Here is a 57671-nt window from a genome sequence, read left to right on the forward strand (position 1 = left end):
GATTGGTGCCAAAGAAGACTCGTAGGGTGAATACCCCAACATTTGACAGAGAGCCCGTTTATCATGTAGATAAGCAAGTATCTATTGTGTTCTGCTAATGCTTATTTGAAGCCATTACAAAGGCTGTCGAATAATGCTTGGTCAGGTTTTACAACGTCTTCAGTCAATGGACGTGGGTGTGCGCCGCCATTAGCTGCTGCCAAGGATTTTTCGAAGGAAGGTTTAGATGTGTTTTGGTAAATAAGACCAGTAACCAAACCATCTGTATCGCCCAAAGTTTTAAGTGCTGCTGCACGATCTGTTGGATCATAGCCTTCAGGCAATGCTACTAAGTGTTCTTTGAACCAGTCATAGCTGTTGCGTTTGTTGTATGTAACACATGGGCTAAATACGTTGATGAAGGAGAAGCCATCATGGTCCATAGCTTGTTGAATCAAATCAACAAGTTCTTCACGGTTGATCATGTAGCTTTGAGCTACGAATGTAGCACCTGCTGCAATCGCAGTTTCACAGATGGACAATGGGGACTCGAACGCACCATGAGGAGTTGTTTTTGTAACAAAACCGATGTCGGAACGAGGGGATGCTTGACCTTTAGTCAAACCATATACATGGTTATCCATTACAACGTATGTCATGTTTACATTACGTTTGAAAGCATGGATAGTGTGACCCATACCGATAGCGAACGCATCACCGTCACCGGAGAATGCGATAACTTCTAAGTCTTGGTTAGCAAGTTTTACGCCTTGAGCGTAAGGAAGTGCACGACCATGAGTTGTATGAGCACCGTAAGCGTAGAAATAACCACCGATACGGCTGGAGCAACCGATACCGGAAATTACTGCTAATTTTTCTGGTGGAATATTTTTCGCTACTACAGCGTCAGTAATCGCTGCTTGAACCCCATAATGGCCACAGCCTGGGCACCAGTTAGGACGAATATCGTTTCTGTAATCTTTAGCTGTTGCCATATTATAGGACCTCCTTAATCGCATTTTTCACATAACTTTTTGTGAATGGATTACCATCGTATTTTAAGCAGCTAGAAATTTTATTTTTCTTATGCATGTTGATTTTAAACAAGTTAGTCAATTGACCAGTTTTATTGTGCTCTACGATAACCACTTTTTTCGCAGCATCAAAGAATGGTTGTAATTGTTTTGCTGGGAATGGTTTAATCAAGCGCAATTGCAAGTGATTAACTTTAACACCTTCTTGATCGAATTCAGCAACTGCTTCTTCGATAGCGCCACGGCTAGAAGCCATACCTACAACAAGTACATCTGCTTCGTCGTATTTAGCGTTGTTCAAGAATGGTTCGTAGTTATCAGCTACAGTTTCCAATTTGCGGAAACGTTTATCAGTTTGCGCTACGTGCATTGTAGGCGCTTCTGCTGGTTTACCTTCTTCGTTATGCTCTAAGCCTGTGGAAAGGAATAGACCATTTTTCATGCCAGGAATTGTACGAGGAGAAATACCATCTTCAGTCAATTCAAAGCGTTTGAAGTATTTAGGTTGTTCCAATGCAGGAAGTTCTGCTTCTTTCATCATTTTACCGCGGTTAATAGGTACACGGTTCAAGTCGAAAGTAGGAACAGATTGTTTATTCAAGCCTTGTTGTAAGTCAGGCATAAAGATTACTGGACATTGGTACATTTCTGCCAAGTTGAAAGCTTTTTGAATTTCATAGAAGCATTCTTCGATAGATGTTGGAGAAATTACGATACCGGAGTAGTCGCCATGTGCATTGTAGCAAGCCGCATCAATATCGGATTGCTCAACTTTTGTAGCCATACCAGTAGATGGGCCAGAACGTTGAACGTCGATAACAACCATTGGCAATTCAGCCATGGAAGCCATGGACAAGGATTCTGCCATCAAGGAAAGACCAGGGCCAGAAGTACATGTGAAGCCACGAACACCAGCGTATACGCCGCCCATAGCTGTCATGCATGCTGCGATTTCATCTTCTGTTTGAACAACAGTAGCACCCAATTTATCCATGTTTTTAATCATGAATTCCATTACTTCGGATGCCGGTGTAATAGGGTAAGATGCCATGAAACGGGAACCCGCTGCAATAGCACCAAGAGCACATGCTTCGTTACCTAATAAGAACATTTGATCTTTCTTACCAGGAGCTGTCAATGTATCGATTTCAACATCGCCCAATTTTTCCATTACAAGGCCATGACCATCGTCGAAAGCAGCCAAGTTTTTATCGATAATTTCTTGGGATTTTTTTGCGAATTGTTCAGCAATAGCATCTTTGAACAACTTAGTTTCAAAACCAAGAAGTGCTACGGACATGCCAAGTGCTACGATGTTACGCATCAACATAGAGCCTTGTTTCATCGCTGTTTCAGAGATTGGCAAGGATAAGCAATTGATTTTTGTACCTTCGTATTTAGAGAAGTCCGGTTTTACTTTGCTATCACAGATGATGTAACCGCCATCACGAACTTCAGAACCATGCATATCAACAGTTTCTTGGTCAAGAGCTAGCAAGAAGTCTACACCTTCACCGATAGACATAATTTGTTCTAATGCTACGCGCAATGCGAATGTAGTATGACCACCTTTGATACGAGATGCAAATAAACGTTGGCTATACAAGGAATAGCCTTCTTTAGCGAGGATTGTCGCCATAATTTCGCCGCAACTCTCGATACCTTCACCTTGTTGGCCGCCCATTTTCCAGATAAAATCTTTACGTTTTTGCAAGAGATTCACCCTCCTTAGGATAAAAATTACACTGCTGACAAGAGTCTAACTTACTATTTTTATATATGTATAGTACGAATCTGTCTTATATCGTCATTGTATCATGTATACTTTAGGTTTACAATGTATCATTTCTCATAATAATAGGTATAAATTAGAGCATTATAACTAAAACTTATAAGAGAAAAAGGATACTACTTTTTTCGTAGTATCCTTTTAGTATTTATGCTCATCGTTTCATAATTACTCGTTTAAAAAATATTCTATATGAAATTATATAGAATATTTATTCTTAAATTATATAGAATATTTATTCCGTAATACCTCTTGTTGTCGTTCCTCAGTAAAGAAGATTTCTTCTAAACATAAACCTTGAGCGGGCGCAGTTTTTCCGATAACGCGACGGTCTTTAGCAGCTAAATAGCCTTTGATATCCTCCACCTTACGGCGACCAAGTCCTACATCTACGAGTAAGCCTGCAATATTACGTACCATATGGTATAAGAACCCATCGCCTACCACAGAAATAGTCACATGAGGTCCCTTTCCCTCTACATGAATGCCCATAATCGTCTTAATGGGATCAGCCGGTGTAGAATTCGTCCCCTTTAAGGTCGTAAAATCATGTGTACCTAGTAATTCATTACCAGCAGCTTGCATAAGCTCAATATTGAGAGGCTTCTTTACATGCCAGTGATATCGTTTCGTCAACGGATTAGCAATGAGCTGATTATGAATAGTATATACATACTCTTTACCGTATATATTCCAACGTGGCTTCCAATCGAGTGGAATTTCCACAGCTTCAAGGACCACAATATCTTTAGGAATATGAGCTATCATGGCACGGGGAATATTTTCTACAGGTATAGTACCAGAGGTTTGAAAGGTACATACTTGAAACTTTGCATGTACCCCTGCATCCGTACGAGAAGCACCGTAGATTTGAATGGGCTCATTACAGATTTTTGACAAGCCATATTCTAAACAACCTTGTACGGTTAAGCCCTTATCATCAGGTTGCTTTTGATAGCCCGCTAAATCAGTGCCATCATAAGCAACTATGATCCGTATATTTCTCATAGACCAAGCCACCACAACGCAATGAGTACAACAGTAACCAAAATAACAGCACCGACACCGATATAATCGACATAGGTCACTTGTAATTCTTTCATACGCGTACGATTTACACCGCCGCGATAACAGCGAGCCTCCATAGCGATAGCCAGTTCATCAGCACGTCTGAAAGCACTGATAAATAATGGTACCAATAAGGGCACCATATTCTTTGCTCGTTGAATGATAGAACCGGTCACAAAGTCTGCACCACGGGCGGATTGGGCTTTCATAATACGATCCGTCTCATCCAATAAAGTCGGAATAAAACGAAGTGCAATGGTCATCATCATAGCCAGCTCATGAGCCGGTACGCCAATGCGACGGAATGGATTGAGCAAATGCTCGATACCATCAGTTAAACGAATAGGAGATGTGGTATACGTCAACAACGAGGAGAACAAGATTAAGAAGATTAATCGTGCCGCCATTTGAAGGCCCATTGCCACACCATGATCGGTGATATTAATAATACCCCATTGGAAAATGGTATTACCAGGTGTCGTAAAAATGTGAATCCCCATAGTAAATACAATGATAATCCAAAGTGGTTTAATAGCGGTCCACATAAGACGTAGTGGTAAACGAGATAATAGCATGGCAAAGATTGTAAAACCACCTACAATGCCATAAGCTAGCGGTGAATCTGCCAAGAAGATGGCAACTACGAAAATAGTAGTAGCAATAATCTTTGCTCGTGGATCCATGCGGTGCAAGAAAGAATTTCCAGGGAAGTATTGACCAATAGTAATGTTATTTAACATGGCTACCTCCTTCTAGAATTGCTTGTACTGCATCATCTACAGATAGGACTCTGTTAGACACATCAAGACCTTGTTCACGTAAGTACTCCATAGTTACAGACACGGGCGGTACATCTACGCCAACAGCTTGCAATGCATCTCGATGATTATTAAAGATATCCATCGGTTCCCCATCGAGTACTATACGACCTTTATCGAGTACTACTAGGCGAGAGGCCATGCGGGAAATATCCTCCATATTATGGGATACAAGAATAACCGTAATTCCTTTCTCCTTATGGAGACGAATGATTTCCTCAAAGATTTCTTCACGACCAAATGGGTCTAGGCCTGCAGATGGTTCATCAAGAACTAAAAAGTCTGGGTTCATAGCCACTACGCCAGCAATAGCAACACGGCGCATTTGACCACCAGACAAGTGGAACGGAGATCGTTCTGCATAGGTATCGTAGTCAAGACCTACAAACTTCATAGCATCACGAACGCGTTCATCTACTTCATCAGCACTAAGACCTAAATTTTTAGGCCCAAAGGCAATGTCTTCAGCGATGGTTTCTTCAAATAGTTGATGCTCTGGGTATTGGAATACCATGCCTACCTTGTGGCGCATCTTTTTAGCTTCCTCTGTGGAAGCACTAATATCTACACCATTTACGGTTACTGTACCTGTCGTAGGGTGTAATAAACCATTTAAATGTTGTACAAAGGTGGATTTACCAGAACCAGTATGACCGATAACACCTAGAAATTCACCATTTTCAATAGTAAGAGATATACCATGAAGGGCTGTTTTTTCAAAAGGAGTTCCCATGCCATAGGTGTATGTAATATTATCTAATACAATCGCCATTAGTGAGCTCCCTCCCCTCTTGCATCAATTGTCAGCTCACTAGCAGAAACTTCTTCAACCTTAGCAGCCACATGATTAGAGTTTACTAATTGATCTGCCAGTTTTGAGCCTTTAAGACCTTCTGCTAGTTCTTCATTGTTTATAATGCTGTTACCCACTTCATAACCTTTTGCATTTAATTTGAAAGCAATTTCAGAGGCTACAGGCACATCGAGGCCAAGTTCTTTCAAGGTATCTACATGGCTAAAGATTTCACGAGGTGTGCCATCGTGTAATTTCACACCATTTTTCATAACCACCACACGGTCAGCCGTAACGGCTTCCTCCATGAAGTGTGTAATAAAGACGATAGTAATGCCCTCTTCTTTATTGAGCTTATGGACTGTCTCTAAGACCTCACGACGACCTTTTGGATCGAGCATGGCCGTTGGTTCATCGAGGACAATACAATCTGGTTTCATAGCAAGCACGCCAGCAATGGCAATGCGCTGCTTTTGACCACCAGATAACAAGTGAGGACCATGTTCTCTATATTCAGTCATATTAACAGCTTCTAACGCTGCATCGACACGTTTTCTAATTTCATCACTAGGAATGCCTAGATTTTCAGGACCAAAGGCAACGTCCTCTTCTACGACAGCCGCTACGATTTGGTTATCAGGATTTTGGAATACCATGCCTACATGTTGGCGAATATCCCAAATATGCGCTTCATCGCGCGTATCAAAGCCACATACATTAACATGACCTTCGCTAGGTTGTAATAGCACATTAAAATGCTTGGCTAGGGTACTTTTACCACTGCCATTGGTACCGATAATACATACAAACTCGCCGCGCTTGATGGATAAATTCACATCATCTAATGCGCGTACATCATTGCCGTTTTCATCAGTATATATATGACTCATATGATTGACATCAATCATAATGTCTTTTTCGTTCATGAATAGCCTCATATCTTTCTAGTCAATTTCGTTTCTATGAAAGTATCACCTTTAAATTGTATATCACATTATTGACCTATTAACTACAACAAATTAATGTAATCCACTTTATAAATTAAGCATTAATTAATGCCATAAATATATATCATAAGGTTAACAATACTTATTCATCCTTTACGATAACTGCTAATATATTACGATATTGTACTAATCGATTGTACCATAAAATTGACAATAAAAAAACGGTGCTGCAACATAAGTTACAACACCGTATGAGTTTGATTAAACTAACTCGATAATAGCCAAAGGTGCAGCGTCACCTTTGCGAAGACCAGTTTTGATTACACGAGTGTAACCACCTTGACGGTCTGCATATTTTGGAGCAATTGTATCAAACAATTTTTTTACTACACTTTCATCCATGAGGTATGCAAGAACTTGGCGACGTGCATGAAGATCACCACGTTTAGCCAAAGTTACCATTTGATCTGCTAAAGAGCGAAGTTCTTTCGCTTTAGCTTCAGTAGTTTCAATACGCTCATATTGGAAGAAAGATGTTAACATGCTACGGAACAACGCTTTACGAGCGGAGCTGTCGCGGCCTAATTTTCTGTACATTCGTCTTCCTCCTTATTCGCCTTTTTGTTTAAGGTGAAAACCACCTGGATGATTGTTGAGTTTTTCCTCAATTTCATCGATGGATTTTTTACCTAAATTGCGAACTTTTCCTAAGTCATCAATGGTTTTGTCTAGCAAATCTGCAATTGTATTAATGCCAGCACGTTTCAAGCAGTTATACGCACGAACAGAGAGCTCCAACTCATCGATGGAAATCTTTGCTGGGCCGTCATCTACAGCTGGTTCTTCATTATCGGAACCTACTGGATCAACAACGATACCGCCTTCACCTGTGTTAACATCTACAACGTCTGCAGAGTGCGCTAATTTAGTGAAGTTCCCTAAATAACCAATCATAATGGCAGCAGATTTTGCCACTGCATCAGCAGCGGTAATGGAACCATCAGTCCAAACTTCTAATGTAAGTTTGTCAAAGTCCATTTCATTGCCTACACGAACATCACTCACTTCGTATTTAGCACGAAGAATTGGAGAGAAGATGGAATCGATTGGAATGCAACCGATAACATCTGTATCTTTTTTATTCTTCGTAGAAGGAACGTAACCTTTGCCACGTTCGATTACTACATCCATTACGAGATGAGCTGTCTCATCCATTGTCGCAATCACGAGTTCAGGATTCAATACTTCTACTTCTGGTGGGAATTGTTCAGCCAAATCAGCAGCTGTCAATACGCCGTCCTTTTGGAAGTCAAAATGTACTTCCAAAGGTAATTGAGCATCTTCTTCAACTTTGATGCACAATTGCTTTAAGTTAAGGATGATATCCGTAACGTCTTCGCGAATACCAGGAATAGTAGAGAATTCATGAAGAACTCCATCAATTTTGATAGAGGTGATAGCTGCCCCATCCAAGGATGAAAGCAAAATTCTGCGTAAGCTATTACCAAGAGTGATACCATAACCACGGTCTAATGGTTCACATACGAACTTACCATAGCGACCGCCGTCGGCGATGTCCACTTTCTCGATTTTAAGTTTCTTTTCTTCGCTCATCAGGAACATCCTCCTATACAACACACGTTCATAGTTTAATTATAGCACCGTATCAAATCGGCCGCTATCAATTATACACGACGGCGTTTTGGAGGGCGACAACCATTGTGAGGAATTGGAGTTACGTCTTTAATGGAAGTAACTTCAAGACCTGCAGCTTGTAAAGCACGGATTGCAGCTTCACGGCCGGATCCAGGACCTTTTACGAATACTTCAACAGTGCGAAGACCATGTTCCATTGCAGCTTTAGCAGCTTGTTCAGCAGCCATTTGAGCAGCGAATGGAGTGGATTTACGGGAACCACGGAAGCCCAAGCCACCAGCGGAAGCCCAAGACAACGCGTTACCGTTTGTATCTGTCAAAGTTACGATAGTGTTATTGAATGTAGAACGAATATGAGCCGCACCGGATTCAATATGTTTCTTTTCTTTTCTTTTTGTTCTAACAACTTTTTTAGCCACGCTTTATCCCTCCTTTATCTTATTTCTTTTTACCAGCAATTGCTTTTCTAGGACCTTTGCGAGTACGTGCATTCGTTTTAGTACGTTGACCACGAAGTGGTAAACCCATACGATGACGTTTGCCTCGATAGGAGTTGATTTCAATTAAGCGTTTAATGTTAAGTGCTTCTTCACGACGAAGGTCACCTTCTACTTTGTATTCAGCATCTAACAATTCACGGATTTTCACGACTTCATCTTCGGAAAGATCGCGAACGCGTGTGTCTGGATTGATGCCAGTTTTAGCAATGATTTCAGCTGCCAAAGTTGGACCAATACCATAAATATAAGTTAAACCAATTTCCACTCGTTTATCACGAGGTAAGTCTACACCGGCGATACGTGCCATCTAATCATCCACCTCCTATCAGATTATCCTTGTTTTTGTTTATGTTTTGGATTTTCGCAAATAACCATTACACGGCCTTTGCGTTTAATGATTTTACATTTTTCGCATATCTTTTTAACTGATGGTTGAACCTTCATTAGTACCTCCTTTGTGGACCCTATGCTTATTTAAAGCGATAGGTGATGCGACCACGATTTAAGTCATACGGTGTCAGTTCCATAGTAACTTTATCACCAGGAAGAATACGGATAAAATTCATACGCATTTTACCTGACACATGAGCCAATACGATATGACCATTTTCCAATTCTACTTGGAACATGGCATTCGGTAATGCCTCAACTACCGTACCTTCCACCTCAATAACGTCTTCTTTTGACATATCTTTTCCTCCGGTTACCTGTTTTATTTAATTAACCGCGGTTCTTCCCGCATAGTTAATATTTCAGGGCCGTTTTCTGTAACAACCACTGTATGTTCGAAATGAGCAGCAGGTTTACCATCTGTGGTAACTGCTGTCCAGTCATCCCCTAATACACGAACACGATGCGTCCCTAGAGTAATCATCGGTTCGATACACAATACCATACCTGGTTTCATAATAGGTCCTTGTTCAGGACTACCATAGTTTGGTATTTGCGGATCTTCATGCATTTCGCGGCCTAAACCATGACCTACGAAGTCGCGAACGACACCGTAACCATGTTTCTCACAATACGTTTGAACAGCGTGGCCGATGGCACCAATTCGGTTACCAACTTTCACTTGTTCAATTCCCTTGAACAGACTTTCTTCTGTAACTTTTAACAATTTCATCACATCAGGTTTGACGTGACCGATAGGAACCGTCACAGCCGAATCGCCGTGATATCCATCAATAGATGATACAAGATCAATACTGAGGATATCGCCGTTTTTAAGCTTGCGCTTAGCGCTCGGAATACCATGAACGACTTCTTCATTGACAGAAGCACAGATTGTTGCAGGGAATCCATAGTACCCTTTACAACTTGGTATACCACCGTGGCTGCGAATATATTCTTCGGCAATTGTATCTAACTCAAGCGTCGTGATGCCAGGTTTAGCCTTTTCTACTAACAAGGACAACGTGTCTGCTGTAAGCTTACTTGCCTTGCGGATACATTCAATCTCATGGGGCGATTTCAAAATAATCATAGATTATTTCTCCAACGCCTTAATGATGTCAGCAAATACTGCGTCTACATCTTGTAAACCATTGATTTCTTCATACAATCCGCTGTTGCGATAGTAGTCGATTAATGGTTTAGTTGATTCGTCGTACACAGCTAGACGTTTCTGTACTGTTTCAGGGTTATCATCAGCACGATTTTCTAGAACAGCTCGTTCGCTAATACGTTTAACCAATTCCTCAGTAGGAACGTTTAAGTTAAGTACAGCGTCCAAAGAAATTCCTAATTCTTTAAGGATTGCATCCAAGGATACAGCTTGTGCTGTAGTTCTTGGGAAACCGTCAAGAATAAATCCAGATTTGCAGTCATCTTTCACCAAGCGATCACGTACGATACCAACAGTTACACTGTCTGGTACCAATTGACCAGCATCGATGTATTTCTTAGCCTCAACTCCAAGAGGTGTTTCGTTCTTAATCGCAGCGCGGAACATATCACCTGTTGAAATTTGGGGAATACCGTATTTTTCAATAAGTCGAGCTGCCTGAGTGCCTTTACCAGCACCAGGAGGTCCCATTAATAGAATATACATATTGTTTCCCTCCTATTTCACAAAGCCTTTATAGTGGCGTGTTACCATGAGCGACTCGATTTGTTGCATTGTATCAAGTGCTACACCTACAACGATGAGAAGAGCCGTACCACCAAAGTATACGCCTTGGACGCCGGTAATGCTACCGAGGAAATTCGGTATAATAGCAACGACAGCTAAGAATACAGCGCCAGCCAAAGTGATTCTGGTCATCACGTTATCCACATAATCAGCAGTTGGTTTACCCGCACGAATGCCTGGGATAAAACCACCGTATTTTTTCATATTATCTGCCATATCTGTAATGTTGATAGAGATTGCAGTATAGAAATACGTAAAGATAAAGATCAATAATGCATACAATGCCGTTTGTAACGGCGTACCCCATGTAAATAGATCCGCAATTTTATGAACGAATTCATTGTCAATAAATTGCGCAATCGTCACAGGGAACATCAACACAGATGACGCAAAGATAATTGGGATTACACCTGCCTGATTGACTTTCAACGGCAAGAATGTAGAGTGACCACCGTACATTTTACGCCCTACTACGCGTTTTGCGTATTGGATAGGAATGCGACGTTGGCCTTGTGTAACTGCGACTACGACAGCAATCATCGCAAGTGCAATTACAGCAAATAAGAATGCTTGGAACATGTTAATTGTTCCGTTTTGGATATATTGATAAATTGTTTCTAGACCATCTGGTAATCGAGCTACGATACCAGCAAAGATGATCAAGGAAATACCATTACCTATACCATATGCTGTGATTTGCTCACCAATCCACATCAACAAGCATGTGCCTGCTGTAAGAATGATGGCCACCACAAATACACTAAGGAAATCATTATTTACCAAAGCGTTGTTTGCTCTAAGAGCAAATGCCATGCCTGCGGCTTGTACAAAGCCAAGGACTACGGTGCCATAACGAGTTACCTTCGCTATTTTCTTACGCCCATCCTCACCATCTTTACTCCATGCTTCAAACTGTGGAACTACAGACTGAAGCAGTTGCATGATGATGGAAGCATTGATGTAAGGGGTAATACTCATTGCAAAGATAGAGAACTTACTAAGCGCACCACCAGCAAACAAGTCTAATAGACCGAATAGGTTACCGGATGTAAACAAAGATTCAATGACAGATGCATCTACACCTGGTACTGGAATGTGAATACCGGCTCTAAACACGGCAAACATCATCAACGTGTACAAAATCTTATTACGTAACTCGGTAATCTTAAAGATGTTCGAGAGGCTATCTAGCACCCTAGATCACCTCTACTTTTCCGCCTGCTGCTGTGATTTTTTCTTCAGCAGATTTAGTGAAGCCATTAGCGATAACAGTCAAGTTTTTAGTTTCCAATGTACCGTTACCTAAAATACGAATACCATCGCGTACATTTTTCAAAATGCCAGCTTCAATAAGAGCTACTGGATCAACTGTTGCACCGTCTTCAAAACGGTTCAATTGTTCTACGTTAACTTCAGCATATTGTTTAGCAAAAACGCTGTTGTTGAAACCGCGTTTTGGTAAACGACGATAAAGAGGCATTTGGCCGCCTTCAAAACCGGAGCGAACGCCACCGCCAGAACGGGAGTTTTGACCTTTTTGACCACGACCAGATGTTTTACCCAAGCCAGAACCTAAACCACGGCCTACACGAGTACGAGCTTTTTTGGAACCAGCTGCTGGTTGTAATTCATGAAGTTTCATTCAGTGCACCTCCTTATCAGTATTAAACTTCTTCAACTTTAACTAAATGTCTAACTTTGTGAAGCATACCTTCGATTTGAGGTGTTACTTCTTTTACAACTTGAGAATTAGTTTTTTTCAAGCCCAAAGCTTTAACTGTCGCGCGTTGATCTTCAGGACGACCGATTAAGCTTCTTGTTAATGTTACTTTAACTTGTGCCATTTCTTGTCTCCTTATTACGCGTTATAGATTTCTTCAACGGTTTTACCACGAAGTTCAGCAACTTCGCTAGCGCGTTTCAAATCTTTCAAACCTTCGATTGTAGCACGAACCATATTGTTAGGGTTAGAAGAACCCAAGGATTTAGTCAAGATGTTACGAACACCTACTAATTCCAATACGGCACGAACAGGGCCACCAGCGATAACGCCAGTACCTTCAGCAGCTGGTTTCAAGAATACGCGGCCTGCACCGAATACGCCTGTTACGCTGTGAGGGATTGTACCATTTTTAATAGCTACGTTTACAATATTTTTCTTAGCATCATCGATACCTTTGCGAATTGCTTCTGGTACTTCCGCTGCTTTACCTAAGCCAACGCCTACATAACCGTTGCCATCACCAACAACTACAAGAGCGCTGAAGGAAAAACGACGACCGCCTTTAACTACTTTGGCTACGCGGTTGATGAATACTACTCTTTCTTTAAGATCAAGACTGGTGTAGTCAATTCTCGCCATGTCTATAGTTCCTCCTTCTTAGAATTTTAAGCCTGCTTCACGAGCACCTTCTGCAAGGGCTGCTACGCGGCCGTGGTAAATGTAACCACCACGGTCAAACACTACTGTGTCAATACCTTTAGCGATAGCTTTTTTAGCAACTGCTTCACCAACAGCTTTTGCAGCAGCTACGTTACCACCATAGGATAAGTTCAAATCTTTATCTAAAGAGCTAGCAGCAACCAAAGTTGTACCTGCTACGTCATCGATAACTTGAGCATAGATGTTGCCTAAAGAACGGAATACGTTCAAACGTGGGCAAGTTGCCGTACCAGAGATGTGACGGCGAATACGAAGATGACGTTTTGCTCGAGCGATGTTTCTACTAGATTTACGAGGCAAGATATTCACTCCTTTCATTCATATAGATGATATTACTATTTACCTTTTGCACCAGCTTTACCAGCTTTACGACGAACAACTTCGCCTTCATAGCGGATACCTTTACCTTTGTAAGGTTCTGGTTTTCTCCATTTACGGATATCAGCTGCTACTGCGCCTACAACTTCTTTGTCTGCACCAGACACAATGATTTTGTTAGGAGCTGGAACGTCAATTGTAATACCAGCTGGAGCTTCCATTTCTACTGGATGAGAGAAGCCAAGTGTAAGAGCTAATTTATTGCCTTGTTTAGCCGCTCTGTAACCAACACCGTTGATTTCAAGAGTTTTTGTGAATCCTTCAGATACGCCTGTTACCATATTAGCAACAAGAGCGCGAGTCAAACCGTGAAGGGAACGATGAGCTTTATCCTCGGAAGGACGAGCTACTGTAATTGTGTTACCTTCTACAGTGATAATCATATCTGGATGCAAATCGCGAGATAATTCGCCTTTAGGACCTTTTACGTTCATATGATGGTTATCATATGTAACAGTAACGCCTGCAGGGATCTCGATAGGCATTCTACCGATACGTGACATTATTTCTACCTCCTATTGCTACTATTACCAAACGTATGCGATTACTTCGCCACCAAGACCCTCTTTACGAGCTTGTTTGTCGCTCATAACGCCTTTGGATGTAGAAATAACTGCGATACCCAAACCACCAAGTACACGAGGAAGTTCTTCCTTTTTCGCGTAAACACGTAAACCAGGTTTGGAAATACGTTTAATTCCTGTAATAACTTTTTCGTTATTGGAACCATATTTCAATGTTACTTTTAAAGTATTTTCTTCTTTTTCAACGCTCTTAACGAAACCTTCTTGTAAAAGGATGTCAAGAACTGCTGCTTTCATTCTAGATGCAGGAATGTTTACCGTTTCATGAAGTGCAGCGTTTGCATTACGGATGCGCGTAAGCATATCCGCGATAGGATCGGTCATTACCATAATCTAAAAACCTCCTCTCGTCTAATATTACCAGCTGGCTTTTTTAACACCAGGAATTTGTCCTTTGTACGCCAATTCACGGAACGCAATACGGCTGATACCGAATTTACGCATATAGCCGTGAGGACGACCAGTTAAGTTGCAACGGTTGTGCAAGCGTGTTGGGGATGCGTTTGCTGGTAATTTGGATAAGCCTTCATAATCACCTGCTGCTTTTAACGCTTCACGTTTAGCTGCATATTTTTCAACGATTTTAGCGCGTTTCTTTTCGCGTTCAATCATAGATTTTTTAGCCATCTATATGTTCCTCCTATTATTTTTCAAAAGGCATACCGAATTGAGTCAACAATTCACGAGCTTCTTCATCTGTATTAGCACTTGTTACGATAATGATATCCATACCTGTAACACGTTCTACCTGATCATATTCGATTTCAGGGAAGATGAGCTGTTCTTTAAGACCCAAAGCGTAGTTACCACGGCCATCGAATGCAGTAGCGCTGATACCGCGGAAGTCACGTACACGAGGTAATGCCGCATTGATCAATCTATCAAGGAATTCATACATGCGTTCGCCACGAAGAGTAACTTTTGTACCCAACGCCATGCCTTCACGAACTTTAAAGTTCGCAATGGATTTTTTAGCTTTTGTGATTACAGGTTTTTGACCAGCGATGATAGTCAAATCATTAACTGCTGCTTCCAATGCTTTTGCATTGCCTACTGCATCACCAACGCCGATGTTGATAACGATTTTTTCCAATTTAGGGATTTCCATAACGTTGCCGTATTGGAATTTTTCTTGCAAACTCTTTTTAATTTCAGAGTTGTATTGTTCAAATAAACGAGACATTTATTTAGCTCCTCCTTTCCTGATTATTTAAGTACTGTACCAGATTTAACTGTAGCGCGAACGAATTTACCGTCTTTGCCTTCAACTTTTTTGATACGAGTAGCTGTTTTAGTTTCTGGGTCAACAACCATTACGTTAGAAACATGGATACCAGCTTCTTTAGTAACGATGCCGCCTTGTGGGTTAGCTTGGGAAGGTTTTGTGTGACGTTTTACAGTGTTAACGCCTTCAACAAATACGCGTTCTTTTTTAGGTTCAGTTGCGATAACTGTACCTTGCTTACCTTTATCTTTACCGGAGATAACAACAACTGTATCGCCTTTTTTGATTTGTAGTTTAGCCATATGCTGCGTTCCTCCTTCTTATAATACTTCTGGAGCCAAAGAAACAATTTTCATGAAGTCTTTTTCACGAAGTTCTCTAGCTACAGGTCCAAAGATACGAGTACCACGAGGGGTCTTGTCATCTTTAATAACTACTGCTGCGTTTTCATCGAAACGGATATAGGAACCGTCTTGACGGCGGATACCTTTTTTAGAACGAACAATAACAGCTTTGACTACGTCGCCTTTCTTGACAACGCCACCGGGTGATGCATCTTTTACAGAAGCAACGATTACGTCACCGATATTGCCGAATTTGCGATAAGAACCGCCCATGACTTGGATGCACATAATACGTTTTGCACCAGTGTTGTCGGCAACATTCAAAATTGTTTGTTGCTGGATCATCGTCTATTCCTCCTTACATCACTCTTATTTTAGTCTTTCAAGAATTTCAACAACTCTCCAACATTTATCTTTAGAAAGTGGACGAGTTTCTACAATTTTAACTGTATCGCCAACTTGGCACTCATTGTTTTCATCATGAGCTTTGAAGCGTTTTGTGCTAACCATTGGCTTGTTATATAATGCGTGAGGTACTTTACGTTCTACAGCAACAACAACAGTTTTATTCATTTTGTCGCTTACAACTTTACCTACGCGGACTTTACGTACGTTTCTTTCTTCTGCCACGATTTTAAGCCTCCTTTTCAACCTTTAACAAATCTGTTATTATGCGTTTTCAGATTTAAGTTCAACTTCACGTTGTACAGTTTTAATACGAGCGATTGTCTTCTTAACTTCACGAATGCGCATAGGATTTTCTAATTGACCTGTTGCAAGCTGAAAACGGAGGTTAAATAACTCTTCCTTAAGACCGGAAACTTTTTGTTCCATTTCGGCAGCGCTCATATTGCGAATGTCATTAACCTTCATTTACGTCACCACCCAATTCTTTACCCTTAACAACAAATTTGCATTTGATTGGAAGTTTATGGCTTGCAAGACGCATAGCTTCACGAGCTGTAGCTTCTGGCACACCGTCCATTTCAAACATTACACGACCTGGTTTAACTACTGCTACCCAGTATTCAGGAGAACCTTTACCGGAACCCATACGAGTACCAGCTGGTTTAGCTGTAATTGGTTTGTCAGGGAAAATTTTAATCCATACTTTACCACCACGTTTGATATAACGAGTCATAGCAATACGGGCAGCTTCGATTTGACGGTTAGTGATCCAAGATGGTTCGCATGCTACCAAGCCGAACTCACCATGAGACACTGTATTACCGCGCATAGCACGACCTTTCATACGGCCGCGGAATTGCTTACGATGTTTTACGCGCTTTGGAATAAGCATTACTTGCCACCTTCTTCCTTATTAGCAGGTTGTTTTGCTTCTGGCAAAACTTCACCTTTGTAAATCCATACTTTAATGCCGATACAACCATATGTTGTATGAGCTTCAGCAGTACCGTAGTCGATGTCTGCACGAAGTGTATGCAAAGGAATAGAACCTTCACGGTAGGATTCGCTACGAGCGATTTCAGCGCCGCCAAGACGACCGCTTACCATGATTTTGATACCTTTTGCACCTAAGCGCATTGTACGACCTACAGCTTGTTTCATTGCACGACGGAAGCCGATACGGCGTTCCAATTGGCCAGCAATGTTTTCAGCAACTAAAGTTGCATCCATGTCTGCTTGTTTAATTTCTGCGATATTAACGTCCACTTGTTTGTCAGTGAAACGAGTCATTGCTTTTTTGATATCTTCGATACCAGCACCACCACGACCGATAACCATACCTGGTTTTGCAGTGTGGATAGTCAATTTAATACGTTTATTTGTACGCTCGATTTCAATGCGGGAAATACCAGCAATGAAAAGGGTTTCTTTCAAGAAGTTACGAATTTTTACGTCTTCATGAAGATTAGCAGCGAAATCTTTATCTGCATACCATTTTGCGTCCCAATCTTTTACGATACCGACACGCAAACCGTGTGGATTAACTTTTTGACCCACTCTGTTTCCCTCCTTCTTAAGCTCTTTCTTTAACTACTACTGTTACGTGGCTAGTGCGTTTCAAAATTTTGAACGCTTGACCACGGGAACGAGGATGAATGCGTTTTAATGTAGGGCCTTGATCAACGAAGATCTCGGATACGTAAAGATTGTCAACATTCATATCGAAATTATGTTCAGCGTTTGCGATTGCAGAACGCATAACTTTTTCTACTACATCAGCGCCAACTTTCGGAGTGAACTTCAAGATGGCAAATGCTTCGCCGATGTTTTTACCGCGCACTAAATCAGCAACGATACGGATTTTACGAGGCGCGATTCGGATATGTCTAGCGATTGCTTTTGCTTCCATGTATTAATTCCTCCTATTTTCTGCCTGTAGATTTTTCGTCCTTACCATGACCTTTATAAGTACGTGTAGGAGCGAACTCACCTAATTTATGACCTACCATATCTTCTGTAATGAATACAGGTACGTGTTTGCGACCATCATGCACAGCAATTGTGTGGCCTACAAAACTTGGGATAATAGTAGAGGCACGGGACCAGGTTTTTACAACTTTCTTTTCGTTAGTTTCGTTTAAAGCTTCAACTTTCTTAAGCAAATGATCTGCTACGAAAGGGCCTTTTTTAATAGATCTGGACACTATTTTATCTCCTTTCCTTTATCCTATTTTGTACGACGTTTAATGATTAAGCTGTTAGAAGCTTTTTTCTTGTCGCGAGTTTTAACACCATGTGCTGGTTTGCCCCAAGGTGTAACAGGATGTTTACGACCAACAGGAGATTTACCTTCACCACCACCATGTGGATGGTCACAAGGGTTCATTACAACACCACGAGTGCCAGGACGAACGCCCATCCAACGATGACGACCAGCTTTACCAATTACTTGGTTGCTGTGGTCAGTGTTACCAACAACACCAACTGTTGCACGGCATTCTTGACGTACGCGACGCATTTCGCCAGATGGTAAACGAAGAATAGCATAGCCATTATCTTTACCCATCAATTGAGCGGATGTACCAGCGGAACGAACGATTTGGCCACCTTTACCGATTTTTAATTCGATATTGTGGATTTGTGTACCGTCAGGGATATTAATCAATGGTAAGCAGTTACCAGGTTTAATATCGGATTCAGGACCGGAGAAAACAACGTCACCAACTTTTAAGCCGTTAGGAGCTAAAATGTAGCGTTTTTCACCATCAGCATAGTTAAGCAAAGCGATACGAGAAGAACGGTTAGGATCATACTCGATTGTTGCTACTTTAGCTGGAATATTATCTTTAGTACGTTTGAAGTCAATAATACGGTATTGACGTTTATGACCGCCACCTTGGTGACGAACTGTCATTTTACCAGTATTGTTACGACCACCTTTTTGAGAAACCTTAGCGAGCAAGGATTTTTCCGGTTTGCTTGCTGTGATTTCGTCGAAGGCGGATACTGTCATAAACCGGCGACCAGCGGAGTACGGTTTAAATGATTTAATTGCCATTAGTGGGCCTCCTTACAACTAGACTCTTAGACACCTTCAAAGAATTCAATGGATTCGCCAGCTTTCAAAGTAACGATAGCTTTTTTGTAATCGCTACGTTTACCTTGTGTACGACCCATGCGTTTAGTTTTGCCTAAAACGCGAATAGTAGCTACTTTTTCTACTTTTACATTGAAGATTTTTTCAACTGCTTGACGGATTTGCACTTTATTTGCAGTTAAAGGCACACGGAAAGTGTATTTGCCTTCTTCCATAAGCATAGTGGATTTTTCGGTAATAACCGGGCGGATTAGTACATCATGTAATTGCATTATCCAAGTACCTCCTCGATTTTTGCGACAGCGCCTTTAGTAATGAAGAGCTTATCGTAATGAAGAAGATCGAAAATGTTCATACCTTCGCAAGCCAAAGCTTTAACACCTTGAATGTTGCGAGCGGAACGTTCAACATTTACATCACCTTCAGTGATGAACAATACTTTTGCATCACCAACGTTGAAGCTATTGATAATGTTCAACACTTCTTTAGTTTTAGGAGCTGCTAATGTGATTTCTTCCAAAACGTATAATTCGCTATTATTCACTTTATCGCTAAGAGCAGATTTAACTGCTAAACGTCTAGCCTTACGAGGCATAGCTTTGTAATAGCTGCGAGGTTGTGGACCAAATGTAGTACCGCCACCGATCCAGATTGGGGAACGGCTGGAGCCTGCACGTGCACGGCCAGTACCTTTTTGTTTCCAAGGTTTGCGGCCACCGCCACGAACCATACCTCTAGTTTTTGTTGCATGTGTGCCGAGACGTTCGTTAGACAATTGACGAACTACGGCTTGATGCATTACGGCTTCGTTAACTTCAACGCCGAATACTGCATCGTTTAACTGTATTTCACCGACTTTAACGCCGGATTGATTATATGTTGCTACTGTAGGCATTACATAATCCTCCTTTCGACAAATGATTATTTAACAGGTTTAACCGTGTTGCGAACCATAACCAAGCTGCCTTTAGCGCCTGGGATACCGCCTTTAACCAATAAAAGGTTACGTTCAGCATCAACTTTCACAACAGATAAGCGTTGTACGGTAACTCTGTAACCACCCATTTGTCCAGGGAGTTTTTTACCTTTGTATACCTTACCGCCACCACCGGAGATCATAGGACCGATGGAACCAGGTTCACGGTGAGATTTAGAACCATGAGTTTCAGGACCACGGGAGAAGTTATGGCGTTTAATTGTGCCAGCAAAACCCTTACCTTTACCTGTACCCACTACGTCCACTAATTCACCTTCTGCGAAGATATCAGCTGCCAGAGTTTGGCCTACTGTGTAGTCAGCTGCATTTGCAACGCGAACTTCGCGAAGATATTTCACTGGAGCTACGCCAGCTTTGTCGAACTGACCTTTTACAGGTTTTGTTAAATGTTTTTCTTTAATGGAACCGTAACCAATTTGTACTGCTTCGTAGCCGTCTGTTTCAACAGTCTTAACGCGCACTACAACGCTTGGGGTAGTTTCCACTACTGTTACAGGAACTAATTGGCCTTCAGCTGTGAAGACTTGTGTCATTCCCAATTTTTTACCCAAAATAGCTTTAGACATTATCGCACCTCCTTATAGTTTTATTTCAATAGATACACCAGCTGGTAAATCTAAACGAGTGATAGCATCTACTGTTTTCGAATTTGGTTCAAGAATATCGATTAAGCGTTTATGTGTACGCATTTCGAATTGTTCACGAGAATCTTTGTTTACGTGTACAGAACGAAGAATTGTGAAGATATTCTTTTCTGTTGGCAATGGAATCGGACCAGAAACCATAGCGCCATTTCTTTTTGCAGTGTCTACGATCTTAGCAGCGCTTTGATCGAGAGCTTTGTGGTCGTATGCCTTAAGGCGAATACGGATTTTTTGCTGTTTAGCCATTATTAATAATTCCTCCTGTCGTCCATTTCGTGAATGGGCTGCTCCATAGAAATTCTCCTCCGCAGAGGCAACCTTCTACTTCATAGTTTAAAAACACAACACGAGAGCGGCATTAGCTGCCGCTCTGAGTGCTGCATGTATTGTGCTCAACGCATCACTACGATGAGCATAAAAGGTTAAATTAACCTTCGATTGCTGTTACTACGCCAGCGCCTACTGTGTGGCCACCTTCGCGAATCGCGAAACGAAGACCTTCTTCAATAGCGATTGGTGTAATCAATTCGATGTTCATTGTTACGTTATCGCCAGGCATACACATTTCTACACCTTCAGGAAGGTTTACAACACCTGTTACGTCTGTTGTACGGAAGTAGAATTGTGGACGGTAGTTGGAGAAGAATGGAGTATGACGGCCACCTTCTTCTTTAGTCAATACGTAAACTTCTGCTTTGAATTTTGTGTGTGGTTTGATGGAACCTGGTTTAGCCAATACTTGACCACGTTCGATGTCTTTACGGTCAACACCACGAAGCAATGCACCTACGTTGTCACCTGCTACTGCAGAATCCAACACTTTACGGAACATTTCAAGACCAGTTACTACGTATTGTTCAGCTTTTTCTTTCAAGCCTACTACTTCGATAGTATCGCCAACGTTTACTTGACCACGTTCAACACGGCCAGTTGCTACTGTACCACGACCAGTGATTGTGAAAACGTCCTCTACAGGCATCAAGAAAGGTTTGTCAGTATCACGAACTGGTGTTGGGATGTAGGAGTCTACAGCGTCCATCAAGTCGTCGATTTTAGCTACATATTGAGCGTCGCCTTCCAAAGCTTTCAAAGCGGAACCTACAACGATAGGTACTTCGTCGCCAGGGAATTCGTAGGAGGAAAGAAGTTCACGAACTTCCATTTCTACTAATTCGATCAATTCTTCGTCGTCAACCATGTCAGCTTTGTTCAAGAATACTACGATTGCAGGAACACCAACTTGGCGAGCCAACAAGATGTGTTCGCGAGTTTGTGGCATAGGGCCGTCAGCTGCGGAACATACCAAGATAGCGCCGTCCATTTGAGCCGCACCAGTGATCATGTTTTTAACATAGTCAGCATGGCCTGGGCAGTCAACGTGTGCATAGTGACGGTTAGCAGTTTCATACTCAACGTGTGCAGTGTTGATTGTGATACCGCGTTCACGTTCTTCTGGAGCTTTATCGATCATGCTGTAATCTTGGAAGTCAGCTTGGCCTTTTTCAGCCAATACTTTTGTGATTGCAGCAGTCAAAGTAGTTTTACCATGGTCAACGTGACCGATTGTACCGATGTTAACATGCGGTTTCGTACGTTCAAATTTTTCTTTAGCCATTTTAAATTATCCTCCGAGGAAAATAGTAATTCTATTAATCTAATGTAAGATTAACCGTTTTTCTTTGCTTGAATTTCTTCAGCAATTTTCTTAGGAACTTCTTCGTAATGATCGAATGTCATGGAGTAGTTACCGCGACCTTGAGTTTTAGAACGAAGGTCTGTTGCGTAACCGAACATTTCGCTCAATGGAACATATGCTTTGATATGTTGGTTGCCATTACGAGCTTCCATGCCGTCCATGCGACCACGACGGGAGTTCAAGTCACCGATAACGTCGCCCATGTATTCTTCAGGAACGTCTACTTCTACGGACATGTATGGTTCAAGCAATGCAGGATCTGCTTTGCGAGCACCTTCTTTAAAGCCCATGGAACCAGCGATTTTGAAGGCCATTTCGTTGGAGTCAACGTCATGGTAGGAGCCGTCAAATACGATAACTTTGATGTCAACCATTGGATAACCAGCGATAACACCGGATTCCATAGCTTCTTTAACACCGTTTTCTACAGGTCCAATGTATTCACGAGGAATTGCACCACCTACGACCTTATTTTCAAATTCGAAGCCAGCGCCTGGTTCTTGTGGAATCAATTCCAACCAGCAGTGACCATATTGACCACGACCACCAGACTGACGTACGAATTTACCTTCAGCTTTGACAGCTTTACGGATAGTTTCGCGATATGCTACTTGAGGTTTACCTACGTTACAATCTACTTTGAACTCACGGTTCATACGGTCAACGATGATATCCAAGTGAAGTTCGCCCATACCGGAGATAATAGTTTGACCTGTTTCTTCATCAGTACGAACTTTGAAAGTAGGATCTTCTTCTGCCAAACGAGCAAGAGCTGTACCCATTTTTTCTTGGTCAGCTTTTGTTTTAGGTTCAACAGCAACGGAGATAACTGGTTCAGGGAATTCCATGGATTCAAGGATTACAGGATTCTTTTCATCACACAATGTGTCGCCTGTAGTAGTATCCTTCAAGCCAACCGCCGCAGCGATGTCACCAGAGTATACGCGTTCGATTTCTTTACGGGAGTTAGCGTGCATTTGAAGAATACGGCCGATACGTTCTTTTTTACCTTTAGTGGAGTTGAAAACGTAAGAACCGGATTCCAATGTACCGGAGTACACACGGAAGAACGCTAATTTACCAACATAAGGGTCAGCCATGATTTTGAATGCCAATGCGGAGAATGGCTCTTCATCGGAAGAAGGACGAGTTGTTTCTTCTTCAGAACCAGGAACTACACCTTTAATGGCTGGGATGTCGATTGGAGCTGGCATGTAATCGATTACAGCGTCCAACAACATTTGTACACCTTTGTTTTTGTAGGAAGAACCACAAAGAACTGGGAACAATTGGTTAGCAATAACTGCTTTACGCAATGCTGCTTTCAATTCTTCTTCAGTAATTTCTTCGCCTTCCAAGTATTTCATCATGATATCGTCATCTGTTTCAGCGATAGCATCGATCATCATTTCGCGACGAGCTTCTGCTACTTCTTGATATTCAGCTGGGATATCAGTGATTTCAAATTCTTTACCGTCATCGGATAAGTAAATTTCCGCTTTCATAGTCATCAAGTCGATGATACCTTTGAAAGTATCTTCAGCGCCGATTGGCACTTGAATAGCTACGGAATTTGCACCTAAACGGGATTTCATCATGTCAACTACGTTGAAGAAGTCAGCACCTACAGTATCCATCTTATTTACATAAGCGATACGAGGTACGCCGTAGTTAGAAGCTTGACGCCATACTGTTTCGGATTGAGGTTCAACGCCACCTTTAGCACTGAATACCGCAACAGAACCGTCAAGTACACGTAGAGAACGTTCTACCTCTACAGTAAAGTCAACGTGACCAGGAGTATCGATGATGTTGATACGATGTTCTTTCCATTGACAAGTTGTCGCAGCAGAAGTGATTGTGATACCACGTTCTTGTTCTTGCTCCATCCAGTCCATCGTAGCAGCGCCTTCATGTACTTCGCCGATCTTATGAACGATACCTGTATAGTAGAGGATACGTTCTGTAGTTGTTGTCTTACCAGCATCGATGTGGGCCATGATACCGATATTACGAGTTTTTGCTAAGGAAAACTCTCTTGCCACAGTTGTCACCTCTTATTACCAACGATAATGAGCAAATGCTTTATTAGCTTCTGCCATTTTATGAGTATCTTCTTTTTTCTTGATTGCAGCGCCTGCATTGTTGAAAGCGTCCATCAATTCGCCTGCTAAGCGTTCTTTCATAGTGCGTTCACCACGAAGACGAGCGTAGTTTACAACCCAGCGAATACCGAGTGTTTGACGGCGATCAGCACGAACTTCAACTGGAACTTGATAGTTCGCACCACCGATACGGCGAGCACGTACTTCAAGTACAGGCATAACATTTTTCAATGCTTGATCAAAAACTTCCATTGGGTCTTGACCCATTTTGGAACGAATAATTTCGAATGCATCATATACGATAGTTTCAGCAATGCCTTTTTTGCCATCGTACATAACTTTGTTAATGAAACGTGTTACTAATTTGCTGTTGTACACCGGATCTGGAAGTACATCACGTTTCGGAACAGGGCCTTTTCTTGGCATGTTCAATTCCTCCTTTATACTGATGTGTGTTAGTTTCGTTTAATGGCTAAAATTATTTTTTAGCTTTTTTCGCGCCGTATTTGGAACGACTTTGCATACGATTTTGTACGCCAGCTGTATCCAATGCACCACGAACGATGTGATAACGCACACCTGGAAGGTCTTTTACACGACCGCCTCTGATAAGTACAACACTGTGTTCTTGTAAATTGTGACCAATGCCTGGGATGTAAGCAGTTACTTCAATAGCGTTTGTCAAACGTACACGGGCAACTTTACGAAGCGCGGAGTTTGGTTTCTTTGGAGTAGCTGTGTACACACGAGTACATACACCACGTTTTTGTGGAGATTCTTGAAGCGCTGGAGCTGTAGATTTTTTAGTCAAGCTCATGCGACCTTTGCGTACTAGCTGATTAATTGTTGGCATTTGGGCACCTCCTTTCCAAATTTGAGATTTATAATTGATCCGTCATAACAAAGTGTTACATCGGATATTACCGAAATTAACGAAGGATACCTACCGCTGTGGCCCGCACCTTAATGCGACACGCACGACCGAGGTCATCCATAGTGTGCTTATCATTCACAGGTATGCCCTGTGCTTCACAAGCATTTCGTATAGGTTCAACTACACTTTCATCACTATCATGTCCAATGAACACATAGTTTACAGTTCCTTTAGCAATGTTTTTCAACGTTTGCTTGGCACCGATTGTTTTGTTCATCGACTTCAGATGGGCAATGTCCATAGTAAAATTCTCCTTACGAAACTATGCTACTTAGGCATACTAGCCCCCGTGCACTATGTAAGTATATCAATTACACTAGCCATTGTCAAACGTTTTTCAAGCGTTAACACCGCTATACAACTGCATTTTATGTGTACACGTTTCCGTGCGTTTCATCTCACCGAATCATATAAATTTATATCTAATTTTTATACAATATTTCATGTTTTCAACTCATTTTTATACACAATATTAATATTATGTCTATTAATCACATTTCATGTATGCATAATTGATATAGTACAAGTATAAGAAACCGAAATTTTTATGTATTTTATTTAAAGTGCAACTATTATAAGTGAATTGTAATTATATATAAAAAGAGCGCACCCTAAGGCACGCTCTTTTTTATACCCCTATAGATTATTCTTCTACAGCTGGTTCTTCAGTAATATCAATAATTTCAGGTGTGTTTTTCACAACCTCAATTTTGCGGTAACGGCTCATACCAGTACCTGCAGGAATCAATTTACCGATAATTACATTTTCTTTTAAGCCCAATAATGGATCGATTTTACCTTTGATTGCAGCATCGGTAAGAACACGTGTTGTTTCTTGGAAGGACGCAGCAGACAAGAAGGAATCCGTTGCCAAAGCGGCTTTTGTAATACCCAATAACGTGCGTTTGCCTGTAGCAGTTTCACGACCATTAAGAGTAAGACGACGGTTTTCTTCCTCAAAGGTATTAACGTCGACCATATCCCCTGGAAGCATATCTGCATCGCCAGCTGCTTCAATTTTAACTTTATGAAGCATTTGACGTACGATAACTTCGATATGTTTATCGTTAATTTCTACACCTTGAGATTTATATACTTTTTGTACTTCGTATACGAGGTAACGTTGAGTAGCTTCAGTACCCATTACGCGCATAATATCGTGAGGGTTGATAGAACCTTCAGTCAAACGAGCACCCAAGGATACAACATCACCGTCTTTAACGATAATGCGAGAACCATAAGGGATGAGGTAATCAAGTTCAATACCGTCTTCACCAGTAATGAAGATTGTATTTGTACCTTTTTTACCTTCATTAGGTACAACGCGAACTGTACCTTCGTTTTCTGCGATGATCGCATTACGTTTTGGTTTACGCGCTTCGAACAATTCTTCGACACGTGGCAAACCTTGTGTAATATCGTCACCTGCGACACCACCAGTATGGAATGTACGCATTGTTAACTGTGTACCAGGTTCACCGATGGATTGGGCTGCAATAATACCTACTGCTTCACCAACTTGAACTTGGTTACCAGTACCTAAATCACGACCATAACACTTGCGACATACACCATATGGGCTGCGGCAAGTCAATACGGAACGGATTTTAACTGTTTCATAGTGTTTTACAACTTCATCAGCCAATGGTTCTGTGATTTCACCATTAAGAGGAACGATAACTTCACCAGTTTCCTTATTAACTAATTCTTCAGCTGCAATACGACCTACAATACGATCTTTTAACGGCTCAATAACACCAGTACCTTCAACGATTGCTTCCACTTCGATACCGTGGATTTCATTGTTGCGTACTTGTACTTCTTTTACATCGGAGTTAAGAATCGCTTCGATGCCTTCTTCAGTGAGACGTGTATCAGCAGGGAAGATTTCTACGCCTTCGCTATCAACAATTGCATGTACAGTATCCTTGTTCAACATATTTTGAACCATAGTTTCTTTTAATGTTGCACGGATGCGTTCATCGCTTTCACCAAGAATAATTTTTTGAACCAAATTAGTATGGTTGATATCGCTATCAGAACCTAGGTGCGCACCACGCAATGCAACAGATGTTACACCGGATTCTGCGATATCCGCCAAGCATTGTTCGTCTAAGATAGTTTCAGCAGGAACAACAAGTTCGCCTGTTTCTACGTTCACTACATCTTTATCTAGAACACGACCAATGAGTTTGTCTTTCAACAATTCCAAAGCTTGACGCGGAGATGTAGCCAAACGAGCACGTTCACGAACGAGATCAATACCTACAACATCACAATCGTCCTCACGAACGATAACGTCTTGAGATACGTCAACAAGACGACGAGTCAAGTAACCGGAGTCAGCTGTACGAAGAGCTGTATCGGCCAAACCTTTACGAGCACCGTGAGAGGAAGTAAAGTAATCCAATACAGTCAAGCCTTCTTTAAAGTTTGCTTTGATTGGTAAGTCGATGATACGACCAGATGGATCGGCCATCAAACCACGCATACCAGCAAGCTGACGAATCTGTTGTTTGTTACCACGGGCACCAGAGATAGCCATCATGTAAACAGGGTTGAAGCCATCTTTGTCGCGCGCCATATTATCCATCATGGCATCAGTAACATCATCTGTTGCTTTTGTCCATAATTGGATTGTTTTGCGGTAACGTTCTTCTTCTGTAATAAGACCACGACGGTACATACGAGATACTTTTTCTACCTCTTGTTCCGCTGTGTCTAATAAGCCAGTTTTAACTTCTGGTACTTTAATATCAGCAATAGCTACAGTCATACCTGCGCGACGAGCGAAGGAGTAACCTAAGGATTTAATACGGTCCAAAAGTTCTGCAGTTTTTTCATTGCCAAACAATTGGAAGCATTGGTCAACCAATTTACCAACTGTTTTCTTATCCATAACCTTACCTAATGTGTAAGTGCCATCTTCGTTTTGTGCATATTGCCATAATTCAGGGAACAATGCACGGTTGAAGATCAAGCGACCTGCAGTCGTTTCAACACGACCGTAGCCAGGCATACGGATATAGAGAACATCTTGCAAGCCGATGACACCTGCTTCATAAGCAAGCATTACTTCATCATAAGTAGCAAATGTTTTAGCGTTATCTTTAGTATTTTCACGTACTACTGTTAAGTAGTATGTACCCAAGATCATATCCTGAGATGGTACCGCTACTGGTTTACCATCTTTAGTGGACAAGATATTGTGGCTAGAAAGCATCAATGTACGAGCTTCTGCTTGTGCTTCTACAGACAATGGTAAGTGACACGCCATTTGGTCACCGTCAAAGTCGGCGTTGAAGGCTGTACATACTAATGGATGCAATTTGATAGCACGGCCTTCCCAAAGAATTGGTTCGAAGGCTTGGATACCAAGTCTATGCAATGTAGGGGCACGGTTCAAGAGAACTGGATGTTCTTTGATTACCTCTTCCAAGGATTCCCATACGCCAGGGCCAATTCTTTCAACTTGGCGTTTAGCTGCCTTGATGTTGGATGCTTGACCGCGTTCTACCAAACGTTTCATAACGAATGGTTTGAACAATTCCAATGCCATTTCTTTTGGCAAACCACATTGGTGCATTTTAAGTTCAGGACCTACTACGATTACGGAACGACCGGAGTAGTCAACACGTTTACCGAGCAAGTTTTGACGGAAACGACCTTGTTTACCTTTAAGCATATCGGACAAGGATTTTAACGGACGGTTACCAGGACCTGTTACAGGACGACCGCGACGACCATTATCGATCAATGCGTCAACAGCTTCTTGAAGCATACGTTTTTCGTTGCGCACGATAATATCAGGAGCACCTAAGTCTAACAAACGTTTCAAACGATTGTTACGGTTGATAACACGACGGTATAAATCATTGAGGTCAGATGTAGCAAAACGACCACCATCTAATTGAACCATTGGGCGCAATTCAGGCGGGATTACAGGAACGATGTCCATAATCATCCACTCAGGGCGGTTACCAGATTGACGGAATGCTTCTACTACTTCTAAGCGACGAACTGCACGAATTTTACGTTGACCGCTAGCAGTGTTCAATTCTTCACGCAATTCAGCATTCAATGCTTCAAGATCAAGTTCTGCTAAGAGAGCTTTTACAGCCTCAGCACCCATGTCGATACATACGAAGAGAACCTCTTCTGCAGCGCCTAATTCATAGCGCTCTTCACGAGTTAATTCTTCATATTCTTTATCTGCTTCTGGGATTGTTGCATCATCGCGAAGAGCTGCATTGTAGCGCTCTTTGCGTTGTGCTTCACGGACAATAGCTAAACGTTCATTGCGTTGAGCTACTGTTTCGATTACGACAGATTTACCACCGATAGTGTAACCGTCTTCATTAAATTGAGCTTCATATTCGCGGTATTCTTGCTCGGACAATAATTGACGTTTTGTCAACGGAGTACCAGCTGGATCTACTACGATGTAGGAAGCAAAGTATAATACGCGTTCCAAGGAACGTGGGGATACGTCAAGGATAAGGCCCATACGGGATGGGATACCTTTGAAGTACCAAATGTGAGATACAGGAGTGGCCAATGCAATATGACCCATACGTTCACGACGTACTTTCGCACGTGTAACCTCTACACCACATTTGTCGCAGACTACGCCTTTATGGCGAATGCGTTTATATTTGCCGCAGTGACATTCCCAGTCTTTTGTTGGTCCAAAAATGCGCTCGCAGAATAGACCATCACGTTCTGGCTTCAACGTACGGTAGTTAATAGTTTCAGGTTTCTTAACTTCCCCATGAGACCAAGCTAAGATCTGCTCTGGAGAGGCTAAACCGATTCGCATGGAATCAAATTCATTTACGTCTAGCACTACTATCGCTCCCTTCCTTATAGATAGTTTTAGTCTTCATCGTTAGAGGAGTCGCCCATTGGGAACGCCAATTGGCTAAGGATATCGTCTTCACCACCGTTGTCAGCTGGTGCTTCTTCCTCTACTTCTGGTTCTACTACAGTTACTTCATCAGTTTCTACTGCACTGCCTTCCATAACTTCTTCAATACCAGTTTCTACCACTTCATCTTCGTCATCAAGTTCTTTCATAACAACTTCTTCTTGATCTTCATTCAAGATTTTTACATCAAGACCAATACTTTGAAGTTCTTTGAGCAATACCTTGAAGGACTCAGGTACACCTGGTTCAGGGATGTTTTCGCCTTTAACGATTTTTTCGTATGCTTTCACACGACCAACAACGTCGTCAGACTTAACAGTTAATAGCTCTTGAAGTGTATAAGCTGCGCCATATGCTTCGAGAGCCCAAACTTCCATTTCCCCGAAACGTTGTCCACCAAACTGAGCTTTACCGCCCAATGGTTGTTGTGTAACAAGGGAGTACGGACCTGTGGAACGAGCATGGATTTTGTCGTCAACCAAGTGATGGAGTTTAAGCATGTAAACGTAACCAACAGTTACGTGGTTATCCATAGGTTCACCAGTACGACCATCGTACAATACTGTTTTACCATTTTCAGGACGACCAGCGATTTCTAATGTTTCGAATACGTCTTTTTCGTGTGCACCATCAAATACAGGTGTAGCGATATGAATACCTGCTACATCTGGTGTTGGCATGCCATATTTTTTGAAGTCATAGCCAAGACCTTCCAACTCTTTGCGGATTTCAATGCGTTTTTCTTCAGCAGAATGAATATTGTTAAGAGTATCCTTAACTTTATTGATTGCTTCTAATTCCTCTACAAGTACAGGATCCATTTCTGGAGCATCCTCTTCAGAGTCAAAGAATTCTACATGAAGTGCATTGTATTTTGCTTCAATAGCTTTAAGTTCTTGGTAACGAGCTTCGCCACCCATAGCATCCAATTTCTTTTGTGCTGCTTTTTCTACATGTTTAAGAATTTTAGTTTTCAAAGTAATGATTTGTTCATTCTCTTTGAAATGGCTTACTGTTACATCTTCTGCAATTTTTGCTTCCAATGCTTCAATTTGAGCATAAAGATCGCGGATTGCATCGATTTGTTCCCAGTAAGATGCATCAGTACGAGCTTCTTTCAACACATTTTTAATATGAAGGTCTGTAGCTTTGATTTTCATACCTAAGCCTTGAACAGCCCAACCCAAGTGAGTTTCAAGAACCTGACCGATGTTCATACGAGAAGGTACGCCCAATGGGTTCAATACGATTTGTACTGGAGTACCATCTGGAAGGAATGGCATATCTTCTTTTCTCATAACGCGAGAAACGACACCTTTGTTACCATGACGGCCCGCCATTTTATCGCCTTCGTGAATCTTACGTTTTTGAGCGATGTATACGCGAACAAGTTTATTTACACCTGGTTGTAATTCGTCGCCGTTTTCACGAGTGAAGACTTTAACGTCTACTACTTTACCAGATTCGCCATGAGGTACGCGCAAGGATGTGTCGCGAACTTCACGTTCTTTGTCCCCAAAGATAGCGCGCAATAAACGTTCCTCTGGAGTAAGCTCAGTTTCGCCTTTTGGTGTAGCTTTACCTACTAGGATATCGCCAGGATGTACTTCTGCACCAATGCAGATAATACCTTCTTCATCTAAGTTTTTAAGTGTGTCGTCACCAGTATTAGGCAATTCACGAGTAATCTCTTCAGCACCTAATTTAGTGTCGCGCGCATCACATTCGTATTCTTCAATATGAATGGATGTGTAGATATCTTCTTTGCAAAGTTCTTCACTAAGCAAGATAGCATCCTCGTAGTTATAACCTTCCCAAGGCATGAACGCTACAAGAACGTTATAACCTAACGCCAATTCACCGCCATCAGTAGCAGGACCGTCAGCCAATACTTGGCCTTTTACAACATGGTCGCCACGATTAACGATTGGTTTTTGGTTAAAGCATGTGGATTGGTTAGAACGAAGGAATTTGTTCAAACGGTATGTATCAACACGACCATCGCTATCGCGAAGTACGTGAATTTCATTACCCCAGCAACGTACAACTTTACCAGCTTCACGGGCAAGTACGCAAACGCCGGAGTCAGTCGCTGCTGTATATTCCATACCTGTACCAACAAGTGGAGCTTGAGCACGCAAAAGTGGTACCGCCTGACGTTGCATGTTCGCACCCATCAAGGCACGGTTAGCATCGTCATTTTCAAGGAATGGAATCATAGCTGTACCGATGGATACAACTTCTTTTGGACTTACGTCCATATAGTCAACCTTATCAGGTGTAACTTCTAATACGTCATGACCACGACGACAAGCTACATGTTCAGTTGTGAAGTAACCTTCCTCATCAAGTGGAGAGTTCGCTTGGGCAATTGTCATGCCTTCTTCTTCATCTGCTGTCATGTATACTACGCTGTCAGATACGCGTACTTTAACTACTTTATCAGCATCAGCACCTTTGCCATATACTTTTTCTACTTTACGGTAAGGAGCTTCGATGAAGCCGAACTCGTTTACTTTCGCGTAGTTGGACAAGGAGTTGATCAAACCGATGTTTGGACCCTCTGGAGTCTCGATTGGACACATACGGCCATAGTGAGAATGATGCACGTCACGAACTTCGAAGCCTGCACGCTCACGAGATAAACCGCCAGGACCAAGGGCAGATAAACGACGTTTGTGAGTTAATTCTCCTAATGGGTTTGTTTGGTCCATGAACTGGGACAACTGAGAGGAACCAAAGAATTCTTTGATTGCAGCCACTACAGGACGAATGTTAATCAACGCTTGAGGCGTGATAGATTCGATTTCTTGAATTGTCATACGTTCACGAACAACACGTTCCATACGAGTCAAACCAATACGGAATTGGTTTTGCAACAATTCACCTACGCAACGAAGACGACGGTTACCCAAGTGATCAATATCATCTGTATGACCTGCACCATCCATAAGGTTGAGCAAGTAAGAGATGTTAGCAATCATATCTTCGCGAGTTACTGTGCGGTGATCGAATGGCAAGTTGCAGTTGTTGCAGATAACTTTGGACTCTACACCATCGTTATTTACGATGTAGAATTCAGCAAAGCCTTCACCATCGAATACATGGCTATTTGCTACGATATCAAGTTGTTCTTCTCCAACTTGTACACCTGCATCAAGGATTACTTCGCCAGTTTCAGGATCTACGATAGGTTGAGCCAATGTGTGACCCAACATACGTTGACGCCAGCCAAGTTTTTTGTTCAATTTATAACGACCAACGCGCGCCAAGTCATAACGACGTGCATCGAAGAACAAGTTATCGAACAAGTTACGAGCAGACTCTACTGTTGGAGGCTCGCCTGGACGCAATTTTTTATAGATTTCAACTAATGCTTCATCAGCGGATTGAGTTGTATCTTTTTCTAATGTGCGAACGATGCGCTCATCATAAATTGGCAAACCATCTTCATCAATTTTACCGTTCCAGAAGAGGTCAAGGATGCTTTCATTAGTATCCCAACCTAATGCACGTACCAATACTGTAGCTGGTAACTTACGGTTACGGTCAATACGAACCGCTACGATTTCGCTCGCATCTGTTTCAAGCTCGATCCATGCGCCACGGTTAGGAATCACTGTGGAATCGTATAAACGGTTACCCATTGTATCGATTTCTTTATTATAGTAAACGCCTGGAGAGCGTACCAATTGGGATACGATAACACGTTCTGCACCATTGATGATGAAAGTGCCTGTATCAGTCATCAATGGGAAGTCGCCCATGAATACTTCTTGTTCTTTAATGTCCATGTTTTCTGGATCATTATTTACCAAGCGAATATTTACACGAAGTGGTGCTGCGTATGTAGCATCACGATTTTTACATTCATTAATATCATACTTAGGCTCACCTAAGCTGAAACCTTCAAAAGAAAGTACTAAATTACCTGAATTGTCTTTAATCGGAGAAATATCGTTGAAAATATTTTGTAAACCACTCTCCAAGAACCATTCATACGATTTACGTTGAATGTCCAATAAATGCGGCATTTTAATAACTTCGTTAATTTTTGCATATGTATAACGAGTTCGTTTGCCTACCTGTTCAGGTTTGAACATATTTGCTTTCACCCCTATCAAACACACTGGTCTACCATTTTCTATAACGGCATGGAAAAGACATCTTTCAGGTCTCAGTTTTCCTGCTCGGGCAACGTCAAATAAAGCAAGGTCCATTTCATTTTTTAAAATAACCTTGCTTCCCATTAACCAAGCACAACCTTGGAAGAAAACCTCATCACTATTAAAGTTATAGTTTTTACATCCAAAAGCAGAAAACGCTACTTTTGCAATATATAATTTTATCAGTAATAAAAAAGGCTGTCAACCAAAAGGGTTGACAGCCTTTCATTTTCATGCTTTGTTCATCTATTAACAAAGGGTAATGTATTAGTTACCTTTTTGTTTTAACAATTTCGCACCAGCAATACCAGGGCGAGTCATTTCTTTAGGAGAAAGAATATGATTGATTTCATCTTCAGTCAATAAACCTTGATCTAAGATGATATCGCGGATAGCACGACCTGTTTCATATGCTTCTTTAGCCAATGCAGATGCAGTTTCGTAACCAAGGTGTGGTAGCAATGCTGTTACGATACCTACGGAACGGTTCAACCAGTATTCGCATTGTTCGCGGTCTACTTCAAGATCTACGAGCAATTTATCAACGAATGTATTTACACCGTTTTTGAGATAGCAAAGGTTATTGAACAAGTTGTACGCCAATACAGGTTCCATTACGTTCAATTCAAATTGACCATTTTCTACAGCCAATGTAATAGTAGTATCATTACCGATAACTTGGTAACATACTTGGTTCAATACTTCGGCGATAACAGGGTTAACTTTACCAGGCATGATGGAAGAACCAGGTTGGCGTGCAGGTAATTTTAATTCCCCAATACCACAACGAGGGCCAGATGCCATCAAGCGGAAGTCATTCGCCATTTTAATCAATACAAGTGCAGTTACTTTCAAACCACTGGAGATATCTGCAAATACGTCTGTATTGTTTGTAGCGTCGATCAAGTTTTCCGCAGTGTAGAATGGTTCACCTACTACTTCGCTAAGTTCATAAGCTACATCATGAATGTAGTTAGGTTCAGCATTAAGACCTGTACCAACTGCAGTGGCACCCATGTTGATTACATGTGCACCTTCAACGGCAGATTTAATACGTTTAATACCACGGCGAATACCAGATGCATAAGCACCCATTTCTTGGCCCAATGTAATTGGCACCGCATCTTGTAAATGAGTACGACCCATTTTCAAGATTTCGCTGTATTCTTCAGCCTTTTTCTCGAGCTCATCAACGAGGCGTTGCAATGCGTCAAGTAAAGGTTTGGATTTAATAATAGCACATACTTTAATTGCTGTAGGGAACGCATCGTTTGTGGATTGCGCCATGTTACAGTGGTTGTTAGGGCTTACGATATCGTAGCTACCTTTTGGATGACCTAAAATTTCACAAGCGCGGTTAGCCAATACTTCGTTCATGTTCATGTTTACAGAAGTACCTGCACCACCTTGAATTGGGTCAACTGGGAATTGATCGGCAAATTGACCTTCAATTACTTCGTCCGCAGCTTGAACAATTGCTTTACCAATAGATACATTGAGACGACCAGTTTTCATATTAGCCAAAGCAGATGCTTTTTTAACCATCGCCAAAGCTTTAATAAAGTCTTGGTCCAAATGTTTTCCTGTAATATGGAAGTTTTCTAAGGCACGAATAGTTTGTACGCCATAATATAGCTCATCAGCTACTTCTAACTCACCTAGGAAATCATGTTCTTTTCTCATATTAGATCCTCTTTCCACTATTTCATATATTTAATGACATTTTGATGAAATAATTTTATCTTATGCGCTCATTATAGCATGTATCTTGTATACATAAAAGTCATTTCATGTATCCTGAACAAACAATATTCTATACAATATTTATTTCGGTAATTAAATATACTATATCAAGACAGGTTTTGAATATAACTATCCCTATAGTACAATAGTATAAACTATGTAAGTAAGGAGTATTGACTATGAATTATCACGCTCTGCGTATAGGCGCTTTATTTTTATTGACCATCCTGAGTTATGGTTTCTACAACGCCTATTTGCCTATCACCGATCCAGTCGAATCAAACTATGTACTCTCTGCCATTACCATGCTAAAACACAACTCCTGGATATCGCCTATGATATATGACCAAGTGTGGTATGACAAACCACCTCTCACCTATTGGGCCCTTATGATAACATACAAACTATTCGGCATATCTGACTTTACATCGCGGATACCGAATACACTCGTAGCAGGAGCTAGTGTGGCCTTTATGTATCATCTCGTTTATCGCATTAAGGAATCTGTTCATTTGGCAGTTGCAAGTTCCATATTATTACTTAGTGCATTACAGTTTTGGTATATTTCACATGCAGTTATCACTGATGGTTTTCTATTTTTCTTTTCCTTAGCAGTTTTCGGTTATTCCTATTTAGCCTTTACCAATAATGATAAGAGCTCAATGGTAAAAGCCTATGGTGCTGCTGCGTTATCCGTTATTACCAAAGGTCCTATCGGCATTTTACTACCAGGATTAATACTACTACTCTTTGTGTGTATGCGCTGGATTACACTAAGAGAAAATCCCAATTATTCTATTACCAAGGACTTAAAACTATTATTTAATCCACTCGGTATTTTTGTTTTTATTTTACTAGCTGCACCATGGTACATTGCAATGTACTCAATTCACGGAGAACAATTTATTTCTGGTTTCTTAGGGCTCCATAATGTGGATCGTGCCCTTGTTTCAGAACATCCGAAGTTCAATGTATGGTACTACTATCTAATCATAGTACCCCTAGCTCTATTACCATGGACTCCAGCTGTAATCTATCGTTTAAAAGGTATTGACTGGAAAGATAACTTTGATTTACTAGGCATTATATGGTTTATCACTATTGTTCTATTCTATTCACTAGTAGCTACTAAGTATATAACTTACACGTTGCCTGCTATTATTCCATGTATTATATGGGGTGCTGAGACTATCATTAATTTACTCAATAAAAACAATAAAACCTTCAAATATATTTTGACAATTCCATTTGGTATTTATTGTACTATTTTTATGATTGCCATCTTTAGAACTCCTGAGCTATCGCCAGTTCCCTTAATCGTTACAGGCCTAGTAATGGGTTTACTATTAAAAGTGACGAGACACTTTGTTAAAAGTAATTTGCATTTAACTATATATCTAATTGCTCCAGTAATTCTTCTCTATACAGCAGTAACTATAACAGTGCCACCAATTTTACTTAATCAATCAGGACTTCAATTTAAACCTTATATAGAAACAAGTAATCAAAACACTTATATATATGGTACTTACTACACATCTATTTTATATTATACAAAGACTACACCAACTCAAGTATTTGTACACACCACTGATGATCCACGATGGACCGAAGGAAAAGCATTAATGCCAACAATTAAAAAAGATGAATTCTATCAAATAGTTCCAAACGAATCTAGTGCTGTAATTATTGTTCCAAACAAATATGGCAAAAACTTTATAGAGTCACCGGCATATCCATTAGTAAAAGAGATTGGTAAAACACAATCAACTAGAATTTACAAGGTTAATTAACAAACAAAAAAGGCGTACCCAAGGGTACGCCTTTTAATATGGCTAGAATTATTTCAATTCTACAGTTGCGCCAGCTTCTTCCAATTGAGCTTTCAAAGCTTCAGCTGCTTCAGTAGCTACGCCTTCTTTTACAGGTGCAGGAGCGCCGTCAACGATAGCTTTAGCTTCTTTCAAGCCAAGACCAGTTGCTTCACGAACAACTTTGATTACGTTGATTTTGGATGCGCCAGCATCTTTCAAGATTACGTCGAAGGAATCTTTAGCTGCGCCAGCACCAGCGTCGCCAGCTGCTGCTACAGCTACAGGAGCTGCTGCAGTTACGCCAAATTCTTCTTCAATTGCTTTTACAAGATCATTAAGTTCAAGAATAGTTGCTTCTTTTAATTCAGCAACGATGTTTTCAATGTTCAATGCCATTTTAAGTATCCTCCATAAATTAGTTTATAGTGCCAGCCTCATGCGGCCGACGAATAATTCTTTGTAATTATTATTCTGCAGGTTTTGCTTCTGCAACAGCTTTGACAGCGTATGCAACGTTGCGAACAGGAGCTTGCAATACGGAAAGCAACATGGAAAGCATACCTTCGCGGTTTGGAAGATTTGCAATTGCTTTGATGCCAGCAGCGTCCATAACTTCGCCTTCAACGATACCAGCTTTAACTGTAACAACTTCTTTATCAGTTGTTTTGATGAATTGTTCGATTACACGAGCAGGTGCAACAGCATCCTCTTTAGAAGTAGCCAATGCAGTTGGACCTTCTAAGTGCTCAGAGAAACCTTCAAGATTCAATTCGTTTGCAGCGATACGAGTCAAAGTATTTTTGATTACTTTGTATTCAACACCTTCAGCCAACATTTTGCGACGAAGTTCAGTTGCTTGAGCAACAGTCAAACCAGAGTAACCAATCAATACAGCACCTTTTGCTTCGGAAAGAGTTTCTTTCATTTGAGCAACAATTGCTTTTTTTGATTCAGTGACAGCCATTAGATTACCTCCTTATAGATTTTTTGGTGCTCTATGTACTATCTTAGCGTAAAAAACGACCCCATCGCACGCGATGAGGTCGAACTAGTACTAGGTTGTTCTAGTGTCAGCCTCAGCGGGCGGATTTTCATCCATTATACATACCAGCCGTCTACAGCTAAGAGACATATTTGATTATTGCTCTTTTGTAACGTTGCTCAATTTGAACACGTTCAAAGGCACACCAGGGCCCATTGTAGCGGACAAGGTTACAGATTTAATGTATTGACCTTTAGCTGCTACAGGTTTAGCCTTGATAATAGTATCAACGATTGTACGGTAGTTGTCAAGTAATTTTTCATCATCGAAAGACGCTTTACCGATGGAGCAAGAGATAATACCTGCTTTATCAGTACGGTATTCGATTTTACCAGCTTTGATTTCGTTTACTGCACGAGCAACGTCTGGAGTTACTGTACCAACTTTAGGGTTTGGCATCAAGCCTTTAGGACCCAAGATTTTACCAAGACGGCCAACTTGACCCATCATGTCTGGTGTAGCAACTACTACGTCGAAGTCGCTCCAACCACCTTGGATTTTAGCTACTAACTCTTCAGAACCTACGAAATCTGCACCAGCTTCTTCAGCTGCTTTAATATTGTCGCCTTTTGCGAATACAAGAACGCGTTTAGTTTTGCCAGTACCATGAGGCAATACTACTGCACCACGAACTTGTTGATCAGCGTATTTAGGGTCGACATTCAAGTTGAAAGCGATTTCAACTGTTTCATCGAAATTTGCAGTTGCAGTTTTCTTAACCAACTCAATTGCTTCTACTGGTTCGTAGAATTTACCAGCTTCAATAAGTTTTACTGCTTCAGCGTATTTCTTACCTACTTTTGCCATTATAATATCCTCCTTATGTGGTCAAACGGGAATTCCCTCCCACCGATTTGCGCCTTATGCGCAAGTCGTACGCTTATTAGTCAACGATTTCAATGCCCATGCTGCGAGCAGTACCTTCTACCATGCGCATACCTTGTTCTACGGTATTAGCATTCAAGTCAGGCATTTTCAATTCAGCAATTTCACGAACTTTATCGCGACCTACTTTTGCTACTTTATCACGGTTAGGTACACCAGAACCTTTTGGAATACCTGCAGCTTTTTTCAACAATACTGCAGCTGGTGGAGTCTTAGTGATGAAGTCGAAGCTACGATCTTCATATACGTTAATAACTACTGGGATAATTAAGCCAGCTTGTTTAGCAGTACGTTCGTTGAATTCTTTTGTGAAAGCAACGATGTTAACACCTGCTTGACCTAGTGCAGGACCAACTGGTGGTGCTGGAGTAGCTTTAGCGGCTTCAATTTGTAGTTTTACTTGTTTAACTAATTTCTTAGCCATGGGTAATTAAACCTCCTATGCTTATACTGTGGTGGTAACGGATATACATCCTCCCACTGGCAACCAAAATCGATTGCTCTTTTTAGAGTTATATTTATATATTAAAGAGCTTTCTCAATTTGAGAGAACTCTACCTCTACCTCGGTATCTCGGTTGAACATTTCTACGTTAAGTTTCAATGTTCCTTTTTCAGGGTTAAGTTCGGTAATAACACCTAGTTTATCTTCAAAGGCCCCGGACGTAATGCGTACCGTTTCACCAACTTCGACATCGACGTTGATGGTTGGTTTCTTATCCAAGCCCTGAGACTTAAGTATATGTTCTACTTCGGAATCAGAAAGTGGAACTGGTTTAGTGGCAGAACCAACGAAACCTGTTACACCTGGCGTGTTGCGCACAACATACCAAGAGCGGTCGTTAACTTCCATTTCAACCAATACGTACCCAGGAAATATCTTACGTTTTACTACTTTTTTAACCCCATCTTTTTCATCTATTTCGTCCTCAAGAGGTACCAAAATACGGCTAATCACATCTTGTAGGCCCATAGATTGAACTTTAAGTTCAAGAGTGGTTTTAACTTTATTTTCGTAGCCTGAATAGGTATGAATTACATACCACTTCTTATCTGCTTCCATGTAATGGCCCCCTTATCCAACAAAGTGCAACAACGTATTAAAAAGTTGGGCGAAGAGTCCATCAAGCACAGCAATAACCAAAGCGATGAAAATAGTCACTAAGAATACTACTATTGTGTAATTGATAAGCTCTTTTTTTGTTGGCCAGACTACTTTTTTTAGTTCAGCTTTCACACCGCGGAAGAATTTTCCAAATCCACCACGCTGCTGCACTGCTGAGTTAGACTTTGCCATTTTTTTCACATCCTCAAATCAACAGGTAATGAATGATAAGAATTATTTTGTTTCACGGTGTAATGTATGTTTACCGCAGAATTTGCAATATTTCATCATTTCAATACGATCAGGATTGTTCTTTTTGTTCTTGTTCGTTTGATAGTTACGTTGTTTGCAATCTGTGCAAGCTAAAGTAATGGCATTACGCATCCGGATACACCTCGCTTTATATTTACTAAATCTGTCTCTTGTACTCGAAAACGCTCGACTACATACTAAAAAACTATATCATACGTAGCAAGCGATGTCAAGAATTTAAGCAACTCAAAAAAGCCAGGCACATGTACCTGACAGGGATAGTATAACAAAAAATGGCGTTCCTTGTCTATAAAGGAACGCCATTAATATGGTACTAAATCATCGCATATTTTTCATACATTTTATGCCATTTACTCATATAGTTAAATAGAATTAATAATATGATTTAATACCCATTAAATCATCTATTTACAGATCAAGAAGTAATCCATTTATAGATTAAGATTTCTTCGTAAATAGAACTTTTACAATTTGCCAGAAGAATGCTACAGCACCAACAATTAGTATCGTATCGCCGATGAGACGAGCCCACCGCAAATTTTGTAACAATGGTTGTTGCATAAATTCTTCACTGCGCGCAAACCATAAGCCATTTGTGATACTAGCCCAGGATTGGATAAGACCGATTGGCAATAAGCTAATAAGCACCATTAATGCAAGCCCTATATTGAGAGCCCAGAAACCGAACTTCATTAGCTTATCGTTAAATTCTACTTCAGGTCGTATATAGCGAGCAATAAGGAATACAAATCCTAGACTTAAGAAACCATACACACCAAACAATGCTGTGTGGGCATGTACTGCAGTTGTATTAAGACCTTGGATGTAGAACAAGGATACAGGCATGTTGATCAAGAACCCGAATACCCCTGCCCCCACTAGATTCCAGAAGGACACGGCAATAAAACAATACACAGGCCATTTTAGACGATGCATCCAAGGAGCACTATGAAGACGTGTATAGTTTTCAAAAGCTTCATAACCTAAGAGTACAAGTGGTACTACTTCTAACGCAGAGAAGGATGCGCCTGTTGCCACGATAGTGGATGTAACACCTGTGAAGTATAGATGATGGAATGTACCAGGGATACCACCGATGAGATAAATAGCCCCAGAAGAGATTGCCGCAACTGTACCAGCACGATACGATACAAGCCCTAATGTAACAAAGATAAATGCCATTAATGTAGTGGAGAATACTTCGAAGAAGCCTTCAACCCAAAGATGGATTACCCACCAACGCCAATACTCCATAATCGCCAAATGGCTATGTTCACCATAGAATAACCCTGGACCATAGAAGATACCTACCATGATAACGGAGAATATGAAGGCTGCAATGAGGTTTTTATCCCCTTTTTGCTTGAAGGCACCAATAATGCTACGTATCATGAGTACAAGCCAGAATAAAATACCAATGTATTCAATCCACTGCCAAATACGACCCAACTCGATATATTCGTAACCTTGGTGTCCGAGAAGGAAATTCCACGCCGCTGGAATTTGATGTGCTACGCCTAAATATGTACCAGCGAAGGAACCTACTACAAGAACTACAAGAGCCCAGAATAAGATGTCCACCCCAAGCTTTTGATATTTAGGATCTTTACCACCATTAATGATTGGTGCCAAGAATAGACCAGCACTCAAGAATGCCATAGCAATCCAGAACAAAGATGCCTGAATATGCCATGTACGCGCAATAGAATAAGGGAAATATTGCGCTAATGGAATACCATAGAACGCTTGACCTTCTACAGTATAGTGGGCAATAATCCCACCCATCCCCAATTGGAATAAGAACAATGCTAGGATTGTAAACAAATATTTACCTAATGCACGTTGAGATGGTGTTAATGTGATCTTGCTAATTGGATCTTCTGTTGGCGGAACCAATGCATGCTCATCATCCTTTTTACCAAAGGCCCATAACCATACAACTACACCAATGCCACATAATAAGATAATAACACTCACAACAGACCATACGACACTTTCAGGTGTAGGGTTATGATCCAACAAAGGTTCATGTGGCCAGTTGTTTGTATACGTTGCATCTGTACCAGGACGTTGCGTAGATGCCATCCAAGTAGTCCAGAAGAAGAAGCGTGCCATATCAATGCGATCTTGTAACTCAGGTAGTGTGTTATCCTTCATCGCAAAATGATCACGAGTCAATGTTAAATCAGGATTATCACCGTACAACTCAACAAAATAACGACCAGTTAAATTCATTGCCGTAATTCGTTCTGGAGATAAGACAACAGTTCCATCTTCACGGACTGCACTACCTAAATACTCTTTTTTCACAACTTCTTTAATAGCTGCTTGTTGTGCAGGTACCAATTGGTCATAAAGAACCCCAAAAGCCTCTTGAGATTTAATATCCAACATCACGGATACTTCTTTATGTAACCAATCTGCTGTCCAGTCAGGCGCTTGATATGCGCCATGACCTAAAACGGTCCCTACCGATTGACCACCAGTAGATTGCCATGCCGATTGACCATGTAAAATATCTTCCTTAGTGAACAAGACCTGTCCATCTTGAGATACATACGCAGTCGGCACTGGCGGTGCTTGATGATACACATCAGTACCTAGATAACCAAGAATAGAAAAACCAATAATAAGAACGGCTACTACGGCTATCCAATACTTTTTGTATTCACCCATCACATTACCTCCTTTTCTATAAAAAACACAAAAGGAGAGCCTTTGCTCTCCTTGAGATTATAGTAGCACTATTAGTAGAATGATTCTGTATCTTTGGTTACATATACAATAAACAATATATAAATTAATACAAAAATAGGACCCCAATTGGGGTCCTATTTACTACAAAGATTATGAATTAACCTTCGATTGCTGTTACTACGCCAGCGCCTACTGTGTGGCCACCTTCGCGAATCGCGAAACGAAGACCTTCTTCAATAGCGATTGGTGTAATCAATTCGATGTTCATTGTTACGTTATCGCCAGGCATACACATTTCTACACCTTCAGGAAGGTTTACAACACCTGTTACGTCTGTTGTACGGAAGTAGAATTGTGGACGGTAGTTGGAGAAGAATGGAGTATGACGGCCACCTTCTTCTTTAGTCAATACGTAAACTTCTGCTTTGAATTTTGTGTGTGGTTTGATGGAACCTGGTTTAGCCAATACTTGACCACGTTCGATGTCTTTACGGTCAACACCACGAAGCAATGCACCTACGTTGTCACCTGCTACTGCAGAATCCAACACTTTACGGAACATTTCAAGACCAGTTACTACGTATTGTTCAGCTTTTTCTTTCAAGCCTACTACTTCGATAGTATCGCCAACGTTTACTTGACCACGTTCAACACGGCCAGTTGCTACTGTACCACGACCAGTGATTGTGAAAACGTCCTCTACAGGCATCAAGAAAGGTTTGTCAGTATCACGAACTGGTGTTGGGATGTAGGAGTCTACAGCGTCCATCAAGTCGTCGATTTTAGCTACATATTGAGCGTCGCCTTCCAAAGCTTTCAAAGCGGAACCTACAACGATAGGTACTTCGTCGCCAGGGAATTCGTAGGAGGAAAGAAGTTCACGAACTTCCATTTCTACTAATTCGATCAATTCTTCGTCGTCAACCATGTCAGCTTTGTTCAAGAATACTACGATTGCAGGAACACCAACTTGGCGAGCCAACAAGATGTGTTCGCGAGTTTGTGGCATAGGGCCGTCAGCTGCGGAACATACCAAGATAGCGCCGTCCATTTGAGCCGCACCAGTGATCATGTTTTTAACATAGTCAGCATGGCCTGGGCAGTCAACGTGTGCATAGTGACGGTTAGCAGTTTCATACTCAACGTGTGCAGTGTTGATTGTGATACCGCGTTCACGTTCTTCTGGAGCTTTATCGATCATGCTGTAATCTTGGAAGTCAGCTTGGCCTTTTTCAGCCAATACTTTTGTGATTGCAGCAGTCAAAGTAGTTTTACCATGGTCAACGTGACCGATTGTACCGATGTTAACATGCGGTTTCGTACGTTCAAATTTTTCTTTTGCCATTAGGATTGTATCCTCCTTCACAAAAACAAATTACATTCTAGTATTAATATAATATATTAACCCTAATTTATCAATGGAATATAACATTCCCCTACAAATTATTATACCATATATACAAATGCACAAAAAAGTCGACAGATACGAGTCACTCCTATCTATCGACTTTATTTTATAACGTCACATCTCTTACTTTATAATCTTAATCTTTCTTAGTATTTTTCTTAGTAATAAAGATTAAATATTATAGTATTACTATTATAGCCTTAATATTATGGGTAGAAATAAAAAAATCCTCACCAACGTGAGGTTTAATGGTGGCGGCACACGGACTTGAACCGCGGACACACCGGGTATGAACCGATTGCTCTAGCCAACTGAGCTATGCCGCCATGTATGGAGCTAGTGACCGGGATTGAACCGGTGACCTTATCCTTACCAAGGATACGCTCTGCCGACTGAGCTACACCAGCACAATGAACGATCATTTCACTGTGAATATTTGTGGTTGCGGGGACAGGACTTGAACCTGCGACCTTCGGGTTATGAGCCCGACGAGCTACCAACTGCTCCACCCCGCTATAGATGGTGGAGGGAGAAGGATTCGAACCTTCGAAGTCGAAGACGGCAGATTTACAGTCTGCTCCCTTTGGCCGCTCGGGAATCCCTCCATAAATAAAATGGAGCTGGCGATAGGAATTGAACCCACAACCTGCTGATTACAAGTCAGCTGCTCTACCTATTGAGCTACGCCAGCATCATTACGACAAGATGAATTGTATCATCTGCCACACTAAGTGTCAAGAACTTTTTAAAAACTTTTTTGAAGCTTTTTTTCGTTCACTGCGGTATCCCTTAGTGCTTAATCATAATAACATGAAACGATACCCTATGCAAGTATTTTGTCAAAAAAAATTTACATTTCATAAAACCCACATAAAACACTGTAGTTTCAAGCTTTTATGGAGTAGTTATTAATAAAGCAACCAAAAAGGAGATAGTAATCTATCTCCTTTTATACATTTATAGTTTTCCCTATATTTTACCAATATGTTCAATTTTGTAGTTAGTCGATTACAACAACATGATCTGGATGTGCAATAGTAACTACAGCATGTTTTGGATCATTGTTATGTTCTAAGTACAACTGATCCCCTTCAAGGTGACCACGCCAGCCAACGACAATAGGATACTTCTTACTAATAGTTTTGAGTAATTCAAATGGTTCTAAATTTAAGATTGGCGCAAAGAATACATTAATGCCATCGAGCAATACTACTTCAGTATCACTACGGCTGAGAGCACGACAAATAACTTCTTCTGCTAATTGAGGACGTTCATCACGAGGTACAAGTAGGAATTCTTCTTCGATAAGCTGTTTAGCTTCCAAGTATTTCCAACCCTTTTGCTCGGACAATTCACGAATTAGCAAACTTTTACCAGAACCTGGACCACCAACGATAAACAATATACGTTCATCATCGTTTTGAATTTTTTCCCAACGTTCTTTTACATCTTGTACAGTAACCATATCCTTTGCCTCCTCGCTGTGACCTATCCTACTTAACCGGACGGTCAGATAACATAACGGATTTGATATATTGGTTTTTTTCATCTAGGGCAAACTGTAAATAAGAATTGCTTGCCGCTGGATTTTTATATTCATATACAGTAGACGTGCCCGAATTCGTTGTAGATTCAACGATACGAGTTGGCATACCGTACACAAAGAGCAATAAATACTTAGTATCGCCCATCGCAATACCGCGACGTGTTGGCGTGTAAATATTTAATAGTACACGATTGATGAGATTCTTTTTATCTACACTTACGCCGTATTCATTATAGCCAATGAACGCAGAGCCGAAGAGCATGCCCTGATGTTTCCAGTCATTATTAGAATCGTTGATGAAGTGATCATTTAGCTGTAAGCCACGCAACACGAAGTCATCAGCAGTCAATTTGCCCGCTTCGAAATCATATACCGGTGCTTTTGGTAAACCAAATCTAGGCCATACTTGACCACTAATCATATCAACAGCCTCTATATTGCTTTGTTTAATAGTAAAAGCAATATATTCCTTTTGTTGACCAAGCATAGATTGTTGTTGGCTATTACTATTTGTATTCTCTACAGGACTCTTAAAATCCTTTTTTTGTGGCCATGAATTTTCAGAATGACCTTCATAAAGGAAAATATATGTCTCATTTTTTTGATCACGCCACATCGCATTAGGACTGCCATAAGCAAATACCAATTCCATACGCGTGCTACCAGGGCCAATATCACGTACAGTATTGACGCCTTTTTTCGTACTATGAATATTAGTAATAGTATTTGGTTCAAAGAAATACGTCGCCCCTTGACCACGCAATGGATCATTTACCAAGCGCTCTACAGAAGGACCTGTATATACAGTTACGGCAAGATCTTTCATATGATAGGTAGTAAAGTTATCTCGCACTTCTGTCTTGTCTACATCTTTAGGCACTACAAATTTATCGCCCAAGCGGTAGGTAGCAATAGCATAATCATCTTCAGAACCTAAGGATGGCAAATCATTAGCGGTATAGGACTTACCAATATCTGCTAAATTATTTTGAGTAATGCTCGGCAACGGCCCTTCATTTTCGCTAGCCGCTTGCCAGAACTGTATAGAGTCACCAAATTCAGTAACTGCCATTTGTTCGGCCAACCACCCTGTTTTAGTGCGCTCATTTTTCGTCGTTGCTTCAGGTTTAACGACTTTTATGGGTGCATTATCAAGATAGGCTAAGCTATCTGCTTCGCCAGATGCCTCTCCACCGCCTTGACCAATTGTAGCATCTTGGGCCGCCTCGTTCGTTTCATCAGTAGTTTCTACTGCAAAAGGATTAACTGTAGAAATTGCAGGCTCCTCTGCATAGCCGATAGTAGTAGCAGATAAACCTACAAGGAGGGCCGCTACAATACGACTCTTCATAGAATAGTTCATCGATTAGTCTCCAATTGTGCACGCAACCATGTCAGCCAAGGTTCAAGACCATTATGGGCCGTGCAACTTACTTCAAATATCTCTCCATTAGGATTTAAATTACGAATATCTTGTATGGCCTGTTCCTTTTTGAAAGGCACATACGGCAACAAATCAATCTTATTAATGAGGATGGCCTTAGACTCTTTAAAGATTAATGGATATTTAAGGGGTTTATCTTCCCCTTCAGTAACAGATAAAACAGTTACCTTCATACTTTCACCAATCTCAAATTCTGCAGGACATACTAAATTGCCTACATTTTCGATAATGATCATATCAAGATCATCAAGATTTAGATCACCTAAAGCATCTTGTATCATCTGTGCATCGAGATGACAACCACCAACTGTATTAATTTGGATAACAGGCACGCCTAAGGCATGAATTCGTTCTGCATCCTTAGCGGTAAACAAATCACCTTCAATAACAGCCAGACGATAATCCTTTTTTAAATCTTGTAAGGTAGCCTCTAAAAGAGATGTCTTGCCAGCCCCTGGAGAACCTAATAGATTAAATACAAAAATATTTTTTTCCTTAAACAACTGTTGTAAGGACTCTGCAATGGCATCATTTTTTGCCAATACATTAGTTTTAACTTGAACTTGCATGTCCTAACCTTTCTATCAATCGATATCCATGGAGGTCACTTGTAGTTCGCGACCACCAATGGTTTGTACGAAATGACTGTCACAATAGGGACAGATAAACTTATAATTTTCTACAGGAAATGTTTTATCACAATCCAAGCACTTTCCTTCAATAGGAATGGTGTTAATTTCTATACGTGAGCCTTCTGCTGCGGTCCCCTTTGTAACCGCTTCCCAACAAAAAAGAAGGGAATCTGGCTCTACTCCACTCATAAGGCCCAAATCGAGTTGAACGGAATGGATCACAGATGCATCGTGTTGGCGTAACGTATCGAGGGCTACATCAAGTATGCCTTCTGCTATAGACATCTCATGCATGGTATGCCTCATATACAGCTTCAAGCATCATAGTAGTCGTTACGGAGCCTACACCACCCGGCACTGGAGTAATTGCAGACGCAATATCTTTTACCGCTTCATAATCAACATCGCCTACCGTCTTACCTTCTAGTTCATTAATGCCTACATCGATAACAACAGCACCTGGCTTAATCATATCTGCTGTAATCATATGAGCACGACCCGCTGCAGCAATAACGATATCGCCTCGTTTTACTTGCTCTGCCAAATCAGGAGTTCTAGAATGGCACATTGTAACAGTACCATGTGCACCAAGGGTCATAAGAGCTACTGGTTTGCCAATAACTTGGCTACGACCGATTACTACCACATGTTTCCCCTCTACAGGAATATCGTAGTGATTCAAAATTGCCATACACGCCTTAGCAGTACAAGGGGCAAAGCCCCCTTTGCCTGCAGTTACAAGGCCAATATTATACGTAGTTAAACCATCGATATCTTTTTTAGGATCTAGCATATCGATAAGAGCCTCAGTATCAATGTGTTTAGGCATCGGCATTAACGGTAAAATTCCATGAACAGCCGCATCATTATTTAATTCTTGCAATGCTGCCACCACTTCATCCTGTGTAGCCGTTTCAGGTAATTGTTTTAATACAAAGCCATAGCCAAAATTCTTTGCTGTCTTTTCCATAAATGTAGCATACATATGAGCACCGTGGTCTTCACCAACGAGTAATACTGCCATAGTAATTACAGAGTCCCCTACTGCTGCAACTTTTTCTTGTAAAATCGCCTTGTGAGCATCTGCTACTGCTTTACCGCGTAATTCGATCATGTGTATCTCCATTCATTCAAACTATCTATAAAATAAGGTGCCTCCGGAGAGGCACCTAAGTCTCTTATTCTATTATATAACGAACTGTCTATAATTTCTAATTATGACCGAATTCGTTTTATCTACGGAAATGAACAGTAATTGCTGTACCAGCCTGAACAGTTGTACCGCTACTTTCATCTTGAGATGTAGCCGTACCAGTTCCATCCGGTTTAAAGGCAAGTCCCGCCTTATGTAACCAATCACGTACTTCACCATAGGTAAAACCAGTAAAGTTAGGCAATGTAACAGAACCATCACTTCCCGGTTTTGGTTCAGGTAATGTATTAGCAGCTTTAACAGCTACTGGTGTACTTTCTTTAACATACGGACTCATTTGGTAATACCGTACAAGTTGAGATACGATGTCCTTAAATACAGGGGCTGCAATTTGACTACCATAAAAAGAACCCTTTTGTGGGTCATCAATAACGACAAGAACTACAAATTTGGGATCCTCTACAGGGCCAAAGCCAATAAAGGACGCAATGTATTGTCCGTCGAGATAACCGCCATGTTTGGTATCTAGTTTTTGCGCCGTACCAGTTTTACCGCCGAAGTGATAACCTTCTACCATCGCTTTTGTACCGCCACCTTCGGATACTTCTTTTTCTAGAATATCTACAATGGTTTTGGCCGTTTCCGCTGGAACCGGCTGTCCCACAACAGATGTTTCAGTCGTACTTGTTACATCGCCTTGAGAGTTACTATAAGACTTGATGATATGTGGTTTCATCATAGCCCCACCATTAGAAAGTGCACCAAAAACACGAACCATTTGTAATGGTGTAACCGCAATACCTTGACCGATGGACATAGTCGCCACATCTAGCTTACTCATATCATCTGGATTATACAAGATACCAGCTCCTTCGCCAGGTAACTCAATACCTGTTTCAGAGCCGAAGCCATAATCTCGTACATATTTAGATAGAATATCTGCACCCGTTAATGTGCCGATTTCAGCCATACCAGTATTGATGGAGTACTTCAAAATATCTAGCAAGCGAACGGGGCCATAGCCTTCACCATTCCAGTTTCTAATGATATGTCCATTCGCAGCAAAGGCACCTTTATCGTTATACACTGTGTCTAACTTCCATTTACCTGCTGCAAGGGCTGCAGATGCAATGATAGGTTTGAATGTAGAGCCTGGTTCATAAAGGTTGGTAACCGCAATATTTTTGAAAGCTTCCTCTCCACTTTGGTTATAGTTATTAGGATCATAACTTGGACGATTAGCCATGGCTAAGATTTCACCAGTCTTTGGATCCATTACGATAACACTAGCATGTTTTGCGCCCGTATCAACCATCGCCTTATCGAGAGCCCGTTCCGCAATAAATTGAATGGTCGCATCAATCGTTAAGGTTACACTTTTACCCTTATCTGGTAAAAATTTAGATAATACAGAACCAAAGATAGCATTACCTTTGTTATCTGTAGCGACGATTTCTTGTTGCACACCGCCCTTTAATTCATCATCAAGAACCATTTCAAGGCCATCAAGACCCTTATCATCGGTGCCAACAAAGCCTAACACTTGAGCCGCTAGCACGCCATTTGGATAGTAGCGCTTAGACTCCTCCACAAAGTTAAGACCTACAATGTGATTATCCTTAATAACTTGTTGAACCGCTTTCGATTTTTCGGCGTCCATCATACGATTAAGCCATACGAAAGCCGTATCCTCTTGTAAGGCTTTTACAATATTCTCTTTTGACATCGTTACATACGGTGAGATAAGTTCTGCAATCTCTTGAGGAGATTGTTTAATCATCTTCGGATCCGCATATAAGGATTTTGTAACTACGCTCATTGCCAACGGCTTGCCATTGCGGTCGTAAATTGTGCCGCGCGGTGATTGTAGCTTTCTATCCACCTGTACTTGTAATAAATTTTTCTTTTCTAGGTCAAAGGTATCAAAGACCTGCAACTGTGCTAAGCGCCCGATGAGGACGAAAGCAACGGTCATGAGAATGGCGAGACACCAGGTGGTGCGACTCCATCCACTCATGCGTAGCAAAGCTTTATTTAGTAAATTCATCATTTCTCCACTGGACGGCGCAACTTGTGGTCTAATGCGTCATATAGCGCATCTGGTTCATTAGGTATTACTCCATTTTGTACCTGACCCAATAAATATTGCAATCCTTCCCCTACTTGATTCCCTGCGAGTTCAATAACCCTTTTATCATACCTCAAATCCTTTGTGTGTACAGGCATTTCCAAACTAAGATCCGCCATACACTCTCCAAAGGCTAACGTTCCATCAGTTGATGCATAAGGCTTCCCACAACCTAATACATCGGCAGCACAAACCTTGGCTAATTGCTCCCATGCAGTTCGCATGATTTGGCTATCACGGAATTCACCACTACGAGCCTCTTTACGAAGCCATTTTTTCTCGTTCGCATCGCCATTTTGTACAAAATAATGGAAACGCATATGATTTTTTACAATCCACGCTACTCGCTGTACAAAAGCCTTAGGGTAACCTAAGCGAGTAAGTAATGTTTCTGTCATTTCAGCCCCTAAGGTATCATGACCACGATCTGTGAGGCGACCATTTACCACAGCACGCACCGTAGGCATGCCCTTCGCAACATCATGTAGTAATGCACCCCATCGTAAGGTCAAATCAGGCTCTGTATTAGATACAACGGCTAATGTATGGTACCAACCATCGAACTGGTGAAAGTCTTTTTCTTGCGGTAAATTCACAAGATGATATAGCTCAGGCAGAATAGGAACCTCTCGAGCCACGCCGTTTTCAACTACTCGACATGAACATTCTGCCAAGCGTGATTGCACCAATACATCTAATCCTTTAGCCACCGCTGGCTCAAGCATGAGACGATTTACTTCATCTCGAACGCGCTCTAAGGATAATCCAGAGACGCGATGAAAAGCCTTTGGCATAGCTTCTAATAAATCTTCGGTAGGCAAAAAATCTAGTTTTGCCACAAAACGACACGCTCTAAATAGACGCAATGCATCCTCTTCAAAACGTTTCTGTGCATCGCCAATGGTACGCAAGGTCTTATGCTTGATATCACGGCGTCCACCTACAAGGTCAATGACCTCACCAAAGCGATTCATAGCCATGCCATTTACAGTAAAGTCGCGGCGCAATACATCTTCTTCTAATGTATCGGCATAGGTGATTTCTTCTGGTCGATGACTATCCGCTCCATATCGTTCAGTTCGATACGTTGCAATTTCATATTGCTTACCTTCTAATGTAGCTACTACTACACCAAAGGATTTTCCTACTAAGTCTGTCGTTTGAATACCTTGACCGCGTAGGACTTCAATTACCGTATCAGGACGTGCAGACGTCACAATATCAAAGTCATGAGGTTTTTGATGCATCAAAATATCGCGCACTGCTCCACCAATGATATAAGCTTCATAGCCTGCTTCTTCTAATACAGTCAATATTCTATTTGCTTGTTCCATCATGCACACTCCTTTCTGAACTAGTCTAACTTTTATTTTACTACAAATGAAAGCATGAAAAAAGTGCAATCCTTATAAGGATTGCACTCTTTCAGCAATAGCTGTACCTGTCGGTGTTACCGCAAGACCTCCATCACTTGTTTCACGCAATGCAGCAGGCATAGCACGACCAATATTATTCATTGCTTCAATAACCTCATCTGGTGGAATTTGGCTTTCAATATTCATCAACGCCATCTCAGATGCAGTAATAGCGTGGACTGCATAGAAACCATTACGCTTAACGCATGGCACCTCTACGAGACCCGCCACCGGATCACAAGCAAGACCTAATAAGTTTTTCATACACAATGCAATGGCATGGCCCACCTGACGTGGCGTACCGCCCATCATTTCTACGATAGCCCCTGCAGCCATACATGCAGCTGTACCAATTTCAGCTTGGCAACCGCCTACTGCACCAGCAACGCAAGCGCGATTAGCCACTACATTACCAATGCCGGAAGCAGCTAAGAAACCTTTCACTACAGTAGATTTATCTAGTTGATAGTGATCAGCCACGGCTTTCACAGCACCAGGCATAACACCACAAGACCCCGCTGTTGGACAGGCAACGATGCGGAACATTTTTGCATTCGCCTCGTTTACAGCAATAGCATAGGTCATCGCCTTGTACGCAATTTCACTCATAAAACGTGGAGATTGACCGTCAAGCTGTGCCGCCTGACCACCGGACATACCAGATGCCGTTTTATCAGTATATGCAATACCATCTTGGATAGACATTTCAAAAATATCTAAGCGATGCTCAATTTCTCGAATAACCGCCTCTTCATTACGGTCATAATTTTCTAATTCATAACGCAGCACTACATCGCCAAAGGAAATGTTATTTTCCTCAGCTAGGCGAATAATATCTGCAATTGTATCATATGCATAGCTCATTATTCACCCTCCTATAACGCTTCAAAGGTCATGACGTCTTGAATGCCTGGACACTCGCGCATAAACTGAACTGTAATTGGATTTACCACCGTATCGGTAGTAATGACCATAACTGCATCCTTGTGCTTACCCTTACGGAATACACGCATCGTTGCAATATTAATATCGGACTCACTCAAGGCTTGGCTGATAAGAGAAATCGCACCAGGGCGATCCTCGTGAAATACGACGAGCGTAAACTCATCACCTGTGATAGACATATCATTGCCATCTACTTCGGTAATCATAATTAGACCACCACCGAGAGATCTACCGATAACAGTCATATGACGATTATGGTCATCATACATATCAAAACGAACCACGTTAGGATGACCAACATCTAAAGGAGACTCGATGAAAGTATACTCCATCCCCTCTTTTCGGGCTAAATCATGAGCGATGCGAATATTCGTATCATCCTCTTTATAACCTAATAAACCGCCTACCAAAGCACGATCTGTACCATGACCTTTATAGGTCTTCGCAAAAGACCCGTATAAAGTTAAATCTACCTTTTTAGGAGTGGATCGGAAAATACACCGCGCCATCTTACCTAGCCGCGCAGCACCCGCTGTATGCGAACTAGACGGACCAATCATAACAGGCCCTATAATATCAAAAATACTATTCATACACGCCTCTATATACACATAAATAATGTGAGAAAATTCTTACTTTACCTATAGTATAACAATCAACATTGACCAATGTCTATATGCACATTAGCAATATATTTGTACGCATACAGAGGACTAAATTTATATACAACCACTAACAGATAGCTTTCACAAAATAGTAAAAAACGCACCTTAGAAACCTAAGGTGCGTTATTTATAACAACAGTCCTAAATCATAAAAGAGAGGGGAAGTAGGACTGTGGTTAACAGATGAATGATCCTATTAACCCAAGATAGCTTTCAAGTCAGCTTCAGGAGTTGTAATTGGATGTAATTGGAATTTCTCTACCAAAATGTTCAATACATTGTTGGAGAAGAATTTAGGCAAGGATGGGCCGATGTAGATGTTGCGGATACCCAATGCCAACAATGTTAACAAGATACATACCGCTTTTTGTTCGTACCAGGACAATACCAATGTTAATGGCAAGTCGTTTACGTCACATTCAAAGGCACCAGCCAAAGCTACTGCTACTTGAATAGCGGAGTAAGCATCGTTACATTGACCCATATCAAGGATACGAGGGATACCACCGATTTCGCCGATGTTAAGGTCGTTGAAACGGAATTTACCACAAGCCAATGTCAATACTACTGTATCTTCTGGAGTTTGTTTTACGAAGTCTGTGTAGTAGTTACGGCCTACTTTAGCACCGTCACAACCACCTACTAAGAAGAAGTGTTTGATTGCGCCAGCTTTTACAGCGTCGATTACTGTATCAGCAATGCCCAATACTGTGCCATGACCGAAACCAGTAGTTACTTCATGACCACCGTTAATACCAGTGAATTCTTGAGCTTCTTTGTAGCCGCCCAATTCGATAGCACGATTGATAACTGCGGAGAAGTCTTTTGTACCATCTGCATTTTCTTCGATGTGTGCACAACCGTCGAAACCTACCATATCTGTAGTGAAGATATTTTCTCTGTAGTTTTCTTTTGGTGGCATAATGCAGTTTGTAGTGAACAAGAATGCGCCAGGAACGTCAACGAATTCTTTTTGTTGGTTTTGCCATGCAGTACCAAAGTTACCTTTTAATTGAGGATGTTTTTTCAATTCAGGGTAAGAGTGGCAAGGCAACATTTCACCATGAGTATAGATATTTACACCTTTACCATCAGTTTGGATCAACAATTGTTTCAAGTCGTGAAGGTCATGACCAGTTACAACGATGAAAGGACCTGGTTCTACAGTCAAAGGTACTGTAGTTGGTACTGGTGTACCGTAAGATTCTGTATTAGCTTTGTCAAGAACAGCCATACATTTCAAGTTAACTTCGCCGAATTCCATCAAAAGACCAAGCCATTCTTCAGCGCTGTGATCTTTCGCCATTTCTACTAGACCTTTAACGAACCAAGCATCAACGTCAGCATCGTGGAAACCAAGGCGAGCAGCATGCCATGCGTATGCAGCCATACCACGCATACCTAACAATAATGTGGAACGAAGGGATACGATATCTTCTTCACCTTTCCACAATTGTTCCCAATCAAAGTTTTGTTGAGTGCTATCCACTTGTGCATGGTAAGCGTTTACTTCGTCGATGAACGCTTGAACGCGGTCTTCAGAGAAGTTAACGTTTGTTACACACATGAATAAACCACGCATTAAATAATCGATACCTTCTTTAGTGTGGCCTTTTACGTCTAAAGCGCGAGCCAAGCCAACCAAAGCAGCAGTTAATTCGTCTTGTAAGTTTGCAACTGGTGCAGTTTTACCACATACACCTTGTACTGTACAACCAGCTGGTGCTGCAGATTGTTCGCATTGATAACAGAACATGCTCATTTAAAATCCTCCTTTGCGAGACTTCCTCGCATTCAAGCTAGATAATATAAAACCTATACATTACACTGATGTTTTATCAGTTCTCTGTTCGATTACATTTGAAAGTATAACGTAAAGGTGATACAATTTCTGTAGCTTGAGCAACAAATAAAAACTTTTTCAAAAATTTTTCCTGGCTCCCCTTGTGGAACAGGTAGACCATTTGGTCTATACTTCTATTATACAATAATCATTTTTAATTGCTATAGACTTTGTCACACGGAGGTGCTTATGAAGCAAATACTTTCAGAAGATATCATCAATCAATATATGCCTACCCTCGTGAATTGCCCGCTATTCAATAAACTTGGAG

General features: G+C 41.2%; 65 protein-coding genes and 5 tRNA genes (1 of these 70 running past the window's edge). 2 read left to right on the forward strand and 68 right to left on the reverse strand.

The genetic code is table 11. The features are described 5' to 3' along the window. Window positions 1-101: 101 nt before the first annotated feature. The 44 genes from RYM16_RS01835 to RYM16_RS02050 form a co-directional block, all read right to left on the reverse strand. Window positions 102-974 carry a 2-oxoacid:ferredoxin oxidoreductase subunit beta gene (locus RYM16_RS01835; RefSeq protein ID WP_265137744.1) on the reverse strand — a complete coding sequence of 291 codons (873 nt, stop codon included), beginning with the start codon at window positions 972-974 and terminating at the stop codon, window positions 102-104. Window position 975: 1 nt separating this feature from the next. After that, window positions 976-2727, reverse strand: coding sequence for a 2-oxoacid:acceptor oxidoreductase subunit alpha (locus RYM16_RS01840; protein ID WP_105097394.1), 1752 nt, complete (start codon window positions 2725-2727; stop codon window positions 976-978). 297 nt (window positions 2728-3024) lie between these two features. Beyond that, window positions 3025-3810 carry a tRNA pseudouridine(38-40) synthase TruA gene (truA, locus tag RYM16_RS01845; RefSeq protein WP_314981982.1) on the reverse strand — a complete coding sequence of 262 codons (786 nt, stop codon included), beginning with the start codon at window positions 3808-3810 and terminating at the stop codon, window positions 3025-3027. Further along, a complete protein-coding gene (locus RYM16_RS01850; RefSeq protein WP_105081916.1) occupies window positions 3807-4610 on the reverse strand; it encodes an energy-coupling factor transporter transmembrane protein EcfT in 804 nt (267 codons plus the stop codon). The genes truA and RYM16_RS01850 overlap by 4 nt, the downstream gene beginning before the upstream one ends. Then, window positions 4600-5460, reverse strand: a complete 861-nt coding sequence (locus RYM16_RS01855; protein ID WP_314981984.1) for an energy-coupling factor transporter ATPase — start codon at window positions 5458-5460, stop codon at window positions 4600-4602. Before RYM16_RS01855 ends, RYM16_RS01850 begins: the two co-directional genes overlap by 11 nt. Then, window positions 5460-6407, reverse strand: coding sequence for an energy-coupling factor transporter ATPase (locus RYM16_RS01860; RefSeq protein ID WP_314981986.1), 948 nt, complete (start codon window positions 6405-6407; stop codon window positions 5460-5462). Before RYM16_RS01860 ends, RYM16_RS01855 begins: the two co-directional genes overlap by 1 nt. Window positions 6408-6689: 282 nt before the next feature. Continuing rightward, a complete protein-coding gene (gene rplQ, locus RYM16_RS01865; RefSeq protein ID WP_004695155.1) occupies window positions 6690-7025 on the reverse strand; it encodes a 50S ribosomal protein L17 in 336 nt (111 codons plus the stop codon). Window positions 7026-7037: 12 nt separating this feature from the next. Then, window positions 7038-8042: a DNA-directed RNA polymerase subunit alpha gene (locus tag RYM16_RS01870; protein WP_273299350.1), complete on the reverse strand. Its 1005-nt coding sequence runs from the start codon at window positions 8040-8042 to the stop codon at window positions 7038-7040. Window positions 8043-8113: 71 nt separating this feature from the next. Beyond that, window positions 8114-8503 (reverse strand): 30S ribosomal protein S11, encoded by a 390-nt coding sequence (rpsK, locus tag RYM16_RS01875; protein ID WP_004695151.1) that lies wholly within the window; start codon window positions 8501-8503, stop codon window positions 8114-8116. Between the two features lie 19 nt (window positions 8504-8522). Continuing rightward, window positions 8523-8891, reverse strand: a complete 369-nt coding sequence (rpsM, locus tag RYM16_RS01880) for a 30S ribosomal protein S13 (protein ID WP_009351251.1) — start codon at window positions 8889-8891, stop codon at window positions 8523-8525. A gap of 23 nt (window positions 8892-8914) precedes the next feature. Beyond that, window positions 8915-9028, reverse strand: a complete 114-nt coding sequence (gene rpmJ, locus RYM16_RS01885; RefSeq protein ID WP_004695148.1) for a 50S ribosomal protein L36 — start codon at window positions 9026-9028, stop codon at window positions 8915-8917. 26 nt (window positions 9029-9054) lie between these two features. Then, window positions 9055-9273 (reverse strand): translation initiation factor IF-1, encoded by a 219-nt coding sequence (infA, locus tag RYM16_RS01890; protein ID WP_004695147.1) that lies wholly within the window; start codon window positions 9271-9273, stop codon window positions 9055-9057. Between the two features lie 23 nt (window positions 9274-9296). Beyond that, window positions 9297-10067 carry a type I methionyl aminopeptidase gene (gene map, locus RYM16_RS01895; RefSeq protein WP_009350994.1) on the reverse strand — a complete coding sequence of 257 codons (771 nt, stop codon included), beginning with the start codon at window positions 10065-10067 and terminating at the stop codon, window positions 9297-9299. Window positions 10068-10070: 3 nt separating this feature from the next. Next, a complete protein-coding gene (locus RYM16_RS01900) occupies window positions 10071-10634 on the reverse strand; it encodes an adenylate kinase (RefSeq protein ID WP_009351243.1) in 564 nt (187 codons plus the stop codon). Window positions 10635-10646: 12 nt separating this feature from the next. Then, on the reverse strand, window positions 10647-11909 hold the full coding sequence (secY, locus tag RYM16_RS01905; RefSeq protein WP_288991711.1) for a preprotein translocase subunit SecY: 1263 nt from the start codon (window positions 11907-11909) through the stop codon (window positions 10647-10649). 1 nt (window position 11910) lies between these two features. Beyond that, the gene (rplO, locus tag RYM16_RS01910; RefSeq protein WP_009351117.1) at window positions 11911-12357 is read right to left on the reverse strand and encodes a 50S ribosomal protein L15; all 447 of its coding nucleotides are present in this window, start codon (window positions 12355-12357) and stop codon (window positions 11911-11913) included. A gap of 22 nt (window positions 12358-12379) precedes the next feature. Then, complete coding sequence (gene rpmD / locus RYM16_RS01915; protein WP_004695138.1) at window positions 12380-12559, reverse strand: 50S ribosomal protein L30; 180 nt, start codon at window positions 12557-12559, stop codon at window positions 12380-12382. Between the two features lie 14 nt (window positions 12560-12573). Further along, a complete protein-coding gene (rpsE, locus tag RYM16_RS01920; RefSeq protein WP_004695136.1) occupies window positions 12574-13077 on the reverse strand; it encodes a 30S ribosomal protein S5 in 504 nt (167 codons plus the stop codon). 18 nt (window positions 13078-13095) lie between these two features. Next, entirely contained in the window at window positions 13096-13476 is a 381-nt protein-coding gene (gene rplR / locus RYM16_RS01925) for a 50S ribosomal protein L18 (protein WP_050781715.1), read from the reverse strand. Window positions 13477-13493: 17 nt separating this feature from the next. After that, on the reverse strand, window positions 13494-14039 hold the full coding sequence (gene rplF, locus RYM16_RS01930; protein WP_009351078.1) for a 50S ribosomal protein L6: 546 nt from the start codon (window positions 14037-14039) through the stop codon (window positions 13494-13496). A 24-nt stretch (window positions 14040-14063) separates the two neighbouring features. After that, window positions 14064-14450, reverse strand: a complete 387-nt coding sequence (rpsH, locus tag RYM16_RS01935; protein WP_009351061.1) for a 30S ribosomal protein S8 — start codon at window positions 14448-14450, stop codon at window positions 14064-14066. Window positions 14451-14477: 27 nt separating this feature from the next. Further along, window positions 14478-14747 carry a 30S ribosomal protein S14 gene (gene rpsN, locus RYM16_RS01940; protein WP_004695122.1) on the reverse strand — a complete coding sequence of 90 codons (270 nt, stop codon included), beginning with the start codon at window positions 14745-14747 and terminating at the stop codon, window positions 14478-14480. 16 nt (window positions 14748-14763) lie between these two features. Next, entirely contained in the window at window positions 14764-15303 is a 540-nt protein-coding gene (gene rplE / locus RYM16_RS01945; RefSeq protein WP_009351120.1) for a 50S ribosomal protein L5, read from the reverse strand. Window positions 15304-15326: 23 nt separating this feature from the next. Beyond that, the gene (gene rplX / locus RYM16_RS01950; RefSeq protein ID WP_004695118.1) at window positions 15327-15647 is read right to left on the reverse strand and encodes a 50S ribosomal protein L24; all 321 of its coding nucleotides are present in this window, start codon (window positions 15645-15647) and stop codon (window positions 15327-15329) included. A gap of 18 nt (window positions 15648-15665) precedes the next feature. Next, window positions 15666-16034, reverse strand: coding sequence for a 50S ribosomal protein L14 (gene rplN, locus RYM16_RS01955; protein ID WP_004695117.1), 369 nt, complete (start codon window positions 16032-16034; stop codon window positions 15666-15668). A gap of 24 nt (window positions 16035-16058) precedes the next feature. Beyond that, on the reverse strand, window positions 16059-16319 hold the full coding sequence (gene rpsQ, locus RYM16_RS01960) for a 30S ribosomal protein S17 (protein ID WP_009351146.1): 261 nt from the start codon (window positions 16317-16319) through the stop codon (window positions 16059-16061). Between the two features lie 39 nt (window positions 16320-16358). Continuing rightward, entirely contained in the window at window positions 16359-16562 is a 204-nt protein-coding gene (gene rpmC, locus RYM16_RS01965; RefSeq protein ID WP_004695115.1) for a 50S ribosomal protein L29, read from the reverse strand. After that, window positions 16552-16989: a 50S ribosomal protein L16 gene (gene rplP, locus RYM16_RS01970; RefSeq protein ID WP_004695114.1), complete on the reverse strand. Its 438-nt coding sequence runs from the start codon at window positions 16987-16989 to the stop codon at window positions 16552-16554. Before rplP ends, rpmC begins: the two co-directional genes overlap by 11 nt. Next, the gene (gene rpsC / locus RYM16_RS01975) at window positions 16989-17654 is read right to left on the reverse strand and encodes a 30S ribosomal protein S3 (protein ID WP_288991710.1); all 666 of its coding nucleotides are present in this window, start codon (window positions 17652-17654) and stop codon (window positions 16989-16991) included. The genes rplP and rpsC overlap by 1 nt, the downstream gene beginning before the upstream one ends. A gap of 16 nt (window positions 17655-17670) precedes the next feature. Next, window positions 17671-18006 (reverse strand): 50S ribosomal protein L22, encoded by a 336-nt coding sequence (gene rplV, locus RYM16_RS01980; RefSeq protein ID WP_004695112.1) that lies wholly within the window; start codon window positions 18004-18006, stop codon window positions 17671-17673. 13 nt (window positions 18007-18019) lie between these two features. Next, a complete protein-coding gene (gene rpsS, locus RYM16_RS01985; RefSeq protein WP_009351118.1) occupies window positions 18020-18301 on the reverse strand; it encodes a 30S ribosomal protein S19 in 282 nt (93 codons plus the stop codon). Between the two features lie 23 nt (window positions 18302-18324). Beyond that, window positions 18325-19155 carry a 50S ribosomal protein L2 gene (rplB, locus tag RYM16_RS01990; protein ID WP_009351255.1) on the reverse strand — a complete coding sequence of 277 codons (831 nt, stop codon included), beginning with the start codon at window positions 19153-19155 and terminating at the stop codon, window positions 18325-18327. Between the two features lie 26 nt (window positions 19156-19181). Beyond that, a complete protein-coding gene (gene rplW, locus RYM16_RS01995; RefSeq protein WP_004695108.1) occupies window positions 19182-19466 on the reverse strand; it encodes a 50S ribosomal protein L23 in 285 nt (94 codons plus the stop codon). Then, entirely contained in the window at window positions 19466-20089 is a 624-nt protein-coding gene (rplD, locus tag RYM16_RS02000) for a 50S ribosomal protein L4 (RefSeq protein ID WP_004695105.1), read from the reverse strand. The genes rplW and rplD overlap by 1 nt, the downstream gene beginning before the upstream one ends. A gap of 26 nt (window positions 20090-20115) precedes the next feature. Further along, complete coding sequence (gene rplC / locus RYM16_RS02005; RefSeq protein WP_004695102.1) at window positions 20116-20757, reverse strand: 50S ribosomal protein L3; 642 nt, start codon at window positions 20755-20757, stop codon at window positions 20116-20118. Between the two features lie 12 nt (window positions 20758-20769). Then, a complete protein-coding gene (rpsJ, locus tag RYM16_RS02010) occupies window positions 20770-21081 on the reverse strand; it encodes a 30S ribosomal protein S10 (RefSeq protein WP_004695100.1) in 312 nt (103 codons plus the stop codon). A 181-nt stretch (window positions 21082-21262) separates the two neighbouring features. Beyond that, entirely contained in the window at window positions 21263-22450 is a 1188-nt protein-coding gene (gene tuf / locus RYM16_RS02015) for an elongation factor Tu (protein WP_009351099.1), read from the reverse strand. Window positions 22451-22500: 50 nt separating this feature from the next. Beyond that, window positions 22501-24576: an elongation factor G gene (fusA, locus tag RYM16_RS02020; protein WP_054748732.1), complete on the reverse strand. Its 2076-nt coding sequence runs from the start codon at window positions 24574-24576 to the stop codon at window positions 22501-22503. Between the two features lie 15 nt (window positions 24577-24591). Next, window positions 24592-25062, reverse strand: a complete 471-nt coding sequence (gene rpsG / locus RYM16_RS02025; protein ID WP_004693556.1) for a 30S ribosomal protein S7 — start codon at window positions 25060-25062, stop codon at window positions 24592-24594. Window positions 25063-25114: 52 nt separating this feature from the next. Beyond that, window positions 25115-25489, reverse strand: coding sequence for a 30S ribosomal protein S12 (gene rpsL, locus RYM16_RS02030; RefSeq protein WP_004693554.1), 375 nt, complete (start codon window positions 25487-25489; stop codon window positions 25115-25117). Between the two features lie 76 nt (window positions 25490-25565). Beyond that, on the reverse strand, window positions 25566-25811 hold the full coding sequence (locus RYM16_RS02035) for a ribosomal L7Ae/L30e/S12e/Gadd45 family protein (RefSeq protein WP_314981987.1): 246 nt from the start codon (window positions 25809-25811) through the stop codon (window positions 25566-25568). Between the two features lie 402 nt (window positions 25812-26213). Further along, window positions 26214-30416, reverse strand: coding sequence for a DNA-directed RNA polymerase subunit beta' (gene rpoC, locus RYM16_RS02040; protein ID WP_314981989.1), 4203 nt, complete (start codon window positions 30414-30416; stop codon window positions 26214-26216). 29 nt (window positions 30417-30445) lie between these two features. Beyond that, window positions 30446-34600: a DNA-directed RNA polymerase subunit beta gene (rpoB, locus tag RYM16_RS02045; RefSeq protein ID WP_314981999.1), complete on the reverse strand. Its 4155-nt coding sequence runs from the start codon at window positions 34598-34600 to the stop codon at window positions 30446-30448. Window positions 34601-34930: 330 nt separating this feature from the next. Continuing rightward, window positions 34931-36346, reverse strand: a complete 1416-nt coding sequence (locus RYM16_RS02050) for an aspartate ammonia-lyase (protein WP_043005780.1) — start codon at window positions 36344-36346, stop codon at window positions 34931-34933. Between the two features lie 239 nt (window positions 36347-36585). Between RYM16_RS02050 and RYM16_RS02055 the strand changes: the two genes are divergently transcribed. Next, window positions 36586-38199 (forward strand): phospholipid carrier-dependent glycosyltransferase, encoded by a 1614-nt coding sequence (locus RYM16_RS02055; protein ID WP_314981991.1) that lies wholly within the window; start codon window positions 36586-36588, stop codon window positions 38197-38199. 48 nt (window positions 38200-38247) lie between these two features. On the opposite strand, the gene rplL is transcribed toward RYM16_RS02055, so the two are convergent. The 24 genes from rplL to hcp form a co-directional block, all read right to left on the reverse strand. Continuing rightward, entirely contained in the window at window positions 38248-38616 is a 369-nt protein-coding gene (gene rplL / locus RYM16_RS02060) for a 50S ribosomal protein L7/L12 (RefSeq protein ID WP_009351212.1), read from the reverse strand. Between the two features lie 70 nt (window positions 38617-38686). Then, a complete protein-coding gene (gene rplJ, locus RYM16_RS02065) occupies window positions 38687-39184 on the reverse strand; it encodes a 50S ribosomal protein L10 (RefSeq protein ID WP_009351171.1) in 498 nt (165 codons plus the stop codon). A gap of 174 nt (window positions 39185-39358) precedes the next feature. Beyond that, complete coding sequence (rplA, locus tag RYM16_RS02070) at window positions 39359-40069, reverse strand: 50S ribosomal protein L1 (RefSeq protein WP_005377180.1); 711 nt, start codon at window positions 40067-40069, stop codon at window positions 39359-39361. A 76-nt stretch (window positions 40070-40145) separates the two neighbouring features. Continuing rightward, window positions 40146-40571: a 50S ribosomal protein L11 gene (gene rplK / locus RYM16_RS02075; protein ID WP_004693535.1), complete on the reverse strand. Its 426-nt coding sequence runs from the start codon at window positions 40569-40571 to the stop codon at window positions 40146-40148. 101 nt (window positions 40572-40672) lie between these two features. Beyond that, entirely contained in the window at window positions 40673-41209 is a 537-nt protein-coding gene (gene nusG, locus RYM16_RS02080; RefSeq protein WP_009351135.1) for a transcription termination/antitermination protein NusG, read from the reverse strand. A gap of 12 nt (window positions 41210-41221) precedes the next feature. Continuing rightward, a complete protein-coding gene (secE, locus tag RYM16_RS02085) occupies window positions 41222-41443 on the reverse strand; it encodes a preprotein translocase subunit SecE (RefSeq protein ID WP_009351089.1) in 222 nt (73 codons plus the stop codon). A gap of 42 nt (window positions 41444-41485) precedes the next feature. After that, entirely contained in the window at window positions 41486-41635 is a 150-nt protein-coding gene (rpmG, locus tag RYM16_RS02090; protein ID WP_004693530.1) for a 50S ribosomal protein L33, read from the reverse strand. A 327-nt stretch (window positions 41636-41962) separates the two neighbouring features. Further along, window positions 41963-44200, reverse strand: a complete 2238-nt coding sequence (locus tag RYM16_RS02095) for a nitric-oxide reductase large subunit (RefSeq protein WP_265137768.1) — start codon at window positions 44198-44200, stop codon at window positions 41963-41965. A 178-nt stretch (window positions 44201-44378) separates the two neighbouring features. Next, the gene (tuf, locus tag RYM16_RS02100) at window positions 44379-45566 is read right to left on the reverse strand and encodes an elongation factor Tu (RefSeq protein ID WP_009351099.1); all 1188 of its coding nucleotides are present in this window, start codon (window positions 45564-45566) and stop codon (window positions 44379-44381) included. Between the two features lie 312 nt (window positions 45567-45878). Then, a tRNA-Met gene (locus tag RYM16_RS02105) sits at window positions 45879-45955 on the reverse strand. A gap of 5 nt (window positions 45956-45960) precedes the next feature. Continuing rightward, window positions 45961-46036 (reverse strand) — tRNA-Thr (locus RYM16_RS02110). A gap of 32 nt (window positions 46037-46068) precedes the next feature. After that, window positions 46069-46144 (reverse strand) — tRNA-Met (locus RYM16_RS02115). A gap of 5 nt (window positions 46145-46149) precedes the next feature. After that, window positions 46150-46234 (reverse strand) — tRNA-Tyr (locus RYM16_RS02120). Between the two features lie 10 nt (window positions 46235-46244). Continuing rightward, window positions 46245-46320: transfer RNA gene (locus RYM16_RS02125), tRNA-Thr, on the reverse strand. Window positions 46321-46629: 309 nt separating this feature from the next. Then, entirely contained in the window at window positions 46630-47094 is a 465-nt protein-coding gene (gene brxF / locus RYM16_RS02130; RefSeq protein WP_273299400.1) for a BREX-3 system P-loop-containing protein BrxF, read from the reverse strand. A gap of 28 nt (window positions 47095-47122) precedes the next feature. Next, the gene (locus RYM16_RS02135) at window positions 47123-48538 is read right to left on the reverse strand and encodes a hypothetical protein (protein WP_314981992.1); all 1416 of its coding nucleotides are present in this window, start codon (window positions 48536-48538) and stop codon (window positions 47123-47125) included. Further along, window positions 48535-49188, reverse strand: coding sequence for a hydrogenase nickel incorporation protein HypB (gene hypB, locus RYM16_RS02140; protein WP_314358608.1), 654 nt, complete (start codon window positions 49186-49188; stop codon window positions 48535-48537). Before hypB ends, RYM16_RS02135 begins: the two co-directional genes overlap by 4 nt. Before the next feature lie 15 nt (window positions 49189-49203). Then, window positions 49204-49545 (reverse strand): hydrogenase maturation nickel metallochaperone HypA, encoded by a 342-nt coding sequence (gene hypA / locus RYM16_RS02145; protein ID WP_005385455.1) that lies wholly within the window; start codon window positions 49543-49545, stop codon window positions 49204-49206. Then, window positions 49538-50365: a bifunctional 5,10-methylenetetrahydrofolate dehydrogenase/5,10-methenyltetrahydrofolate cyclohydrolase gene (locus RYM16_RS02150; RefSeq protein ID WP_156720017.1), complete on the reverse strand. Its 828-nt coding sequence runs from the start codon at window positions 50363-50365 to the stop codon at window positions 49538-49540. The genes hypA and RYM16_RS02150 overlap by 8 nt, the downstream gene beginning before the upstream one ends. 118 nt (window positions 50366-50483) lie before the next feature. Continuing rightward, the gene (locus tag RYM16_RS02155; RefSeq protein ID WP_314982001.1) at window positions 50484-52451 is read right to left on the reverse strand and encodes a penicillin-binding transpeptidase domain-containing protein; all 1968 of its coding nucleotides are present in this window, start codon (window positions 52449-52451) and stop codon (window positions 50484-50486) included. Continuing rightward, a complete protein-coding gene (locus RYM16_RS02160) occupies window positions 52451-53869 on the reverse strand; it encodes a CCA tRNA nucleotidyltransferase (RefSeq protein ID WP_314981994.1) in 1419 nt (472 codons plus the stop codon). The genes RYM16_RS02155 and RYM16_RS02160 overlap by 1 nt, the downstream gene beginning before the upstream one ends. Before the next feature lie 69 nt (window positions 53870-53938). Further along, complete coding sequence (gene sdaAA, locus RYM16_RS02165; RefSeq protein ID WP_105081850.1) at window positions 53939-54811, reverse strand: L-serine ammonia-lyase, iron-sulfur-dependent, subunit alpha; 873 nt, start codon at window positions 54809-54811, stop codon at window positions 53939-53941. 11 nt (window positions 54812-54822) lie between these two features. Continuing rightward, complete coding sequence (sdaAB, locus tag RYM16_RS02170) at window positions 54823-55485, reverse strand: L-serine ammonia-lyase, iron-sulfur-dependent subunit beta (protein ID WP_265137776.1); 663 nt, start codon at window positions 55483-55485, stop codon at window positions 54823-54825. A gap of 268 nt (window positions 55486-55753) precedes the next feature. Continuing rightward, window positions 55754-57319, reverse strand: a complete 1566-nt coding sequence (gene hcp / locus RYM16_RS02175; RefSeq protein WP_009352266.1) for a hydroxylamine reductase — start codon at window positions 57317-57319, stop codon at window positions 55754-55756. 270 nt (window positions 57320-57589) lie between these two features. Here hcp and RYM16_RS02180 point away from each other — a divergent pair, with 270 nt between their 5' ends. Continuing rightward, window positions 57590-57671: the start of a Crp/Fnr family transcriptional regulator gene (locus RYM16_RS02180; protein ID WP_274204142.1), read on the forward strand. 644 nt of this gene lie beyond the right edge of the window; the window shows 82 of its 726 coding nt (coding positions 1-82); its start codon is at window positions 57590-57592; its stop codon lies off the right edge, out of view.

The sequence above is a fragment of the uncultured Veillonella sp. genome (assembly GCF_963524655.1).
Taxonomy (GTDB): Bacteria; Bacillota; Negativicutes; order Veillonellales; family Veillonellaceae; genus Veillonella.

Excerpts from the sequence above, each read along its gene's own strand:
- RYM16_RS01835 (WP_265137744.1), bottom strand. The coding sequence starts at position 974 with ATGGCAACAGCTAAAGATTACAGAAACGATATTCGTCCTAACTGGTGC.
- truA (WP_314981982.1), bottom strand. The coding sequence starts at position 3,810 with ATGAGAAATATACGGATCATAGTTGCTTATGATGGCACTGATTTAGCG.
- RYM16_RS01850 (WP_105081916.1), bottom strand. The coding sequence starts at position 4,610 with ATGTTAAATAACATTACTATTGGTCAATACTTCCCTGGAAATTCTTTC.
- RYM16_RS01855 (WP_314981984.1), bottom strand. The coding sequence starts at position 5,460 with ATGGCGATTGTATTAGATAATATTACATACACCTATGGCATGGGAACT.
- RYM16_RS01860 (WP_314981986.1), bottom strand. The coding sequence starts at position 6,407 with ATGAACGAAAAAGACATTATGATTGATGTCAATCATATGAGTCATATA.
- rplQ (WP_004695155.1), bottom strand. The coding sequence starts at position 7,025 with ATGTACAGAAAATTAGGCCGCGACAGCTCCGCTCGTAAAGCGTTGTTC.
- RYM16_RS01870 (WP_273299350.1), bottom strand. The coding sequence starts at position 8,042 with ATGAGCGAAGAAAAGAAACTTAAAATCGAGAAAGTGGACATCGCCGAC.
- rpsM (WP_009351251.1), bottom strand. The coding sequence starts at position 8,891 with ATGGCACGTATCGCCGGTGTAGACTTACCTCGTGATAAACGAGTGGAA.
- rpmJ (WP_004695148.1), bottom strand. The coding sequence starts at position 9,028 with ATGAAGGTTCAACCATCAGTTAAAAAGATATGCGAAAAATGTAAAATC.
- infA (WP_004695147.1), bottom strand. The coding sequence starts at position 9,273 with ATGTCAAAAGAAGACGTTATTGAGGTGGAAGGTACGGTAGTTGAGGCA.
- map (WP_009350994.1), bottom strand. The coding sequence starts at position 10,067 with ATGATTATTTTGAAATCGCCCCATGAGATTGAATGTATCCGCAAGGCA.
- RYM16_RS01900 (WP_009351243.1), bottom strand. The coding sequence starts at position 10,634 with ATGTATATTCTATTAATGGGACCTCCTGGTGCTGGTAAAGGCACTCAG.
- rplO (WP_009351117.1), bottom strand. The coding sequence starts at position 12,357 with ATGAAACTTCATGAATTACAACCAGCAGCTGGTTCCAAAAAAGCTCGT.
- rpmD (WP_004695138.1), bottom strand. The coding sequence starts at position 12,559 with ATGGCACAAGTTAAAGTAACATTAACAAGAAGCTTAATCGGTCGTCCT.
- rpsE (WP_004695136.1), bottom strand. The coding sequence starts at position 13,077 with ATGGCGAGAATTGACTACACCAGTCTTGATCTTAAAGAAAGAGTAGTA.
- rplR (WP_050781715.1), bottom strand. The coding sequence starts at position 13,476 with ATGAAAGGAGTGAATATCTTGCCTCGTAAATCTAGTAGAAACATCGCT.
- rplF (WP_009351078.1), bottom strand. The coding sequence starts at position 14,039 with ATGTCACGTATCGGTAGAATGCCTATCGAGATCCCTGCAGGCGTTACT.
- rpsH (WP_009351061.1), bottom strand. The coding sequence starts at position 14,450 with ATGGTAATGACCGATCCTATCGCGGATATGCTTACGCGCATCCGTAAT.
- rpsN (WP_004695122.1), bottom strand. The coding sequence starts at position 14,747 with ATGGCTAAAAAATCTATGATTGAACGCGAAAAGAAACGCGCTAAAATC.
- rplE (WP_009351120.1), bottom strand. The coding sequence starts at position 15,303 with ATGTCTCGTTTATTTGAACAATACAACTCTGAAATTAAAAAGAGTTTG.
- rplX (WP_004695118.1), bottom strand. The coding sequence starts at position 15,647 with ATGGCTAAACTACAAATCAAAAAAGGCGATACAGTTGTTGTTATCTCC.
- rplN (WP_004695117.1), bottom strand. The coding sequence starts at position 16,034 with ATGATCCAGCAACAAACAATTTTGAATGTTGCCGACAACACTGGTGCA.
- rpmC (WP_004695115.1), bottom strand. The coding sequence starts at position 16,562 with ATGAAGGTTAATGACATTCGCAATATGAGCGCTGCCGAAATGGAACAA.
- rplP (WP_004695114.1), bottom strand. The coding sequence starts at position 16,989 with ATGCTTATTCCAAAGCGCGTAAAACATCGTAAGCAATTCCGCGGCCGT.
- rplV (WP_004695112.1), bottom strand. The coding sequence starts at position 18,006 with ATGGAAGCAAAAGCAATCGCTAGACATATCCGAATCGCGCCTCGTAAA.
- rplB (WP_009351255.1), bottom strand. The coding sequence starts at position 19,155 with ATGGCAATTAAATCATTTAAACCGTACTCCGCTGGTCGCCGGTTTATG.
- rplW (WP_004695108.1), bottom strand. The coding sequence starts at position 19,466 with ATGCAATTACATGATGTACTAATCCGCCCGGTTATTACCGAAAAATCC.
- rplD (WP_004695105.1), bottom strand. The coding sequence starts at position 20,089 with ATGCCTACAGTAGCAACATATAATCAATCCGGCGTTAAAGTCGGTGAA.
- rplC (WP_004695102.1), bottom strand. The coding sequence starts at position 20,757 with ATGTCTAAAGCTATTTTGGGTAAAAAATTGGGAATGACACAAGTCTTC.
- rpsJ (WP_004695100.1), bottom strand. The coding sequence starts at position 21,081 with ATGGCTAAACAGCAAAAAATCCGTATTCGCCTTAAGGCATACGACCAC.
- tuf (WP_009351099.1), bottom strand. The coding sequence starts at position 22,450 with ATGGCTAAAGAAAAATTTGAACGTACGAAACCGCATGTTAACATCGGT.
- rpsG (WP_004693556.1), bottom strand. The coding sequence starts at position 25,062 with ATGCCAAGAAAAGGCCCTGTTCCGAAACGTGATGTACTTCCAGATCCG.
- rpsL (WP_004693554.1), bottom strand. The coding sequence starts at position 25,489 with ATGCCAACAATTAATCAGCTAGTACGCAAAGGTCGCATGAGCTTGACT.
- RYM16_RS02035 (WP_314981987.1), bottom strand. The coding sequence starts at position 25,811 with ATGGACATTGCCCATCTGAAGTCGATGAACAAAACAATCGGTGCCAAG.
- rpoB (WP_314981999.1), bottom strand. The coding sequence starts at position 34,600 with ATGTTCAAACCTGAACAGGTAGGCAAACGAACTCGTTATACATATGCA.
- RYM16_RS02050 (WP_043005780.1), bottom strand. The coding sequence starts at position 36,346 with ATGAGAAAAGAACATGATTTCCTAGGTGAGTTAGAAGTAGCTGATGAG.
- RYM16_RS02055 (WP_314981991.1), top strand. The coding sequence starts at position 36,586 with ATGAATTATCACGCTCTGCGTATAGGCGCTTTATTTTTATTGACCATC.
- rplL (WP_009351212.1), bottom strand. The coding sequence starts at position 38,616 with ATGGCATTGAACATTGAAAACATCGTTGCTGAATTAAAAGAAGCAACT.
- rplJ (WP_009351171.1), bottom strand. The coding sequence starts at position 39,184 with ATGGCTGTCACTGAATCAAAAAAAGCAATTGTTGCTCAAATGAAAGAA.
- rplA (WP_005377180.1), bottom strand. The coding sequence starts at position 40,069 with ATGGCAAAAGTAGGTAAGAAATACGCTGAAGCAGTAAAACTTATTGAA.
- rplK (WP_004693535.1), bottom strand. The coding sequence starts at position 40,571 with ATGGCTAAGAAATTAGTTAAACAAGTAAAACTACAAATTGAAGCCGCT.
- nusG (WP_009351135.1), bottom strand. The coding sequence starts at position 41,209 with ATGGAAGCAGATAAGAAGTGGTATGTAATTCATACCTATTCAGGCTAC.
- secE (WP_009351089.1), bottom strand. The coding sequence starts at position 41,443 with ATGGCAAAGTCTAACTCAGCAGTGCAGCAGCGTGGTGGATTTGGAAAA.
- rpmG (WP_004693530.1), bottom strand. The coding sequence starts at position 41,635 with ATGCGTAATGCCATTACTTTAGCTTGCACAGATTGCAAACAACGTAAC.
- RYM16_RS02095 (WP_265137768.1), bottom strand. The coding sequence starts at position 44,200 with ATGGGTGAATACAAAAAGTATTGGATAGCCGTAGTAGCCGTTCTTATT.
- tuf (WP_009351099.1), bottom strand. The coding sequence starts at position 45,566 with ATGGCAAAAGAAAAATTTGAACGTACGAAACCGCATGTTAACATCGGT.
- brxF (WP_273299400.1), bottom strand. The coding sequence starts at position 47,094 with ATGGTTACTGTACAAGATGTAAAAGAACGTTGGGAAAAAATTCAAAAC.
- RYM16_RS02135 (WP_314981992.1), bottom strand. The coding sequence starts at position 48,538 with ATGAACTATTCTATGAAGAGTCGTATTGTAGCGGCCCTCCTTGTAGGT.
- hypB (WP_314358608.1), bottom strand. The coding sequence starts at position 49,188 with ATGCAAGTTCAAGTTAAAACTAATGTATTGGCAAAAAATGATGCCATT.
- hypA (WP_005385455.1), bottom strand. The coding sequence starts at position 49,545 with ATGCATGAGATGTCTATAGCAGAAGGCATACTTGATGTAGCCCTCGAT.
- RYM16_RS02150 (WP_156720017.1), bottom strand. The coding sequence starts at position 50,365 with ATGATCGAATTACGCGGTAAAGCAGTAGCAGATGCTCACAAGGCGATT.
- RYM16_RS02155 (WP_314982001.1), bottom strand. The coding sequence starts at position 52,451 with ATGAATTTACTAAATAAAGCTTTGCTACGCATGAGTGGATGGAGTCGC.
- RYM16_RS02160 (WP_314981994.1), bottom strand. The coding sequence starts at position 53,869 with ATGATGGAACAAGCAAATAGAATATTGACTGTATTAGAAGAAGCAGGC.
- sdaAA (WP_105081850.1), bottom strand. The coding sequence starts at position 54,811 with ATGAGCTATGCATATGATACAATTGCAGATATTATTCGCCTAGCTGAG.
- sdaAB (WP_265137776.1), bottom strand. The coding sequence starts at position 55,485 with ATGAATAGTATTTTTGATATTATAGGGCCTGTTATGATTGGTCCGTCT.
- hcp (WP_009352266.1), bottom strand. The coding sequence starts at position 57,319 with ATGAGCATGTTCTGTTATCAATGCGAACAATCTGCAGCACCAGCTGGT.